The organism is Rhodococcus sp. FW305-130 (genome assembly GCF_058788335.1).
This window is the reverse complement of the sequence record NZ_JBYTAP010000012.1, coordinates 1-57,671: the sequence shown is the minus strand read 5'-3', so window position 1 is coordinate 57,671 and position 57,671 is coordinate 1. Positions and strand designations below refer to the sequence as shown.

Genomic DNA, 57,671 nt, shown 5'->3' with positions numbered 1-57,671 from the left:
AGTCGCTGATGCAGGTCGCGACCAACAATGCAGTGCCCGGCATCGACGGCGACTGCGGAGGCGAGGCCGCGTGCGGCACCTGCCATGTGATCGTCGATCCGCAGTGGTCCGAGGAGGTGGGCCTCTCCGGCTCCGACGAGGAGGAGATGCTCGCGATGAACCCTGAGCGTCAACCGACCTCTCGACTGTCCTGCCAGATTCCGGTCTCCGAGGCGTGGGACGGCCTGACCGTCCTAATGCCTGAGTTTCAGATGTGACGACGAGAGAGACGATAAGACGCAATGAAGTTTTCTGAGGCAATCGCCGCTAAGGTTCAGTCGACTATCCCGATGGAGCGGCAGATCCAGGGCGCACAACTGTACGACAAGACGCGGCGATGGGTGACCGGAGCGAACGGAGAGAGGCTTTTCATCGAGAGCCCCATCCCTCCTGTGGAGGACGTCGAACTCGCCGACATCGACCTCAGCAACCCTTTCCTCTATCGCCAGGGGCGCTGGCAGTCGTACTTCGAGCGCGTACGCAACGAGGCTCCGGTCCACTACCAGCCTAACAGTCCGTTCGGGCCGTTCTGGTCCGTCACAAGGCATGCCGACATCATGGCCGTCGACAAGAACCACGAGGTCTTCTCCGCCGAGCCGTTGATCGTCATCGGGGTTCCACCTCGTTTTCTTGATATCGAGATGTTCATAGCGATGGATCCGCCACGACACGACGCGCAGCGGGCCGCTGTCCAAGGCGTGGTCGCACCGAAGAACCTGCGTGAGATGGAGGGTCTGATTCGATCGCGCGTCCAGGAGGTGCTGGACAACCTGCCCGTGGATCAGCCGTTCGACTGGGTCCAGAACGTCTCGGTCGAGTTGACCGCTCGGATGCTTGCGACCCTCCTGGACTTTCCCTACGAGCAGCGCCGCAAGCTCGCTTACTGGTCTGATCTCGCATCCTCGATGGAGCAAGCCAACGGCGGCCCCTCGGACAATGACGAGGTGTTCCGCGGCATGCGCGACATGGCGCGAGGTCTCAGCACTCTCTGGCGCGACAAGGCTGCCCGGACAGCTGCCGGGGAGGAACCCGGATTCGACTTGATCACCCTGTTGCAGAGCAACGAAGACACCAAGGATCTGATCGACCGACCGATGGAGTTCCTGGGCAACCTTGTGTTGCTGATCGTCGGAGGCAACGACACGACGCGGAACTCGATGAGCGGCGGTGTTCTCGCGTTGAACCGGTTCCCTGACCAGTTCGAGAAGCTGAAGGCGAACCCTGACCTGATCCCCAATATGGTCTCGGAGATCATTCGGTGGCAAACACCGTTGGCCTACATGCGCCGGATCGCCAAGGCCGACACCGTGCTGAACGGGCAGTTCATCCGCAAGGGCGACAAGGTAGTGATGTGGTACGCCTCAGGCAACCGTGATGAGCGGATGTTCGATCGGCCCGACGACTTCATCATCGACCGGGCCAACGCTCGCAACCACATCTCCTTCGGCTTCGGTGTCCACCGCTGCATGGGCAACCGACTGGCGGAATTACAGCTGCGGATTCTCTGGGAAGAGTTGCTTTCTCGCTTCGAAAAGATCGAGGTCGTCGGCGAGCCCGAGTATGTGCAGTCCAACTTTGTCAGGGGCATCAGCAAGATGATGGTCCGTCTCACCCCGAAATCCGACGTATGACCTTACATCGGGCCCTCGTCGTCGGGGCCAGCCATGCCGGAGCCCAACTCGCGGCCAGTCTTCGACAGGAAGGGTGGACCGGCGAGATCGTTCTCATCGGCGATGAGTCGACGTTGCCCTACCAACGCCCTCCTTTGTCGAAGGCGTACCTGGCCGGGAAGAGCACACTCGACGAGCTTGCGATCCGCAATGCCGATTTCTATAGCAAGCAGGGAATCCAAGTCCTGAATGCGACGGTGGAGGCGATCGACCGCTCGGGTGGTCATCTCTCACTGAGTACCGGCGGCGCACTAGCTTACGACCAGCTTGCGCTGTGCACTGGCGCCCGCCCTCGGCGACTCCCCACCCCGGGAGCCAACTTGGCCGGAGTCTACTACTTACGCACAGTCGCAGACGTCGAGATGATCCGAGTGGCCGCCCACGCAGGACGTCGGGCAGTGATCATCGGCGGCGGTTACATCGGACTGGAGACGGCTGCCTCGTTGCGTGCACTGGGGCTGGAGGTCACCGTGCTCGAGGCGACTGGGCGCGTCCTTGAGCGGGTCACTGCCCCCGAAGTATCAGCGTTCTTCGACCGTATTCACCGGCAGGAGGGCGTGAAAATCCGGACGGGTGTGCTGGTCGAGGTTCTGTCCGGCGAGGACAGGGTCCGTGAAGTAGTTCTGTCCGGTGGCGAGTCAATTCCCGCTGACCTCGTCATTGTCGGCATCGGCGTTGAGCCGAACACCGATCTTGCCGCCGCCGCAGGTCTGGTCATTGATAACGGCGTCGTGATCGACGACCAGGCCCGGACCAGCGACCCCGACATCGTGGCCGCCGGGGATTGCGCAAGCCACAGCATGGCTCGCTACAGCCGCCCTCTACGCCTGGAGTCTGTGCCGAGCGCGCACGAGCAAGCCAAGGTCGCTGCCGCGACGGTGTGTGGGAAGTCCAAGAAGATAGCGGCGCTTCCATGGTTCTGGTCGGATCAATATGATCTCAAGCTCCAGATCGCCGGTCTGAACACCGGTTACGACGAAGTCATCCTCAGCGGAGACCCGACCCGAGACCGCGACTTCACCTGCTTCTACCTCCGTGAGGGAGAGCTTATTGGCGCCGACTGCATCAACCGCCCCCGTGACTTCATGTTCAGCAAGCGGGTAATCACGCAGCAACTCCCCATCGACCGAACTGAACTGGCGCTTGCCAGCTCCGCCTGAGATGACGGGTCTTCGGGCGATGGGTACGAAATGGTGAGTGCGGGCTGCGTTTCGGAAAGGAACACAAGTGACGAACATTATCCATCTCCCGCTGGCGAAGGGTCGTGAGCGACTCTCGTCGGTCCTCATGGTGCCACTGCCGAGTCGGGTCGACGCGGCCCTGCTCGGGGCCAGTGACCGGTGGCCTGTCCGAGAGCTCGCCCCGCCCCCGGCGGGGTCAGGCCTCAAACCGGTCTTAGGGACCGCTGGCATGCCTCTGCTCGGTCACACCCTGGACTACATCCGGTTCGGATCTAACTTCTCCCGGGCCAGGTACCAGCGGCTAGGACCTGTGTCGTGGATGGGCGCCTTCGGCACGAAAATAGTGGCGGTTGCCGGACCGGATGCCATACAGGAGGTGCTGACCACCAAGGCGAAGTCGTTCTCCCAGGACGGGTGGACCTATCTCATCGATGCCTTTTTTCATCGGGGCCTGATGTTGATGAGCTTCGACGAACACAGGATGCATCGGCGGATCATGCAGGAGGCGTTCACCCGCGACCGACTCGCCGGCTACGTCGACCAGCTCGGCCCGACGCTGGAGGCCAGCATCCCAGGGTGGACAGCGGGACAATCCACCACGCGCATCTACCCGCTGCTGAAGGCACTAACTCTCGACGTCGCCACGAAGGTCTTCATGGCAGGTCGGGGGGGTAGCGAGGATACCGATGCCATCAACGACGCCTTCGTGGCCACCGTGCGTGCGGCCAGCTCGATCATCCGTTTCCCGTTACCGGGGACTCGTTGGCGAGCGGGAGTCCGTGGGCGCGCGCTCTTGGAGGACTACTTCACCCGGCACCTGCCGGCGGCTCGAAGTGGCCAAGGAGGCGACCTCTTTGCGGGGCTGTGCCATGCGCGCACGGCCGACGGTGAGGCGTTCACCGATGAGGACGTCGTTAGCCACATGATCTTCTTGATGATGGCGGCCCACGACACATCGACCATCACCACCACCGCTGCCGCCTACTTCCTCGCCAAGCACCCGGCCTGGCAGGAACGGGCGCGGGCCGAGTCCGACCGACTCGGTGGACGCCGCCCGGACATCGACGACCTGGACTCACTGGAGACTCTCGACCTGGTGATCAAGGAGACACTCCGTCTGGTGGCGCCCGTGCCCATCGTGATGCGCAAGACGGTCGAAGACGTGGATATCGCCGGCCACCACATCCCGGCGGACACCCTGGTGGCCGTGGCTCCGTCGGTGAACCACTTCGACGAGTCGTGCTGGACCGACCCCGACACCTTTGACCCTGACCGCTTCAGCGAACCGCGGCGTGAGGACCAGAATCACCGCCTCGGGTGGATCCCCTTCGGAGGAGGGGTACACAAGTGCATCGGTCTGCACTTCGGCACCCTCGAAGTCAAGGCGATTCTGCACCACATGCTACGCACCTACACCTGGACGGTCCCCGATCAGTATGAAGCGAGGTGGGACAACACCTCGCTCCCCATTCCGGTCGACGGGTTGCCGATAACTCTGGAGCGCAGATGAATAAGGCACCGCTGGCGCACTCGTGGGCGACCGACTTCCTCGACATCGAGCACGAGTCCGTCCGGGCGTTCACCGCCGCCGCGGTTGGGGATGCGGGCACCGACCGGGACAAGGCGAAGCGCCTCTTCGCCGCCGTCCGCGACCAGATCCGGTACGACCCCTACACGGTGTCGGACGATCCCGCCCATTATCGAGCAAGCTTCGTCCTCGAGACCGGGCGCGCCTATTGCGTCCCGAAGGCGGTGCTCTTGACCGCGGTGTGCCGTGCGGCAGGGATTCCGGCGCTACTGGGGTTTGCCGACGTCCGAAATCATTTGCAGACCGAAGCGTTGCGAGCGCTCATGGGCGGCACAGACCTGTTCGTCTATCACGGCTACAGCCATCTCTACGTCAACGGCCGGTGGATGAAGGCGACCCCGGCGTTCAACACCGAGTTGTGTGCCCGTTTCGGGGTGCCGCCGGTGGATTTCGACGGCGAGCACGACGCCCTCCTGCACGCCTTCGCCGCCGACGGAGCCCTGCACATGGAGTATGTCCGCGAGCGCGGCGTCTTCGACGACCTGCCTTTGAACACGATCTTGACCGAGCTTCGGCATACCTATGGACAGCGAATCTTTGAGCGCACCCCCGTGCTCGCTGACGCTTTCACCGACACACCCGACAGATGCACCCAGCCCGACGGGATCGCCCGCGGGCTCCACTCACTCCCGGAGGCCCGATGAGCACGGCGACCACAGCGGATGCCCTGGACGTACGCAACCCCGCCGACGGCCGGCTGGTCGCAACCGTCCCCATCGATACCCGCGAGACCGTGAACAGCATCGCGGCCGATCTCCGCCGCGCTCAGCTCGGGTGGGCTCAGGCAAGCCCGCGGCAACGCTCCCGATGGTTGCATCGCTGGCGAGACTGGATCCTGGCTCACACCGACGAACTCACCGATCTGCTGCAAGCCGAAACAGGCAAGGTGCGCCCCGACGCCCTGGTTGAGACGACAGCATCGTGCGAGTTCATCACCTACTACGCAAACCATGCCGAGAAGTTTCTCGCTGACGAGCAAGTCCGATCCGCAGGTCTGCTAAGTCTGCCGAAACGGTTGTCCAAGACCTACCACCCGTACCCGGTTGTCGGGCTCATCACACCGTGGAACTTCCCGATCACCCTCTTCCTCATGGATGCAGCTCCTGCGCTGGCTGCCGGATGCGCAGTCCTGGCGAAGTCCTCGGAAGAGACGCCACTGACCTGTGCACGAGTCGTCGAGGGCTGGCACGAGATCGGCGCCCCACCGGTTTTGGCGCATGTTGTGGGTGCTAGCGAAGCAGGTGCTGCGGTCGTGGACGCCGCTGACTTCGTTCAGTTCACGGGCTCGACAGCCACCGGGAGGACAATCGCGATCCGCTGTGCCGAGCAATTGAAGCCTGTGAGCTTGGAGTTAGGCGGTAAAGATCCGGCGATCGTGCTGGAGGACGCCGACCTTGCTCGTGCTGTGGAGGGGATCGCGTGGGGCGGTCTGTTCAACGCGGGGCAGGTCTGCATCTCAGTCGAGCGGGTGTATGTGGTCTCTGAGATCTACGACGAGTTCGTGGCCCGGCTGGCTCAACGAGTACGGTCACTTACCCAAGGTGCCGCGGCAGGTGACGACGTAGGTGCGATGGTCACGGCGAGACAGGTCGAGATAGCCGATCGCCACGTCAGCCAGGCAGTGGCGGCAGGTGCGCAGGTACTGGCCGGCGGAACCCTAAGCGCGGTCGGGAACTACTACGCTCCAACCGTTGTGGTCGGCGTCGACCACACAATGGCCTGCATGACCGAGGAGACCTTCGGCCCCACGATCCCTGTGATGCGTGTCGCGGACGAGGACGAGGCCATCCACCTGGCTAACGACTCGGCGTTCGGCTTGTCTGCCACAGTGTGGACCCGCGACCATGCTCGTGCGCGGCGTATCGCACAACGTCTGGACGCGGGTGCAGTCAACATCAACGACGTCTTCAGCAACCTCTTCGCCACCACACTGCCGCACAGTGGATGGAAGGCCTCAGGTATCGGTGCGCGACTAGGCGGCGCCTACGGACTTCACAAATACTGCCGGGTCCAGTCCGTGACCGAGCCGCGGATCCCTGTCCTGACACGAGAACTCACGTGGTACCCGTACACCTCCCGACGTACGGCCATCGCCGAAAAAGTATTGCGTGCAGCAGCCGGTCGCGGTCTACGACAACGCCTCGGCCTGAACAAGGAGCACAGCAAGTGACGACACACAATCCCCATACCGCCGCGAAAACAGTGGCGATCACCGGGGGAGCCCGCGGCATCGGCTACCAGACCGCGAAGGAGCTGATCCGACGAGGTCACCGCGTGGCCATCGGCGACATCGACGAGGCACGTGCTAAGGAGACCGCCGCCGAACTGGGGGTTAAGGTTGTCACCCGCCTCGATGTCACCGACCCTGACTCGTTCAAAGACTTTCTCGACCTAGTCGAGGGAGACCTCGGCCCCCTCGACGTGCTGATCAACAACGCGGGCATCATGCCCACCGGGCACACCCACGAGGAAGACGACGCGGTGACCCGGCGGCAGGTCGAGATCAACGTCCTGGGAGTCATCTTTGGGACCAAACTCGCCCTTCAACGGATGCTCCCTCGTCGTACTGGACACATCATCAACACCGCATCACTGGCCGGCGAGCTCGCCGTCCCCGGTCTGGCGACCTACTGCGGCACCAAATTCGCGGTCATCGGATTCACGGAGGCGGCGCGACTGGAATACCGCAAGTCAGGCGTGCGGCTGTCCACAGTGCGGCCCACGTTCACCAACACCGAACTCGTTGCTGGGACAGCAGGAGCCAAGGGACTGCGCAATGCAGAGCCCGAGGAAATCGCTCGAGTGACAGCCGAACTGATCGAGAAACCGCGGCCCTTCGTGCGCGTCACTCGCCTCGCAGGGAGCATGGTCGCAGCGATGAAGTTCGTCCCCGAACGGCTCGCCACCAGGCTCGGATCGGCCCTGGACACAGACTCTGTATTCCTCGACGACGTGGACATGGGGGCACGTCAGGCCTACCTGGACAGAATTCGGAACAACTGACCTGGTCTTCGAACCCACCACCCAAAAAAGGAAGATACATGCCCCGCAAGATCCTGATCAAGGACTACCCCCATCAGATCGGGGGGCACTGTGGTTCTGGCGCAATGCGGGATCTTCTGCACTGGCATGGACTGGGGTGGGAAGGGCCACCCGATGAAGGTCTGGTGTTCGCACTCGGCGGCTCGCTGGGGCTAGCGTACCTCCGATCGAATGACCTGGTTCCACCATTGTATTTGGTGGGACGAGGGGCCGACTTCGAAATCGATCTACCCCGCCGGCTAGGCGGACAGGTCCACGTTCTCACCACCGACGATCCCAGTGAGGGATGGTCTTGGGTTCTCGACGAGATCGACGCAGGCAGACCCAGCCTGGTGTGGGGCGACATAGCCGAGCTACCGTACCTGCAGGTCCAGTTGCAGATGAGTCGCCACGACATCGTGGTGATCGGTTACGACGAAGCTAAGGGGATTGCCTTCGTCGTAGACAATGATCGCGCCGAGGTGCAGGAAGTCCCGCTCGATTCGCTGGCTCGGGCGCGTTCCTCGACGTCCTTCCCTCAACCGACGCGCCACTGTACATACCGCATCACCTGGCCGAGCGCGCTGCCAGACATGGCAACAGTGGCGGCAGAGGCATTTCGCCAATCCGCGGCCAACATGCGCCACCCGTCACAGCCGGGGATCGTTGATCTCACGACCATGGAGGCCGGGGCCGAGGGGCTAGCTGCAGTCGAGCAGTTGGCGGCCGACCTTCGAGCCTGGGCAGACCTTCCGACAAGAGATCTTGAGATCTTCCTGTTCAGTCTGGGCGCTTTCATCGAGAAGGCGGGCACCGGCGGCGGCCTATTCCGCCGGTTGCTCGCCGATGGCTGCGCGGATGTCGCACGCCTGACCGGTGATCTAGCCACCGCCGACCTCGCCGTCGCCGCCAGCCGTTGTGCGCAGGCATGGACCGAAACTGCACGTGCCGGGACCCAACGCGACATTGATGCGCGCGCTCGCTTAGCGGCGGTGGTCACGGCGGCTAGCCGACTACCAGAACTCGAGTCGAACCTGGTCGAGTCCCTGGAATTGGCTTCAACCTCACTTACGGCTGCAGGTCTCTGACAGCCCGCTGTTAACCAGGACGCCCGGTGAATTGATCTGCGGATCGCTGTTCGTTCGCAGGCACTATCGAATGAAGGAATGGTATGCAGAGCACGATGATGAACTTTCCCTTGACAACTGCGGCGATTCTGCGCCACGGTTCGAGTGTGCATAGCTCGGCAACCGTACGGACCTTGCAGTCCGACGGGAGCGTTAAGGTCGGCACTTTCGCCGAAGTCGGACGGAGAGCCGCACAGTTGGCCAACGCATTGCGCGGTTGCGGGATCACAGGCGATGAGCGTGTTGCGACCTTTATGTGGAACAACCAGGAGCATGTTGAGGCCTACTGTGCGGTGCCCTCGATGGGCGCAGTGCTGCACACCCTGAACCTACGTCTCACCCCTGATCAACTTGTCTACATCGGCAACCACGCCGAGGATCAGGTCGTAATTCTCGATGGAAGCCTGCTGCCCTTGCTGGCCCCTGTACTGCTGCAGCTCACCAGCGTGCACACCGTCGTCGTGACCGGCGAAGTGGACCTTACCCCGCTGCACCGTGACGGGGTCAGGGTCGTGGGGTACGAGGAGTTCCTCGCCTCTCAGTCCGATACGTTCGACTGGCCTGATCTCGATGAGCAGTCCGCAGCCGCTATGTGTTATACCTCGGGTACCACCGGCAACCCCAAAGGGGTCGCCTACAGCCACCGGTCGACGTACTTGCATTCGATGGCGGCCTGCGCCGCCGACGGACTGCGAGTCAGCTGCGATGATCGGATCCTTGCCATCGTGCCGATGTTCCACGCCAACGCTTGGGGACTAGTCTATGCCGCCCTTATGTCGGGCGCCGACCTACTCATGCCTGACAGGTTCCTGCAGGCTGAGCCGCTGGTGCGGCTCATCGACGCGCAGAGGCCGACCGTCGCGGGCGCAGTTCCGACGATCTGGAATGACGTCTTAAACTTCTTGGAGGCAAACTCCAGCTATGACATCTCCTCTCTCGGTCTGGTCGCCTGCGGTGGTTCCGCAGTACCCCTTCACCTGATGGAGGCCTTCGAGGAGAGGTACGGCGTGCAGGTCGTCCAGGCATGGGGAATGACCGAAACCTCGCCGCTGGCCGCCATCGCACGCCCACCGGTATCGCTCGATGTGCAGGAGCGCTGGCGCCTGCGCGCCACCCAAGGCCGCCCGGTTGCAGGGGTGGAGCTGAGGATTGTCGACGACGAGGGCAATAAGCTCCCGCACGACGGCGAAGCGGTCGGTGAGTTGCAAGCACGCGGGCCCTGGATTACCGGCTCGTACGTCGGCGAGGAGCATGACAGTGAGAAGTTTCAGGAAGGGTGGTTACGCACCGGCGACGTCGGGCGGATCGATGCACGCAATTTCGTGACGCTGACCGACCGCGCCAAGGACGTGATCAAGTCCGGCGGGGAGTGGATCTCCTCGGTCGAGCTCGAACTGCTGCTTGCCGGTCATCCAGACGTGCTCGAGGCATCTGTGATCGGAGTGCCGGACGAGAAGTGGCAAGAACGCCCCCTCGCGGTGATCGTTCCACGTGAGGGCCACGAGCCCACACCTGCTAATCTGCGCGACTTCCTCGACGGCAAGGTCGCCAAGTGGTGGCTGCCCGAGCGTTGGTGCTTCATCTCCGAGGTGCCCAAGACCTCAGTCGGCAAGTTCGACAAGAAGCGCCTACGCTCCCTGCACGCCGAAGGAGAGCTAGCTGTCATCGAAATCTAGGAAATTTTTTTCCAACCGGAGTTCTGAATAGGACGAGGCAGATGGAACGCGGGGCGGGAAGTTTTTCACGACACCGGCGTCCATCGCAGACTACGGCACTGGTGAAGGAGATGGGGTCGTGATCTCCCGTTGGGCGGGACACCTCGCCTGACCAACGTGGAGTTGAGCGAAGGGCTGCCACCGCACTCTCCGGAGTGCGCTCAGGTGTATTTGCATAACGGTCACACTCGAGACCGGCATTAAGCGCGGTTTCATCGACAGGAAGGTCGGACCATGGGCAAAGCTTCGGATGCGGTCGGGGGGTCGGTCGACCCAGACATGGAGGACTGGGTGCGCTCATTCCGGCCGCTGGAAGAATCTAGCTCGCCTGAGTTGCCACCCCACCACCCCAACTGTCTTGGGTGCGGGCCGACGAACCCGCACGGGCATTACCTGTCGGTACGGCGTTGCCGAGACGGCGTCGTTGCTCACCACCTCTTCGACCAACGTCACGTAGGGGCGCCCAGGATAGCACACGGCGGCGCGGTGGCGACCGTAATCGACGATCTTTTCGGTTTCCTGCTCTACACGGTCGGAGAACTCGGCGTGACGCGCCGTCTCGAACTCGACTACCTCGCGCCGGTTCTGCTTGCCACGCCTTACACCCTGCACGCCGATACACGGTCTCGCGATGGCCGGAAATTGAATCTCGCGGCCAGGATCGAGGATATAGAGGGTCGATCGGTCACCACGGCGACCGCCCTGTTCATCCTGGTCGACGTCGAACATTTCCTGCAGTCACAGGCGAATACTAAGAGGCAAGCATGAATGTACCGACCGAGAGGGAACTGCTCCTGGACGCCTTACTCACCGATCACGGCGCAGCCGGACCTTACGAAGCGTTCCGACGGCTGCGAGAGACGCGCCCCGTCTTGGTTACGCGATCGGGGGTGCTGGTATTGAGTCGCTACGACGATTGCGCGGCGGCGCTCCGCGACCGCAGACTCGGCAAGGCCGACGAGTCGCTGGGCTTCGGCTTGTCCGAGATCCCTGACGAGCTGCAACGTCGGGCCATGCATCGATTCCGGCGCACCATGCTGTTCCGTAACCCCCCTGACCATCACCGGCTGCGTCGACTGGTGGCCGACGTGTTCACCCCTCGACACATTGACGAGTTGCGCAGCCGCATCATCACACAGATCCATCACCTACTTAACGTCATGGAGGTACAGGTCTTCGTCGACATCATCACCGATCTGGCGCTCCCGCTGCCTGTGAATGTGATAGGCGAACTTCTGGGAGTTCCCGCGGCCGATCGGGCAGTTGCCGCGCCATTGGTGCGTGCCCTGCTCGCCTCACTGGAACCCGGAGCCAATGTTGAGGCTCTGACCGCCGCCTGTGAAGCCGAGAACCAACTTGCCATGTATTTCGCTGACCTGTTGGCGGTCAAACGCGCCCGCCCCGCCGATGACCTACTCAGCCGACTCGCCGTCGCGCACGGCGACGACATCCTGGATGACGACGAATGCGTCGGCACCGCGATTCTGTTGTTCGCCGCAGGGTTCGAAACCACCACAAACCTCATCGGCAACGGTGTCGCCGCGCTGCTCGCTCACCCCGACCAAATGCGCGAACTGGGTGCCAGGCCCGACTTGGCGAGCAATACCGTCGAAGAATTGTTGCGTTACGACTCCCCCGTCCAGACCAACGGGCGCACGGTGCTCGAGCCGACACGGCTGGCAGGAGTCGATCTACATCCCGGTCAGATCGTATTGACCTTGCTCGGGGCGGCCAACAGAGATCCGGACCGATTTTGTGACCCGGATAAGCTCGACATCACCCGAACCGGAGTCCCACCGTTGTCGTTCGGCGCCGGCATTCACTTCTGTCTCGGCGCGCCGCTGGCCCGGCTCGAAGGATCCCTACTGTTCCCGATCCTGGTGGCTCGTTTTCCCGGTCTCCAGCTCGTCGAACAGCCTCGCTGGCGTACCGGGCTGTCCTTCCGCGGGCTATCGAGTTTAAAGGTGGCAACCAGATGAGCCCTCCCCTACCCCCCACCAGAAGGGCTCGAAGTCTCGGGAGTTGAACCCGACCGAACCACCTCGCGGTAAACGGCGCATCGCACTGTGCTGCAGCCGCCCGCGCCGGATCGCCCCAGGCGTGCGGAGGCACCGAACGACCGAAGAGTTGCCGGACGGAACAGTCGGACGCCTCTCGGTGGACGCTGCATCGATGCCGTGTCGTTACTCGGCAACAGACCCTGATCCCTGCCCCACGCCGACAACAATTCAGCCCGCCGACGGAAGCCCTCGATGTTTCGCGGTCACCATTTTCGGCTCGACGGCCGCGTCGTGTGCGCTATCGGGCCGGGAGGTGCGTTGAGTGAGAAGACTCCCGCTCGTGGTAATCATGGCGGGGGCGAGTGCGCCGACCGGTCGGACGAACGACCGACCGGATGCTGCGGTGCAGGCCGAGCGCGCGAAGACGCGACAGACTCGGCACGGTTTCACGACAGAGAGGTCCGACCATGAAAAGAATTCCGGACGAGGTCAGCGGGTCGGCCGGCCCCGCTGTCGAGAACTGGGCGCGCTCGTTCTGGAGCACGACTTCCGAGTCGCCTGATCTACCGCCCCACCACCCCGACTGTCTTGGTTGTGGGCCGGAGAACCCGCACGGCCACGCCCTGTCGGTCCAGCGTGACGAGAACGGCGTGGTAGCTCACCATGTGTTCGATCAACGTCATGTCGGGGCACCCGGGATAGCACACGGCGGCGCGGTGGCGACCGTTCTCGACGATCTGTTCGGCTTCCTGCTTTACACAGTGGGTGAGCTCGCCGTGACGCGGCGTCTCGAGCTCGACTACCTAGCGCCGGTTCTGCTCGGCACTCCATACGTGTTGCGTGCTGCCGTTCGGTCTCGTGATGGGCGCAAACTGGATCTCACGGCCACGATGGACGATGCGCAGGGCAGCTCCGTAGCCACCGCTACTGCCCTGTTCGTGGTGGTCGAGGTCGAACACTTCATGCAGTCCCAAGCCCGAGCCCAACTCCGGGCCACAGACACGAATCACACCGAAGAATAGACACCCTGGCCGACCTTCACCGACGTCCATCACCCGCGGTGGCTGTCGTACGGCTGCGTCTACCTGGCGCAAAGACGGCGAGGACGAGTGCCCCAGCGGCGGTCAGCGCCGCCAACGACAGCGTCGCCTGACCACTTCCGTGTACGAATGCGGCTCTGGCGAACTCGGCCAGCGGCTGACCAGCTGGTCCTGCGCGGTCGGCGACCTGCAACGCGGCGGCCAGAGAATCGGCCACCGGACCACGGGCAGGCTCGGGTAGCTGGGGCAGAGCCGGCTGAATGTGCTGAACGTAACCGGCCGCGAGCACGCTACCGGCTACCGCAATCCCAATCGCGGCACCGATTTCGCGAGCTGCGTCGTTGACCGCGGCAGCCACCCCGTGCTTGGCCTCAGGAGTGTCCGAGACGATGGCGAAAGTCGCAGGGGCGGTACACAACCCCAAACCCGCGCTCATGATGAGCAAGGGCCACAGCAGGTCAGGGTAAGTCGCCGCGACGGTCAGTCTGCTCACCATCACCAGTCCCGCCGCGATGGTGAGCAGACCTACAGTGGTCATCACCCGCAGCCCAACAATGTTCGACAGCCAGGGTGCAATCACCGAGATCACGATGAGCGGCACGACCATAGGGGTCAACGCCAACGCGGCGGTGAGCGGTCCATAACCGAGAATCAACTGCAGATACTGCACCAACAACAAGAACACCCCGAAGGTCACCAGAAATTGGATACAGACAGACAGCGCGCCGGCACCGAAACCACGGCGGGCGAACAACCGGACATCGAGTAGGGGTGCCGAGGAACGTAGTTCTACGACGACGAACACCACAACCGCAAACAAGCCCACCGCAGTGCTGATGGCGACGAGCGAATCCGACCAGCCACGGGCCGGAACCTCGATCACAGCGAAGACGATCGCCCCGACCGCGACAACTACGGTCACCGCGCCCACCCAATCGACCGGTGGATGCTCCTGCTGGCGGGACTCCGCGATACTGCATGCCAACCCGGCCAGAACCGCTCCGGCGACGGTCAACCCGACGAACACCGAGGTCCACGACCACTGCTCGAGCAGCACTCCAGCCCCGAGGATGCCCAGGACCGCCCCGGATCCAGCAACCCCGGCCCACACACCTACAGCGCGACCGCGATGCGCCGGTGGAAATCCCGCGGTCAGTATCGACAGCGTCGAGGGCATGACCAGCGCCGCACCCGCCCCAGCCAACGCGCGAGCAGCGATCAGCCACGCCGGGTCGGCGAGAAACAAGGGCAATGCCGACGCGAAAGCGAACAACGCCAACCCCGCCACGAGCACCCCCCGGCGACCGTACCGGTCACCGATCGCACCGGCAGGCAGAACGAAGCACGCCAATACCAGCGTATAACCGTCGACTATCCAGGTCAGTTGAGCTTGCGTCGCCCTTGTCGCGACCGCGATCTGTGGCAACGCTGAATACAATGCCGCCATTGCGGCCACCACCAACGCGACTGCCATGCACGACACAATCAACATCCACCACTGGGCACCGCTCCATCGAGCGACGCTGGCAGAGTCGGATCTACGTTCGTTCAACGGCCAGCCTCCCAGTTTGAGACTGATCGTCTCGGTGCGAGACTATTAGTATCATAACTTTGCGGGTGTGACAGAATGGTCATGCTAGGACATGTTTTGTCAGTCAAAATGGAGCGGAGCCCGTTCATGGTCGACCCTCTCGTTGCGGCCGAGGGCCCGGCCGACCCCCGGCTGGCGCGCTCACGTAACCGGTTACTCGAAGCGGCGGGCCAGCTGCTAGCCACCGGCGGCGTCGAGGCGGTCACCGTGGAGGCGGTCACCCGCATGTCGAAGGTTGCACGTGCCACTCTGTACCGACACTTCGGAAGTACCACTGACCTGCTCGCTGCAACCTTCGAGCGACTACTACCCCCAGTCGACACCGATATCGATACCGGTCCGCTACGCGAACGTCTGATTTCGGTGCTCACCACCCAGGCCGACCTCATCGACCAAGCTCCGGTGCAGATGACCACGCTGGCCTGGCTGGCAATGGGACCCGTCAACAGCGGCGACGCCAGCCGGCGCGATCTCGATCCTGGCGCGGTGGTCTCGCTTCGGGCCCGTGTCATAGAGCAATACCGCAGGTCCCTGGATCAGATCCTGACGGCCCCTGACGCCCGCACTGTGCTCGGCGAGATCGACACCACCTTCGCCCTCATTCAGCTCCTCGGACCGATAGTGTTCGCTCGCCTCACAGGACTGCGCCACATCCACGCCGACGACTGCATCCAAATCGTCGACAACTTTCTCGCCGCCCATGCCGCAAGTGTCCGATCGAGCACTTCGCGCGACAACAGCCGTCCACGGCCGGCCGCGACGCTAGACCCGCAGCTCACCGACGGCCAGTAAAACTTGATGCGAAATTTGACCATCAATGCGCTATCCAGTCAGGGATCGCAGCGCTCACTGGATAAGGCCGGACGTGTGCTCAAGAACTCGGAGCTGCACTGCAGTGCACTTCTGACATCGTGCAGCCGTCTTCTGAAACTGACATTCACCTGGGGAAATTTCAGCGCCTTCCGTCCATTTTGTTGTCCGTTGAAAAAATCCGGTATGGCATAGTTTCTAACGGACAGTTTGTGTGCGGGACATCGTGAACGGTGACGATCGGGAGTGGAATGAAGATCGGCTACGCACGGGTCAGTACGGCGGCTCAAGATTCGTCGATTCAGGTCGAGCTTCTCGCCAAGGAGGGAGTCGACCGAGACCGGGTCTACGTCGATCACGGAATCAGTGGCCGGCAGACTCGACGGCCCGGGCTCGACAATGCGATCAACGCGGCCCGCGAAGGCGACGTCTTTTGCGTGACCAAACTCGACCGGCTCTCCCGGTCCGCGAAGGATCTCCACGAAACGGTGGGGCGACTGGCGGACAAGGGTGTTGCGTTGTCGATCGACGGGAAGATCTACGACCCGTCGGATCCGATGGGCAAAATGTTCATCGGAGTGCTCGGGCTGATGGCCGAATTCGAGTCAGACCTGATCCGAAGTCGGACCAGGGACGCAGTGGCAGCGGCTGCCGCGGCCGGCAAGATGAAAGGCCGTCAACATAAGCTCACGCCGGAAGAGCGTGCGTACCTGTTGCAGGTGCACGAAACCGGACAGTTCAAAATCGAAACTCTTTGCAAGAACACGGGTTTGAAGCGTTCGGCACTGTATTCGAATATTCAGCTTGCCCGAATTGAGCGCAATGACCACGATCGTAGGGCTTCGGAAACTGCTTGACATCGGCCTTGTCCGCACTCCACCCAAATACGTTCACAATTAGGTAGATTGGGTGACGGTTCTATTTTTCCGCAAGGTGGGGGTTCAGCTATGTCATTCGGAGATAAGGGTTTACCGCGTTTTATTGATCCGGACTACCGGGAGGCCTCGGTCACCGACGGACAGTCCTTGGTACTCAACCCGTTGCAAATTCACGCCAATGTTGACGAGATACTTGAGCGGCATTTGCTCGATCCGACAGTCGTTTTCGGTTTGCAGGACTTCTTTGGTGACGCCGAAACTGCTTTTGTGTTCGCACAACTCGGCCTCGCCGAGGATCTGTCGCAGCACATCGCCAAGACGGCTTCCAAGTTGATACGTCAGTCTTTTCCCAATCTGTATGGGCAGGTGGACTGGGCGTTTTTGACCAACCTGGATCCGGGGCTGCCAGACGGCCAGATCGCGGAGGCAGAGTTGCTACTCGCTCGTCAGATCATGCGAGATGCCTTCGACCCCAATCGATCTGTTGCCGAGAGTTATGGGGTAGCAGATCTGCCCTATCAGGGGCAGACGGGGCTTTGGTTGGTTGAGTGCGCCTTCTTCGCCCTCATTGGCCAGGGGCTCAGGGAAGGGCCGGGAAAGTAGCCCGGTTCGGTAGCGAAGATGCCCCGGCCTCCACTGGCCGGGGCATCTCGCTTCAGTCCCATAGCTCCGGACGGATGAAGGGTTGATCCGATCGTTGCCTGAGTTGCTCTCGATTGGCCCGCATCGGATTCTGTCGAACGAGATTTTGTCATGCAGGCATGAGTGCGTTGCGCAGCTGCGCTGTTACCGCGTCTGCGATGCGGGTTGCGAGGTCGATGTCCTCTCGCAAGGTTGCGGATGCGTGGGCGGCTCCGAGGGTGCCGGCGCAGAGGTTCCATGCGAGTCGGGGTGTGGTGGGGGTGTCGGTGAGTTCGCCTGCGGTGATGGCGGGTTCGATGATGTCGCTGATGGCGTCGACCCAGTGTGCGAATGCTGCGCCGTTGTTGATGGTGGGTTCGAGGGTGAGTTTCATGCCGGCGCGGAGGTTGGTGTCTTCGCCGATGTGCTGTGCGAGCGAGATAAAGATCGCTGCCAGCTTCTCCCCTGCTGTGCTGCTCGAACCGGCCGCCAGTGCTTCGCTGATGGTTTCGTCGAGGGTGTGGTTCCAGTCCGAGATGAGGTGTTCGGCCATCGCTTCTTTGGATGGGAAGTGGTAGTACATAGCGCCTTTGGCGAATTTTCCGGTACCGCTGATGGTGTTGATGCTGGTGTGGCCGTATCCGTCGGTGTCGAAATGCCGTGCCGCGACGGCGATGATCGCTTCTCGTGTCCGCACTGCACGGTCCTGCATTGCCGAGTTCTTGCTGCCGGGGATGCGCCCGATCCGGGGGCGGGTTGGCGTGGCGGAAGTGCTTTCCGTGGTGTGTGCCGGTTCGTTGGGGCTGTTCACAGGGATGCTCCTTCGACCATACGGACGGCGGCCGGGTCGGTTCCGCGCCACATCAGCAGCAGATCGTCGACTCGTTTGGTGATGGTGTGGTTCTCGTCGAGGCTAGCTGCAACCTGCACTGCGCCGACGAATCCGGCGCAGAGAGTGTCTGCGAGCCTGGACATGCTTTCCGCGCAGTCGAGGGCGCCGGAACGGATCGCGTCTATGACGATCGGTGTGATCGCGTCGGTCCACGATTCGTAGGTGGCACACGCATCACTGAGCGACTTGTCGACGGACAGGGTGAGTCCAGCTCGGGTGATCGCTTCTGTTTGGGTGCGGCGGGCGAGGTCCCGGTAGATCATGATCACTTGCCGATCGGCGGGTTGACCTGTCGCTGCGGCCTTCCCCACTGTCTCGGAGACTGCGGCGGACCAGCGGCAGAGCATCTCGCTCGCGATGGATTCCTTCTTCGAGAAGTGGAAGTACATCGCACCTTTGGTGGTCTCAGAGATCGCCAAGATGTCATTGATGCTGGTGCCCGCATACCCGGTTCGACTGAAGAGGGTGGCGGACACCTCGAGGATCGCTTCTCGGGTGATTTTCGCTCGTGGCTGCATAGGTGGTCGGCCGGTTTTGCCGTGGTCGATGCCTTCGGAGCGGTCGGTATGATTGTTCATGGTCACAGGTGCTTTCTGTGGTCATCGGCCCTGACGGTGTTACAGCACCGCCAGGGCCACCCCTTTATTGGTGGGTGTGGGTCAAACGGTGGCGAGTTCGCTGCGCATCGGGTTCTCGGCGGCTCGCAGGTCGGGCAATGGTGGACTGTCGAAGCCTGCTTCTCGAGCTGCGGCATCGAACTTCTCGTACCGGCGCCATGCGGTCGATGTCGCGACAGGCGGCTTCGATTCCAGAGCGATGGTTTCCCACGTGAGGTTCGGGTTTGTCAGCTTGCGGACCGCTGTGTCTTTGACGTTCTTCGCGAGATTCGACCGGGCGATGAAAGACATGAGGTCGTCTATGTCGGCATCCGTGTCGGCCTGTGCTTCTTCGACGGCGCGGCGGTCTGGGAACTCCGTAGCGGCGTCTTGGGGATCGAGGATGTCGTCGAGGCCTTCATTCGTCATTTCGTCCACGAAAAACGGCTCCGCAAAGTCCGCAAAAGCGTCCTCGTTGCCGGCCTTCGCATCCACCGCTTTGGCGTCTACGTCTAGATCGTCGTCCTCCTGCTCCGCAATATTGTGGGCGATCTTCTCGCGGGGCTGAGGGACGCGGATCGGTCCCCGGCCTACGGTGAGGTCAGATGCAATACTCGTTGCATCCTCACTGTCGGTGGCACTTTCGACGATCGCACGGTAAGCGGCGTACGCCATTCCGACTGCCTTCACCAGAATTGTGATTCCGTGCGTGAAAGCCAAGACCAGGGCCGGCGGAATGATCGCTATGGCCGCTGCAATAGCGGGCGCGAGTGGAATGAACCCAAGGTCTCCCCCACCATCGATCGACTCCTGCGCGGCGATTGCTGCGTGATAGGCGTGGTAGGCGTTTCCGAGAATGCTGATCACGACGACGCTGACGTCGAGTGCGATGTAGAAGCCCCTGTCGCGCTTGTTCATGTTGAGCTTGCTGATGATGACGATGGCGATGGTGGCGCCGAGGATGGCGCTGTCGACGATCGCTGGGAAGATCCAGGTCAGGTGTTCGGGGATCAGTGCTTGCCGCGCGAGGTCGCGTTGCACGGCGAAGGAAAGTACGAATGCGCCGGTGGTGATACCGAGCGCAATGACGATCGCGAGTGCGAGTGCAGCAAGCAATGCGCCTAGCTGAATACGAGCTGCCCGAAGGCTAAAGTCGGTCATGACTGGGTTCTTTCCTTCCAGGGGTTTCCCGGTCTGGAGCCTCGTCGGGTGCAACCGGCGAGGCTCCTTCGATGTGTGGGTCAGTCGTCTGAGATGGGGCGCCCGCTGGGAAGTGCGCCAGTCTCTGCTTCGTACTGGTTTCCGCTGTTGTGCGCGGTTTCCCGGCGTTCTGCCTCTGCCGCTAGTGCTTTCTCTACGAATTGCGACCAGGATTTGTCGTCCTCAAGGTGGCTGGTGTTTCGGTAAGCACCTCGGGCGCGACTGAATACGGCTTGATCGACGTAGACCGTAATACGTTTGGGCTTGGGCTTTTCCACAGCTGTCGGCGTGGGCTGTGGAGGCGGCGGGACCTGTGCGGCCGTGCGGTTGGACCTCTGCATTCGAGACAGGTCACCAGTCACGTTCCGCGGAGGTAGCGCCGTGAGCTTTCGTTCGGGCCGGTCATTCATACCCGTGCTTCCTCTCTTTCCGCTGTTGCAACGCGGGTGACAACTTCTTGCGCAACTGCAAAGAGGTCGTCTGCAACGGATTTGGACGATTTCGGTGCGAGAGTCTGAGGCTCGGCGTTGCCTTTGATGACGTCGTACCATTTCGGGCCGCTTCGGACGACTGCGTCGAGTTCGGCTGCGAGCATGCCTCGCTCGCGTGTTGCTTGGGCTGTCGCTTCTGAGTGACGGACGGTGGCAGTGAAAACGACGTCGTCGTTGCCGAACGCCTCTGCAATTGCAGACCTGGCTTGCTTGAGCACGGTTTTCGCTGATGTACCGACGGCTACGAGAACGACGCCCAGTAGGTCGAGGTCGGGGTTGATTGCAGCGACAGCGTCGATGCGTAGTGCAACGGCTGCCATCCCTTTTCGGCTGGACGCATCGGATTTGACTGGCACGAATGCCCATTTTGCGGCGGCTAGCGCTGCTGTCTGCAAGGTTTCGTCGCCCGGGGGGCAGTCGATGAGGATCATGTCGTATGCGGGCGCCATTGGAGCAAGGACCCTCGCGAGGGCAAGTTTTGCGCCATCGGGATCTTTGGATGCCATAGCGGCAAGCGCTGCTGTTGCTTGTTCGAGGTGAACTCCCCCAGGGAGAACATCGAGATTAGCGCGAACATTTTCGATGGGTTTTGCGTCACCGCCGAAAGCGATTGCGCTAGCAAGCGACCTTCCCTGGTCATCGCCGGTTTCACTGGTGTACCCGAGGTCTTCGGCGAGGTTCCCCTGAGGATCGAGGTCGACGAGCAGAATTTTCTGCCCCGACGCTGCCAGTTCTCCACCGACGTTAGCTGTCAGGGTCGTCTTTAGGACACCACCCTTGCCGTTGATTACGGCGATCACCCTTTTGCGTGTTTCGTGAAAGTCGGTCTGCATTGCTCTCCCTCGACAGCGCTGGCACATATGACGGCATTACCAGCATTCCACGCCATCGCCAGCAATGCAATCAATAGCAGTAATGCCAGTATTGCTGCTATCGGCCATCGGTCAGGTCGTAGCAACACATCTGGCCTCAAAACCAGTAATGGCAGCAATGCTGGCATTACGCACAGTTCGCCGTGGCAGCACCGTGAACTGCATGTTTCCAATAGCAGTATTACTGTCATTACGGCAGGCGGGGTTCGCGGAGAATCGAAACAAGCCGAGACTGCCACACCAACATTGACGGCATTACTGGTATTGCTGGTGTTACTGGGATTACAGGTTCCCGGATCTCGCCCTCAACTCTCTACTGCTATTGACAGTAATGCTGGCATTTCTTCAGTTCGACGCAATGGCGCAAAATGCCTGGACGTGAGGCGGAGAACGCCACGGCTCGACGACTACGTCACCCGTTCGACCGCACCTGGCGGCCCGCACGTAGGTCGCACGTAGGTCGCACCTCTCACTCGACATTTCAATCGAGCAACGTCAGCATGAGTCAATTTTGCGCACCCACCCAACTAAGCCCGTTCCGCGAAACCGCCGTTCTCGCATAATGCCAGTATTGCTGCTATCGGCCATCGGTCAGGTCGTAGCAACACATCTGGCCTCAAAACCAGTAATGGCAGCAATGCTGGCATTACGCACAGTTCGCCGTGGCAGCACCGTGACCTGCATGTTTCCAATAGCAGTATTACTGTCATTACGGCAGGCGGGGTTCGCGGAGAATCGAAACAAGCCGAGACTGCCACACCAACATTGACGGCATTACTGGTATTGCTGGTGTTACTGGGATTACAGGTTCCCGGATCTCGCCCTCAACTCTCTACTGCTATTGACAGTAATGCTGGCATTTCTTCAGTTCGACGCAATGGCGCAAAATGCCTGGACGTGAGGCGGAGAACGCCACGGCTCGACGACTACGTCACCCGTTCGACCGCACCTGGCGGCCCGCACGTAGGTCGCACGTAGGTCGCACCTCTCACTCGACATTTCAATCGAGCAACGTCAGCATGAGTCAATTTTGCGCACCCACCCAACTAAGCCCGTTCCGCGAAACCGCCGTTCTCACGAGGAATACTTACGGCATGGGGTATTTCATAGGACGCGTTGTAGTCGTTACCGGCGCCGGAGCGGGAATCGGGCGGCAACTAAGCATCCAACTGGCCGCCCAAGGCGCAAAGCTCGCACTAATCGACGTCGACCAAGGTGGCCTAGAGGAAACGGTCGAGCTGACTGGAATCAGCGCCGACTCGGTGATGATCTCGGCGACGGATGTCACGGACCGAGAAGCGATGGGGGAGTGTGCCGCGGCAACGCTCGCCCAGTTCGGGCATGTTGATGCGATCTTCAATAACGCTGGCGTTCTGTATTCCGGAACCGTGGAGGATTCCGACTACGCAGACATCGAGCACGTGATGAATGTCGACTTCTGGGGCGTAGTTAATGGGTCGAAAGCCTTCTTGCCGTACATTATTGCGTCGGATCGTGGGTCCATCGTCAACATCTCATCGGCCTTCGGTCTCATGGCCGCGCCTGGTTACTCGGCCTACAACTCCGCGAAGTTCGCGGTCCGCGGCTTCACCGAGTCGCTCCGCCAGGAGATGCTTCTTCATCACCGGCAAATAGCTGTGATTTGTGTGTTTCCCGGAGGAATCAAGACTTCAATTGCACGTACAGCGCGTGTGGCGACAACTCTCGACCATTCGGAAGTCGTCGAATCCTTCGAGGGTTCCATCGCGAGAACGGATCCAGCGGCCGCTGCCAAAACGATTTTGCGCGGTGTGGAACGGCGCCGACCTCGAGTGCTGATCGGTAAAGATGCCCGCATCGTCGACCTACTAACTAGGACTGCCAGTTCGGGCTACCAACGGATCATTCCAGCACTGAAGTCCGGCTAGTACTTTTGGCGGATGCCCAGGTCAGCGCCGTCCACTGAAGGACTAAATACCTGTAACGGACAGTAACATTAAGTCTGTTTTGTCGGGTAGTGTTCCTCTGTTCGCATCCGCGGGGAGAGGAACTACGCAGTGGCAACAAAGTGGTTGTTGATTGAGTCGATCGGTGGCGCTACACCGTCGATCATCGGTCTGGGGAGCACTCCTCGAAAGTTCACACCGTTGGACAAATTCTTCAAAAGCAAAGATTCCCTCGACGAGGTTTACAGCGTGATTGCCGAGGTCATGGCGTCGCCTGACCGCGTAGACAGGGTAACTGCTGATGGCCGCCGGCGTGTCGTTGTGGAGCCTTTGGTGACGTTCTCAGGACGTCTGCATGGCATGTACCTATGGACTGGCGGACCAGACGAAGTCGTTCCCGACAGGGACCCGGCCGGAGCTTGGTTGTTCAACCTGACGGCGAGCAAAGCCAGCGGAAGCAACGATCTGCTCGACTTGTACGGCGTTCCGGAGGATGAGCGACATACCGAGAAAGCAATGGCCGGCGCCTTCACCCGTCTCGTGACCAATCGCGATGAGGGCGAGGCTTTGTCGAAGATCATCCACTCGGCTCCCGGAACCATTCACCAAGCGGTGTGGACAGTGAGGCGAGATGACGACGAGCTGCGTGCCGCCCACTTTTCGTGCCGAATGCTTGAAGAAATCGATCCTGCGACCAGCAGGTCAGAGGTCATTTTGCGAGGAATAACGCAAGACATCGGCCCCGCGATCGACGTTGCGGCGGCTCCGCCCCCTGTGGTTCTTGAATACCGGGTCCTCGAGGCTGCGACGGAGGAGGGGGAGTACCGAGCGATCGTCAATCTCAAGACGCTGCAACTCATTCGATGGGTAGGCGATCCGATGCCAGACTTGGCGTGGGAATCAGTGGATGACCAGGTTAAACCTGGTATGCATCCCGAGGACTTGCCTGTGGCGCTAGAGATGTCTGCGGGTTTGGCGCGGGGCAAAACGCAAGGCACCGTCCGGTTCAGACAGCTCGACGGGAAGTGGAAAGCCTGTGATGTGCGAGCGACATTGATGATGCTCGACCAGCACACCACCGCCGGCCTGGTCATGGTCCGCGCTGCTGCGGATTCGTAGCTTTTCACCAGTTGTCGATGCCGCGCTGACGCGCGCACAGTTCTGCGCGCGCGTCAGCGGCAGTCCTCCGCTCAGCAATCTGTCTGCGGCGGCGGACTGCCGCAGCATCCGGAACAGCTGCCATCGCTGCCCGGCGGCCGGGGGAGTCCTCAGTCGCGGCCAATGCGTAACGCGCACGTTCGGCCTCGAACTGCGAGGACTGTCGTTCACGTCCAGCTTTTGCCTGCTCAGCGGCAATTTGAGCGAGAACATGCGGTGAGAAGGCCAGATCCTGCTCCTTCATGAGCCACCGGATAAACGCAATCGGATGCTTTGGGTCCGGTGTCATCTTCCGTGCCTCGGCCCACGCGTCGATGGTGGAGTTGAGATCGTCAGCGGTCCAGCCGTGCGCCGCTGATTCGGCCAGTGCAGGCGCCCAACCTCGGGGGGTATGTTGACGTGCCCACGTAGGCGTTCTCGGATTACCGAGCCACTTGGATGCGAGCAACAGGCCTTTCCGGATGCCGTCAGCCTTCTCGACCTCGGACCTGGATTCCTTGCGCCGCGAAGCGGCTCGTTTATCCACAGATCGTTTTGTATTAAGTACCTCTCTACGAGAGGTAGGGATAGAAAACTGACCCCTACGGGGGTGGGGTGCCATCTGTATAGATCCTGCGACTGACATGCGGGTTTTATCCACAGGCTTACGCGGGTGCAACGCCCACACCGATGCCCAGCCACGCGACTTGTCATCAAATCTCCACGACGCCATACGTTCGCCTTTGCGGCGTAGTCGGCCACGCAATACCTCCGTGGCTACCCGAAGTAGTTTGAGCGCTTGACGGGCTCGCTGAACGGTCCGCTCTCCGAGCCCTGTTCGCTCGACGAGTGTGGCAATGGATAGACGCGAGCTGCGGCCGGAATCGAAATCAGCAGCACCGGCCATGACTTTCGCGACCGCCAACAACGATTTAAGACTGATCCCTCCGCCGGCGACACTGCCTGTCTTCGACGTCTTGACGAGCTCGGGGCGGATGCGGTTGTACTCCGCGGTATAGGCGCAGCGGACGACGATCTCGACCCAGTGCTGGGCTCCACGCCATGACGCGATACCGCTGTATGCGCCGGGCTCCAATTCGAGCGTGACCTGGCAGTACCTTCGGCAAGCTGCCTCTGGGCCACCGAGCGCGTTGACGAACATCGGGGTCAGGGAATGGCATTGGTGCCCGTGCACATGGCCAGATACAGCGCGAGGCGTACGAGCTGTGCCGTACCGACGCCGCATGGGGCTGCTACCGCAGTACGGGCGCAGTACGGATGTAGGTGCGTGTTCGTGAACAGCGACACGCGCAGGAATCATTGAAACTTCATCAGGCCACGATGTAGCCTGAGACCTGTCCGCCAAGACAGTCCCTTCGGGGATATAGCAGTACCGCTGAGAAACGAGCGTCTAACTCGAATCTCACCAACTTCGAAAAACCCTCGACCCCGCCCGGTTCGGGGGTTTTTTGTTGCAGTCGGTGCGCTACAGCTAACGATGTGTGGTTGTCACGGCATCCCCCGCCCGGGTTTGCCGTCTACGCGACGTTCGTTACGCGGTGAGCTGCAAAACCTCCTGGTCGAGTTCGACGACAAGATTCTTATGGCCAGTGGTGGCCGCCAGCAGATCTGCGACGTACTGGCTGACGGAGCTGACTCCGGCCGCCTTCCGCCGCTTTTCCAGCTCTGCGTACACCGGATCTGGAACGCGACTCACAACCCGGGTTCGATCACCCTTGCTTGGTGTGGGCATGCTCTTCTCCCTTCGGCCCGACCTTGCTCCTAGCGATGCAGTGCCAGGTTCCCGTTCATCCTGTGCCAAGATCACACAATCGTCACGGTGACACGCCGAAGAAGAACCGAACTTCGATGTTTGGGTGGAATTATGGGGAGATTTTTTAAGAATCGCGGAAGCGTGTCGCACGCGCTTGACGGCTGTCACGATCGCGCTGCCAGACCTCAGCGACCAGCTCGGGCGTGACCTTATACAGCTCCGCAAGCTGCGCAGCCCTAGCCTCGTCGTACTCTTTGCGCCCTTTTTCGATTCGTCCGAGAAGCGTCGCCGAAATTCCGAGAGCTTCGGCAGCTCGCCCTTGAGTCATGCCAGCTTGGGCGCGCAGATCACTGAGGCCAAGCTGGTCATTCGGAATCGGCACAAGGTCTGCAACGGTAAGCCGCAATTCGGCCGCAACCTTGGCTAGCAGCTCGGGTGTTGGTGCCGCACGACCCGTTTCCCATGCAGAGACGGTCTGCTCGGAGACACCAGCGGCGTCAGCCAGGTCTGCAATATTCGCCTTGCGCGCCAGTCGATAGCGCCGCAACCTGGCAGCACTAAAGCCTCGAACAGCACTCCGCGACACGCCTACTCCAAGCTCTCGAGAACCATCCCCGTGAGTCATTGTGTCGCTCCTTTACCCCGCCAACTCGCACTAGTGTTTAGAATAATAGGGTGTTATATTGGTTTGGCATAAAAGGTTGCCAAGAAAGAGTCGAGGTCAAGGGACCTATAGGCGGAAAAGGGGGGCCGTGAGGCGATTGAATGAGTTGCCGAACACAAACCACGCGGTCTACCCTGCAACGGCGTGCCCAGCCTGGGATTCCTCGGTACTTGTCGACGTCGGTATCGCTTGTAGCGCAGAAGAATTTGCACACGTCTATCTGCGTGTGCCTTCTGAGTACGGGCAGGCGATTTGGATGAACTGGTTTCTCGCAGTGCGCGATGCAACATCCCAGGTCACTCTCAGTGACCGTTCTACTTCAAGCACGAACACAAGGACTTCGGCTTCTGCCGAGCGTCGTGCTGTCTCGAAAGCCCCAGGTGCGTTGGTGATTGGCGTCCCCTCACGCACCTGGGGTTTTTTCATGTCTGCGGTGCTGCACGCACCAAGGCGACCAGACCGCAGGCCTTCGAGCCTATGCGGTGAAGTTGAAAACGCAACTAGCCGGAGGCAGTCGTGGGGAACAACTCTGCGCAAAATACCTATTCCAGCTGGGTAGAACAGGACACTCTCAAACTCGGATTCGCTGACCACGAACTCGGGCGCACTGTGAACCCTGCATGCGGCCATGCCACCCGGATCCCGGTCCGTCGTGTCTCGCCCTTCGTGGTGCTCGGCAACACGGTCCGTGAAGCACCCACCCCGCTCCTCCCGCCCGAGGACCGGGTGGGTGCGCCTTTTCGTGCACGCTGCGTTCCTCTATTCGCCAACGTCGTCCACTGCATGGGGCGCAGTCCGGGCAGCGTTTGTGTGAGCGTTCCGATTCCCGGCTTCTTCCACCGGTGCCCACTCGGACACACCCAACTCCCGACCACAACCAGATTCTTCACACGCTTCGCGGCCGACGGCGTGATCTCTGCCGCGCATCAGCTTCCCGGTACGTCCTACCGGGATTAATGGCCCCGAGATCACAACTCTCGCGGCCGGCTCATCCACGAATCCACCTAAGTGTTTGCAAAACAACACGATTGAAGGGATGTCATGAAGCAGTTCAAGAAACCACGGTCCGGTGGGCGCCATCGGTCACCGTCGACGGGTGCGGTCGCAGCCGTGACGTTGGCGGCGATGGTCGGAGCCGCCTTCGTCAATGCCGGAGTTGCGATCGCAGCGCCGACCCAGCCGGGCATCACCGCTCCGTCGCAGCCGGGCATTACGACGCCTCCGCCTGCGTCGGAGCAGCCGGGCATTACTACTGCCCCTGAGGTTCCTGCGCCGACGTCCGATCGTTCGTACTGGACTCCGCCTCCGGCTGAGTACGACAACATTCAGTGGAAGCCTTCGCCGTCGACACAGCAGTCGTCCCCGAACAATGCAGGCGATAGCAGCGGGAACTATGTAGCGCCGACGTATTACGGCGACCCGATCGACGTGGGGACACTCCATCTCCCGACCGAAGTCGAGATCATCGCTCCGATCGAAGCACCGCCCCAGATGTTGCAGCTGGGTGATTACGTCGGGCCGAAGCCCAATTGGATGTCCGACGAGTATCTCGAACGCACCAATAACACTGCATCTGTCGGTGTTTCACAGTTCGCGACATTCTGGTCCAGCGTCGGCGTCGACGTGGATCGTTCGCAACGTGTCTCGGCTGCAACCTTCGGCGGAGCCGCAGCAGGTGCCTTGGCTGCCGGAACCGCAGGGTTCACAGTGGGCGCATTGGGCGGCGGCACAGTGGGCGGTTTGATCGGGGCCGGTATGGGCGGCCTGGTTCCGCTCCCGCCGCCACTGCCGGAAGCGACGACAGGCGTCGTCGGCACGGCTATCGGTGCCGGTGCAGGTGGCTTGATTCTCGGGATTCCCAGTGCCGTGGGCGGCGCTGTGGTGGGCGGATTGACGGCGGGAGCAATCGGGGCCGGTGACACCGATGCCGAGCCTCGCCACATCGACGTGCCGAACCTTCCTGAGCCGGACGCACCTGCGATCACCTCGCAGACCAGTGACGCGCTGGCGGCGCAGGCCCCGCCGGTCGCGCAGGTCGTCACCGACGCTGTGGCGTCCGTTCCGCAGATCACCGAGAACGTCAACGCGCAGCTCACTACTGCACGTGAAACCGTCCTCGCTCAGCCCGGTGGCGATCAGGTCATCGCCGCACTCGACAACGCGGCCGTCGAAGCGAATTACGCCTTCGGACCTACCGCCGATCTGATCGGCCAAGCCCTCGGCGCTGCTGCCGCTGGAGCGACCCCCGCGTAATCACTACCGCCGCCGGGGTCGGGGCTTCGGCCCCGGCGGTGTTAGTCGAAGTTCTTTTTCTTTGCACGAGAGGAAATATCGACATGTCAGGTCAGAACTGGTTTCCACCGTTGGACCCGACCGAGTTCGCCGACGAAGTGGACACGGGAGAGCAAACCCCAGACACCGACGTACATTCCGAGCCCGAGTCCGAAAACCCCGATGAGGAATCAGAACCCGACTCCCTACTCGACCATGCCGAAACTGTTGAGAGCGAACCGGTTTCCACCGGCAACGCTCCCTCGGCAGACGAGACCGTTGTCGCTGCGGTGAGCCGACCCGCCCAACACCTCACTCCCACATTCGAACTCGCAGATGAGGACGAGACCGGACCGGCGACCGATCCGGTCGTCTCTGAGTCCGTGGGTGTTGTCCGCACGCTCCCGGTCGTCACCCTCGCTGTCAGTGATCTGAATACACAACCGGATTGGGCATCGGAATGGGAGCTGCCGGCCACCGATCCGGAACCGACACCGCCCACCCCGGATGAGGGGGAGCGGATCGGTATCCCCGAACCTCTCCCTGGATCCGACCGGGCGCGTGGCCGGAGCCGCCGCACGAAAGCCGCTGTCGGGGGAGCCGCTGCGGCCGTGCTGGCTGTCCTCGTCGGCGGTACCGCAATCGCGCTGGCCTCCGGTTCCGACGAACCGGACGCTCCAGCCTCCCTCGAAGTACCTGGAACCACTACGGCCCCGCCAGCGGCGGGGACGTCTGTCGCCGGGGCGCAGGCCGCCTCGTCCTGGTGCCCGAGCAGCGTCAAGGGTGACGTCATCAGCGGGAATGGCCCTGGCGGTACCGGATCTGGCCCTGATGCGATCCTCGGATTTCAGTACGCCTTCTACGTCGATCGCAATGCGGACAAAGCGCGAGGCTTCGCCACTCCGGAAGCTGCGGCCACCCAACTGTCGACCTTGCAAGCCGGCATCGATGACGGCGTCCCGGTCGGCACCGAGCATTGCGTTCTGATCCGCCCGTCCGGTCAGCCGGGTGTCTTCGCCGTAGAGATGGTCCAAAAAGCCGCGGACGGTGCGATCGTGCGATACGCGCAAACCATCAGCACGACCGTGCGTGACGGAAAGACGCTGATCGCGGCCATCAACGAGAGCGTAGGCACGCCGTGACGTGGGCGGGGGACTGGCTCGAGGGCGAGCCGACAGAAGACAACGAATCCGACGAGAAGCCGTCGGCAACGGTGGACGACACCGCACCGCCGCTTGTGCCCGGGTCCGAGGCAGAAGGCCCGGTCGATGAGGTACCCGAGCCAGAAGATGCACTGATTCCGCTGGCACCGCCTTCTGCTGTGCTGATCGCCGGGGTTGCCGGTGGAGTCGGAGCCACCACGACAGCGGTCGGCCTGGCGAGTGCATTGCACACCGAACTCGTCACTGCTGCCGCCGTGGATACGACCCCCGCCGGTGGTGACCTGTCCGAGCGTGGCTGCGGGCGCGAGCTGAACCCCGGCCAATGGGTCTCCGAGCACGGGGTGCTGTGGGGTCGCCGCACGCTTGGGGAGCTGAGCGGCGACGCTGCGGCGCTCGCGTCCGTTCACTCACTCCTGACCGCGTCCGGTCATTTTCCGATCTACGACGCCGGAAACCCTTTGCGTGCACAGCATCTCGCTCCGCTGCTGGCCGATGCGTCGGTCGTGATCGTCCTGGTGGTGTCCAGCCGCGGCGACTCCGTGAACCGTCTTCCCTCCGTCCTGGAATGGATCGAGAGCACCCTCGGCGCACACACGTTGGCATCGGTCGTCGTGGCCGTCGTCGAGGTCCGTCCCGGTTCGACGCCGGTGGCCGATCACCTCAGTGCCCATATGGCGGGCCGGATCGGAGCGGTGCGCCTGATCGGTCACGACCGGTCGTTGGCCGCAGGAGGACCGATCGTGACCTCGGCGATGGGCAGCGGTGTCGAGCAGGACTTCACCGCTCTCGCCGCCGACGTACGAAACCTCGGTGCAGCCGCGCCGACGCAGTGAACAAACACATCCGAAGGGAAATCCGCATGAGATATGCGAGAGGGATCACCACAGCGGTGACGGCCACGGTCGTCCTCGCACTGGCAGGAACCAGTCTGGCGAACGCCGCACCCACCTCAGGCGACTCCGCACCGATGCCCTGCACCGCTTTGGGAGTCTTCGGTGTTCAGGGGACCAACCAGTCCGCTCCGGATGCCGACCCCACCATCGACAGCGGCTTCCTCGGCATGTCGGTGATGGTGCCCTTGCTCCAGTCCGCTGCCGGTGAGGTCTCACGGATGCTCGTCCCGTACGCCGCCGACTTCGGTTGGCGGGGAGCGACGTACGAGCAGTCGATGACCGAGGGGGTCGACAAGACCAGCCAAGCGATCTCCGATTACGCCGATAGGTGCCCCTCGTCGATGATCGCGGTGACCGGATATTCGCAAGGCGCGCAGATAGCGGACACCGTCATCCGCAATATCGGCAGCGGCAAAGGCCCGATCACAGCGGACAAGCTCGCCGCCGGTGCATTGTTCTCGTCCCCGAATCGCCCGCAAGGTGCCAGCACCTTCCCCGGCGGCTCGTCCGGGCAGAGTTCACCGACACCGCCCAAGGGCGTTGCCACCTCTGCCTTGTCGGATCTGACGGTGACCACCCCGACCCCTGCTGACGGCGGCGGCATAGCCCCGAACTACGCCGCCTCGTCCGGGTACGGCTCTGTTGCCGGCCGTGTCGCTTCGTTCTGCACCGACGGCGACCTCGCATGCGCGACACCACAAGATGCGACGCTGGCCCGCACGGTCACCAATATCGCTGGGCAGCTGCACCTCGAGCAGCAGGATCCGCAGAAAACTCTGGTCGACCTCGCGGGCGCATTGGGTGGGGCGACAATTCGTACCGCCGCCGACGTCGTCAACGACGACATCAACTTCTCCAACGGCCGGTTCACCGTGCAGTCGTCCGGAAAGACCATCCTCGGGCGCCTGTCCACGAATTCCGATCCGCGCTCCGCCACTCCGGACGCGGACGCCGATGTCATCCGGGCAGTCATCAAAACCGGTGTCATGGGATTGCAAGCGGGCATCGCGGTCGCGAAGAAAGTCCTCACACTGGACACGATCGGCACCCTCGCCACCGTCGGCATGGCCAATCCCCCTGCTGCACTGGGCATCTTGGCAGCGAAAGTCGGGGACGCGGCAATGAGTTTGTTCCCGCCGTCCACCGGCACCCAGATCCAGAAGTACATCTACAACGAAGTCCAGCGCGGCATTTCCGACAACAAGGACCTGCTGAAGATGGCAACGCAGGTCAAGTACTGGGACACGGCCCGCAACCACGGCACCTACGACTCGATTCCCGTGGGAGGACAGGGGCAGACCCCGGCGAAGTTCACCGTCGAGTGGTTCTCCACCCTCGCGAAAGAACTCTCGTCCGGATCCACGTCGGCCGGGGCGAGCACCACGAAAACAGCCTCGCCGACGACTCGTCCGAGCGGGACGCCCTCTGCGGCCCCCTCGTCGTCGACGCCGCTGACCAGCTCGGTGTTCGCCACGACCTCGGCGGTTTCTCCTGAAATCGTCGGGCCGGGCGGCGCGTTCGCGCCTGCCCAGATCCCGACTCCCACTCAGGCGCCTGCCGCCGCACCGCCCGCGCAGTGATCGGTCGGCGGCGCACGGAACTCCTCTGCTGCGCCGCCGCCCAGCAAACCCCGGGACGCACTGACGTCCCACTCCAACCGAAGGGACCATCTCGTGTCAGATGACAGCAGCAGCGGAGGCGTCGGCGGTGCCATCGTCGTTGTCGGTGCCGCAGCCGTCGCGTTCCTTCTGATGATCATGGCCGTGGTGGTCGTTCTCGTTTCCGAGGACGAAGAGTGCGCTCCCGTCGAAAACGGGGGCGGGCAGGTTGCCGCTGCTGGTTCGCTGGTCAAGCCCACCAAGTCGTCCGAAACAACGGACACCTCTCCGTTCGGTCCGCGATGGGGCACCGAACACAAGGGACTCGACCGTGCGGGTCCTGTCGGTACCCCGATCTACGCGTTCATCGACGGCCGCGTTCGTGAAGCCGGTCCCGCTGACGGCTTCGGGAACTGGATCATCGTCGATCACGAAATCGAGGGCCACGTATACAGCTCGGTTTACGGGCACATGTTCGACGACGGTGTGATGGTCCGCGCCGGAGAGCAGGTCCGCGGCGGTCAGCAGATCGGGGCGATCGGCAATGCCGGCGGCTCGACCGGGCCGCACCTTCATTTCGAGGTGTGGGACGGCGGTCGTCTACCCGACGGCGCCGGTACCGCGGTGGATCCGCAACCGTGGATCGACAAGGCCGCCGAACCCGGCGAGGCTCCCGCTGCGCCCGCACCGACTTCCCCGGGCTCGGGCGATGCGGGTGATGAAGGTTCCGGGTTCGGAGGTTTGGACGGCCGACAGTTGGCGATCGCGAAGCAGATCGTCGCGGTCGGTGAAGTCATGGGCATTCCAGATCGCGGCGTCATCGTCGCGCTCGCAACCGCAAGCCAGGAATCCGGCTTTCGCATGTACGCCAACGACGGCACCGATCCTCGCCTCGAAGCCGATCAGAAGGACGTGGGCCGATCCCTGGACTTCCCACACGATGCTGTCGGACGAGATCACGGCTCCGTCAATCAGTTTCAGCAGCAGTACCCGTGGTGGGGAACGCTCGAAGAACTGATGAACTCTGCCACTGCATCACGCAAATTCTACGAAGCGCTGGCCAAGCAGAGCGGGTGGGAATCGCTACCGATTACCGTCGCAGCACAGAACGTTCAGGGATCGCTGTACCCGGACGCGTACGCCGACGACGAGCCGATCGCCACCACGTTGGCGGCCAAGTTCAAGGGCGCCGGGGCGAACATGTCCGAAGCCGAACTCGCATCCATCGCAGCTGGTGGAGCCATCGCCGTCGCCGACGGCGGCAGCGATGCCTGCAACGATCAGCAGCCCGCACCCGGTAGCGGCGGCGGCGAGGGTCCGGCCAGCGAGTTCGGACGAGCCATCATCCTGGCTGCCTCGCGCTGGATCGGTACCCCGTACGTCTGGGGCGGTGGCGACACGAACGGCCCCACCGGCGGCGGATTCGACTGCTCAGGTCTGACGCTGTACGCGGTCTACCAGGCATCCGGCGGACGAATCAGCCTGCCGCACTTCACCGGATCGACCGCAGATCCCGGACAGCTCTACGACTCACGCGGCGCAGAAGTCCCCATCGACCAGAAACAACCCGGCGACCTGATCTTCTTCGGCCCCGCCTCGAACACGCACCACGTCGGCATCTACTACGGCCTCGAGAACGGCGAAGAAATGTTGCTTCACGCTCCGACCGAAGGCCAGACCGTCACCATCGCTCCGCTGTCAGGGATGTCGGGAGAACAAATGCACGTCCGCCGCTTCGGCGCATCACAACCGCAACCGCAGGAGGCACGATGACAAACCGGACTGACCGCAGACCGATGAGGTTGACCGCATTCGCAGCCATGACCTTCGCTGTTCTCGCACTTGTCGGATGCGGCCGCAGCAATGACCACGACCACCCGATGGATGAGGGCGGCCCCACCCAATCATTGACTGTTCCCGCCGATCCCACTCTGCCGGAACCGTTTTCCTCGGTCGATCAAAGCGATCCGGAAGCCGTGATGGTCGCGGCCGCGCAAGCTCTGTTCTCGTACACCCCCGGGGCGGACACCAACCAGATCGACGCAGCGAACCGGGCAGCACCGTTGCTCGACGAGCGGTACTACACCGACAACGCGTCGTCCTTCATTGCTTTGGCACCGATCACCGGTCGCCAATGGGAGTCCTGGCGTGAGCAGAACGCGGTGGCCACGGCCACGGCGACGGTGACCGCCGACAATCACCCCGAGGACAAGCCTGCAAAGGTCTCACGAGTCGTGGCAGTGACGGTGACCGCCGTCGATGCCGGCGGCCGGGAGATTGATCGGGTTCCGTTCGCGGCGTACATGACCGCCACCAAGCTCGGTGTGTGGCGCGTGAGCGCGGTGATGGTCCGATGACCAGCGCATATGCCGATGTTCCGCGCCGCGGTGCTCCGATGCCGAGCGGTCCACGCATCGCGGGGGCTGTGATGCCCGGGACCGATGAATCCGCTCCGATCTGGGAAGGCCCGATCGAACGTGAGGCTCTGACCCCGGCCCGGCCGCTTGTCTGGTTTCTCGGAGCTACCGGAGGTGCCGGAGTCTCCTCGCTGACGCGTTCCCTCGCATACGCGGGGGACTGCCAGCGCGGCTGGCCCGGATACATCGGTGACCTACCGGGCGCGGACTCGCCGCTGGTGGTGCTCGTTTTTCGCACGACGATGCACGGCGTAGAGCGTGCTCATTCACTGCTTCTGCAACACGCCGCCGGTGGCACGCCGGAAGGAACACACATCCTCGGCGTCGTGTCCGTCGCCGACAGTGATCGCCCACTGTCCAAGCCGGTCCGGAACCGTCTAGCCGTCGTCGAGTCGCTGGCGCGCTCGCTGGCCGGTCACTGCTGGGACGTGCCGTGGCTCGAACCTTGGCGGGTCATGCCTCCTCGTGAGCTTCCCGAGTGGTCTCCGTCCTCGACGTTGCCGACCGACAAGAAAGCGGCGCGTGACCCGACGAGATACCCCGTCGCCCCGGTGATCGCTCTCCACGACCAGATCCGAGTCGCAGCAGCAGCTCGGGTGAAGGAAATCAGTTCTTCCGCAACATAACTCGAAAGGCACCTTCTCATGAACGCACTCCACACCATCAACACCTACATCCTCGCTCAGCAGCCCGCGCCCTTCCCCTCGCCTGGACAGGGCGGGGACGTGATCGACGTTCAGATGACCACTCCGCCGTCAGGCGACAAGTTTCAGATCCTGCTCGGCGTCGGCCTGTGGGCGGCAACAGCTTTCCTGATCGGACTGGGAATGATGGCCGGCGTCAAGTTCGCCCAGTCGTTCGCCGACGGCACCGCCGGACGCGGCGAAAAGATGATGGTGGTCGGTGTCGCCGTCGGCGCGATCATCACGTCCTCCGCCGCCTCGTACGTCACCTGGTTCATGGAGTGAGTACTTCGATACTGGCCGCAGGCGGCGGCATCAAGATGCCCGGCGAAGACGTCCTGGTCCCGCTCGGGCAGATGCTCGGGGTGTTCCTGTGGTTCGTCGCAGCCGGTCTGATCGTCGCCGCGATGCGCGCCGGTGTCGAAGTCGCGCACCGCTTCGACGACGGCGAAGTCACCGGCCCCGGAATCCGGCGGTTGATCGCGATCGCCATCGGCGCCATCGTCACCGCCTCCGCAATCACGTGGGCGGGATGGCTCCTCATCTAGCCCGTCTCGATTCCACTACTCACTTTGCGAAAAAGAAGGAAATCATGGCAATTCACCGTTACCGCCTCGTCGGCGCCCTCGTCGCCGCAGCTCTCGCGCTGTCGGTGGCCACCGCGTGCGGATCGTCGCAGGAGGACCCCGGAACCGGCACCGCGGCGGTCGACACCAGCGCAGCGCCGCAGCAGGTGCAGTGGGAGAGCTACCGCGGTGTCGCTGTCCCTGTCTCCGCTGTCGACGGACCGACGAGCGTTTCGGCGAAGATCCCGTTCGGATACAGCCGAACACCCCAAGGGGTGGTGATGGCCGCCATTCAGGGCCAGAGCCGTCTCGCACTCGCACCAGACGAGACCTGGGCGCAGACCGCACAACTGCTGACCGCCCCTGGCCGGGGCCGTGACGCGTACGCCGTGGCGCGGGTGATGACCTCCATCACCACCGAAGCCGATCCTGCTCAGACAGCCCAGTTCGCCGGATTCCGCATCGAGGACTACAGCCCAGACCAAGCCGTGGTGTGGCTGGCCACACGGATGCCGGACGCTGCGCTGTCTGCGTCGCCGACCTCGCTGATCTGGCAAAACGGCGATTGGAAGATCACTCTCCCTGATCCGCAGCCCGAGACCTCCGAAGCTGCGCCCACCGATCCAGTGCCGTTGGCCTCGCTCGACGGATACACCGCCTTCTCCTACGCCGACTGATCTTCCCCCGACTTTTCAGGAGCCACCCGTGAGTAACCGCACCGAACCCCGCGAGACCACAGAAGGATCGCGCCTTCGCCGCACCGGCGAGTGGTTGGCGACCAGCCGCACGACCGGGATCGCCGCTGCCGTGTTCTGCGCGCTTCTCGCTGTGGTCGTGGCCGTCGCCGTGTTCATCGCCGTCACCCGCGACGACGATTCCGCCGGCGCCGGCGCCCCCACTGCCACCCAGCCGCCCGCGACGGCACCAGCAAAACCCGACAGCGGCACTGCATTCGGCGTTCCGTCGGCGGATCTGTTCGGCCGCGTGATCGCCAACCCCGTCAACCCGCGTGGTCAGGCGTTGCCGCAGTCGTCGGCAGATCGCCCCTCGTTCAAGGAAGGTGACCCGGTCCCCGCTCCGGAGGGGTTGATGTGGCAGCAAGTCGGTCCGTTCATCCTGCCGTTCTCGACCTCCGACGGTCCCACTCGAGTAGATGGCCCATTGGCCACGGGTTTCGCTCGCACCCCTCAGGGCGCTGCGCTCGCTGCCTGGCAGATCAGCATGCGGACGGTCATCGACCAGGAATCACTCGATGCGGTCTTCGACAACCAGATCGAACCCTCGACACGGGGGAACAAGGCGTCGTGGGCGCCGAAGAAGTGGATCGACTGGAGCCAGTTGCCCCCTCAGTACATCCCGGCGGCATTCAAGATTTCCGGTTGGAGCGCTGACAACTCGTTCGCAGTCGTGGAGGTCGCGGCCCGCGACAAGACTCCGGGCTCCTGGTTCACCACTCGCTTCGAGGTCGTCTGGCAGGACGGTGATTGGAAGATCCGTCGCCCTTCCACCCAGCTTCCGCCGCAGACGATCACTTCGCTGACGGGGTGGACCCAATGGTGAAGCGTCTGTCTGCGATCGCGGCTCTGCTCCTGGCCGTGCTGGTCTTCGGGCCGGTCGCGCTCGGGCATGCCCAGCCCCCGGCAGATGATCCGGGCACTTCGGAAACCGGACAACCGCCGGCTGACGACGACATGTATGCCGGTTGCCGCGACGTCGGTGACTCCGTACCGGTCGTCGGTGGGTTCCTCGAGCGGTTCTGCGACTTGGGCACTGCTGTTGCCAATCCACAGGACGCGGCCGGCGAGTTCGCCGACGGGATGTGGAAATCGGGCGTCGGCAAGGCCGCCGAAGTGTTCCTCGACGGTTGGAAAAAGGGCATCACTTTCATGCTGACGTGGTGGATGACCAACTCGGTCACCGGCGCGGTCGGAAACAGTGACACCGAGAACACAGTCTGGCAAGTGCACCAATTCTTGCGAATATTCCAGATAGCGGCGTTCATGATCTCGGTCGGGATCTCCGCACTCAAACTCGCCTGGGCCAAATCGCGTCTGGCACAGCAACATGCCGAAGAAACGGCAATGATGTTGACCCGCACGGTGTTCGCGTCCTGGACTCTGGTTCCGCTCATCCTCGCCGGTGACGAACTCTCCCGAGCAGCGGGTGTGTGGCTGGTTCAAGCGATGGTCGGAGAGAACATCGACGAAGCAGCGAACAAACTCCTCGCCGTCGCCGAAGTCGGCCCTCTCCTGGGTCCGGGCTTGATTTTCGTCTTCGCAATCTTGGGCATCGTCGGAACCGCCGTGCAAGCGGTGTTCATCATGATGCAGATCGCGATGCTGCGCCTGGTCCTCGGATGGGCACCGATCGCGGCCGCCGCATCAGGAATCGGCAGCGCCGGAATGCAGGCCTGGACCAAGCTACGGAATTGGGCGGTGGTGTTCGCACTGTTCCCGTTCGTCGCTTCCAGCGTGTACGGGATCGCTTTCCTCTCGGCCGCCGGTGCTACCGACGCACAAGGTGTCTTCGCCGGAATGATCCTGCTGACACTCTCGTGCCTGACGATGCCGGCGTTGGCGAGACTGATCGTTCCGGCGATGGGTTCGATGGCCGGCGGCAACGGCGGCGCGGTGCTGGGCGGCATGCTCGCCGCGACCGGCGCGAGTATGGGCGCTTCGATGATCCAGTCGATGTCCTCCTCGGCTGAACAGGATTCCGGGTCCTCCTCGTCGTCGAGCGTTCAAGGCGGCCCGAGTACGGAACCGACCGGCTCCAGCACGCCCTCATCGGGATCGAGCTCACCGGCGCCCTCGGGCGGTGGCACAGAAGCCGCATCGAGCGGTCCGTCCGGAGCAGCGACCGCGAGCGGTTCGTCCGGAGCAGCGTCCGGAGCAGCATCCGGCGGTGCAGCTTCCGGCGCGGCCGCGGCCGCTGGTCCGGTCGGCGCGGCCGTCGCCGTCGGGCAGGAAGTCTCCGACCGGATCGGCAGCGCTATGGGCGCCGTCGCATCGACGATCGGCGACAGCGCCTCCGGAGCAAGTGGGGGAGCGGACGTTCCGGACGAGCCGCAAGGTGGGCGGTCCGGATGAGCGCACACCGCACCGCACCGTTTGACCTCATTGATTCCATCCTCAAGGAGCAGCTATGAGCACCGAAGCACCGGCCCGCCCCAACACCTACGGCGGTCTTCACGAAGCCCCTTCGACGTACCTGTTCGGTGTGTCGAAGAAAATGTTCTACGTCTTCGCCTCGGGCATCGTGGCCGGCATCGTTGCACTGCTCGCCGGGTTCTTCATCTCAGGAGCGGTGATCCTCGGCGTAGTGGTGCTGACCTGGGCGCCGCTCGCTGCACGCATCGGCGGTAAGTCAGGGTACGAATTCGCCACTGAACTCACCGGGTGGAGCAAGCAACGTCGGCGCGGCCAGCACATCCTGCGCGCTGGTTCTCTCTCGAACGCGCCCGGAGGCCGAACCCGAGTCCCGGGAATCGGCGCTCCGATCGAAATGTGGTGGGGAATCGACAAACTGGGCCGACGATTCGGAATGAGTCATCTACCGAAACTGCATCAGTACACGATCAGGCTGCGTTGCTCTGTGCCCGGATACAAGGGTGTCGAACAGGGTCAGGTCGACCTCGACGTCGCCAACTGGGGCGAGTTCATCAACCTCAGCGGACAGACGCCGGACATCGAAGCGATCGCCACCATCATCGAAACCCTCCCAGAGACAGGGGCGCGGCAAGACGCGGAAATCACGCGACTGTGCAAACCCGGCACCTCTGAACTCGCACAAGCGGTGGTCCGCGAATCGGGCACCGGCGTACGTCACGGAATCCAGTTGCACACCCACATGGCGCTCACCTTCACCGCGAACACGGAAGCCAAACGCAAGGATCCGATGGCGATGATTGCCGATCTGGCAGAACGTCTTCCGTCGATCTGCGCGAACCTCGGCACATTCCGCGTGACCGCTGTCCCGATGTCCGATCACGAAATCTCCGCAGTCGTGCGCCGCGCATACGATCCCCGCCCGGTTGTCGAAGCCGAGGTGGAATCGTCACTGCGCAGCGGAGAGATGTACGTCGACTGGCTCGATGCCGGCCCGATGACGGCCGAGGAAACCAAAAACACCTACTTCCACGAAGGCGCGGCCTCGCGGACCTGGGTGATGAACGCACCCCCGTCCGGTGCCCGCAACGAACGGATTCTCAAAGCACTTCTCGAAGGTCACGGCGACGTCCCGCGCAAGCGCGTGACACTGATTCACCGGCCGATGTCCCCGGCCGACGCCGTGAACGCAGTCGAAAGCGGCTACGTCTACGCAGTCGGTGAACGCAATGCCCAACGCGGTATCGGATCGGTCCGCGCAGACCTCAAGGTCAAGGCAGCAGACCGTACTCGCGTCGAGGTCGGCAACGGTGCCGGCGCGACAGCGGTCTCGCTGATCGTCACCGCGTCGGCAAGTACCGAAGCCCAGCTCGACATTCAGGCCGACACGATCGAATCCCTGGTCGCCGGGTGCTCGACGAAAGTACGGCCCGCATGGCGATACCAGGCAGCGGCATTTCTCTCGGGCGTCGGAGTCGGGGTCTATCTCCAAGACCACGCAACGACGGCGAAAACCTTGCAGGCCTGAACCGGCCGACCACCACCGACAGGAGAAAACGATGAGTTTGATGTTGCGCCGCCGGATCGCAGACCTGACCGGCACGTACGAACCCGGACGCAAGAAGCAGAATGCTTCCCTACGCGATCCGATGGCAGCGGCACGCAAACGCCGCCAGGCAGAGGAAAAACAACGCATCGCAGACGAGAAGGCAGCAGCGAAAGCCGCCGAACTCGCACGCGACCCTTCCCGAACCGAACCGAAATGGCGCCGCGCCCCCAAACTCACCGACCGCGGTTTCGCCGGCCACGGCGGCGGCAAGATGGGCGTCGTACCCAAGCCGCCGGAGTTCCGCGGCACCAGCGTGCAGGCATGTGGGCTCTCCCCGTGGGTCGTAGGCAGCACCTATCCAATGGTCGGAACCCCACTCGGGAAAGATCCCGACGGCATCTCGTTCCACTACGACCCGATCACCGCCACCTACCGTTCACGCCGACAGAACACCCCCAGCGTGTTCATGCTCGCCCTCCCCAGTAACGGCAAGTCCACGGTGGGCCGCAAACTCGTCAGCGGCGGCATCGCCCAAGGTCACATCCCGTTCGTGTTCGCCGACACCAAACCCGACTTCACCAAGGAAATCGAAATCATCTGCGGCGATCGCGGCAAGATCGTGCGCCTGGGACACGGCGAGGGGTACCTCAACCCGCTCGCGATCGGAGCTCTCGGGTCGGTGATTCCGCTGCTCGCGGACTTCCCCGACTTGCAGAAGAAAGTGATCAAACAGGTTCACCAACGCCGCAAGCGAGTGATGCAGTCACTGTGCGAAATCGAGCGCGGAACAGCGCTGACACAGGCCGAACGCAACATCATCACCGCGGCGCTGCGCCTACTCGAAAAGGACCCCCGTTTCGGATACGACAACCCGCCGCTGATCTCGGATCTGCTCACGTTGATCGAGAACCCGCCGGAAGAGTTGATGCGCAAGGCGTACACCCGCGACAAGGACAAGTACCTCGCCAAGGTCGAATCCCTCCTCGAGACATTGTCCGCGCTGCTCGACGGCGATCTCGGTGAGGTGTTCTCCCAGCAGACGACCACCCCGATCGACTTCACCGGCGAGGATCGACCGACCGGTGTGTGCGTGGACATTTCAGCGCTCAGCCACGGTGACACCAAGCTCGAAGCTGCGGTGATGGCCGCATGCTGGGAGGACGGATTCGGCGCCATCGAAGCCGCACACGTCCTCGCCGATTGCGGACTTCGCGACCGGTTGCTCTTCCTGGCAGTGCTCGACGAATTCTGGCGAGTCCTCGCCGGCCCCGGAATGGTCAGCCGCGTCGACGCCCTCACCCGCCTGACCCGCACCGTCGGAACGGCGCTGGTGATGATCACCCACACCGTCAAGGACCTCGAATCGCTCGAAATGGACTTCGACATCATGAAAGCCAAGGGCTTCATCGAACGCGCCGGAGCGTTGATCGTGGGAGCCCTGACCTCGGACGAGATGGACAAACTCGACTCCATCATTCCGTTCACCCGCGCAGACAAGGCATGGGTCTCCGCGCTGTCGTCCCCAGCCGGCTACGACGCCCAACTCGAAAAGCCAGGACCACCCCCAGGCCGAGGGTTTTTCCTGCTCAAACAGGGCACCGAACGCATTCCGGGGCACCGTTTCGAGACCGTCCTGACCCCCACGGAACTGAAATACCAGTGGCACGACACCGACAGTCGGTTCGTCGACGCCACCGACGCCGGATACGCGGCACAGACAGCGAAGGACAATGCGGCATGAGCGGCAAACGCAGCACCCGCGGCAACCGCTACGGAGCAGAGGTGCGCAGTGCCACAGTAATTTTGGTCGACAAGCTGCGCCCTCAGTATCCGTCTCTGTGGGCGACCATCGAGCGTGTCTCCGCCGATACCGGGATCCACACCTCCACCGTGCGGGCATGGCTACGGCAGCGGGAAGGCGCGGACGCCGTGAAACCGCAACCGTGCGCCCCGGATTCCGAAATACATTCCCTCCGCGTCGAACTCGAAGCACTACGCGAAGTGAACCGTGGACTGATCGCCGCGAACAGAGGCCTGTAAATGACGCATATCTTTCTTTACAGCACCGCCACCGAAGTCGGTGAGCCGTCGGCCGCATTGCAGAGTGCGGTACAGAAGATGCACGACCTGGTCGCCGACCTCGAAACAAAACACCGATTCGTTGCAGTACAAGGCCATTCACACACCGTCATCCCCGCTCAAGTAACGGGAACATCGTTGACGGGCAGACCACGTGCCGGTTACGCCGTCACGTTGACCACCGTCGTCGAGATACCGACGGACAACACGTAGATCCGAAAGTTGGTAGTAAAAACCATGTTTCGACGAATACTCACTTCCCCCGCCAGTGCCGCCGTCGACAGTAACGGAGATCAGTCATGAGTAAGGGTTCTGTGCGTGATCCCAGTCAAGGTGACGTGGCGTTCGAGGTGCTCGGTGTGTGCGCCGGGATCGCGGTTGCCGGCGTCGTCGGCGCCTCCGTCGCGATGCAGTTCGGCACCGAGCAGGATGTTCCGGTCAATCCGATGGCGATGGTCGCTGGCCTGATCAAGGGCGATCTCGTGTGGGAGTCCGGTGCGAGCGTAGTGGCGATTGCCTTTGCCTTGGCGTTGATCGTGCTGGTCGCAGTGGGCATGTGGTTGTTGATCCTGCGCAAGCGGGACAGCACCCGCGTCGACGAGCTAGCCAAGTACATGGGCCGCGGTCGCGACATCGCTTCGTTGACGGAACAGGCATGCCGGGCGAAAGCCGAATCCTTGCAGGTGCGGCTCCGTCCCGACGACGTTGTCGGCATCCAGCTCGGGTACCTGTTGCTGCCGAGCAAGCCGGTGTTCGGGTCGGCCCCGATGTTGCGCGGCAGCTGGGAGGACCTGCACGTCGATATTTGGGGTCCTCGCACCGGTAAGTCGACCAGTCGCGTCATCCCCGCAGTTCTCGATGCTCCCGGCGCAGTCCTGACGACGTCGAACAAGCGTGATGTCGTCGACGCGACCCGCGACGTTCGAGCAGCAATGGGCTCGCAAGTCTGGGTGTTCGATCCGCAGAGGGTCGCCAATGAGGAACCGAGCTGGTGGTGGAATCCGCTCACGTGGGTGACCGACGAAGTCAGGGCCGCCGATCTGGCCGATCATTTCGCCTCCGGTGACGACGGACTCGAAGCGAAGACGGACGCGTTCTTCGATCCGGAAGGAAAGGATCTGTTGGCGGCACTGTTCCTGGCTGCGGCACTCGATCGCCGCCCGATCACACAGGCATATACGTGGGTCACGGACGTGCAGAACCAGGAAGCGGTGAAGATCCTTCGCCAACATGGGTACGGATTGCAGGCGGACGGCCTGGCCGGGCAGTACAACGCGCCCGACAAACAACGCGGCGGTGTGTTCGGTACTGCCAAGAAGATGATCCGCTCGCTCAAGATCAGGACGATTCATCCCTGGGTGACGTCGGACAGTTTGACCGATCCGCGGCCGCATTTCGATCCTCGTGAATTCGTTCGTTCCGGAGGCACGCTCTACAGCCTTTCCCGCGAGGGCAACGGTTCGGCCGGCCCACTGGTGACTGCGTTGACCGTCGCCGTGATCGACGCGGCCGAAGAAATCGCGACTACCTCGCCGAAGGGACGTCTGCCTGTTCCTCTCGTCGCTCCTCTCGACGAGGTGGCCAACGTCGTGCGCTGGTCCAAGCTGCCTAGCCTCTACAGCCACTACGGTTCACGCGGAATCATCATCATGGCCATCTTGCAGTCCTGGTCACAGGGTGTGGAGGTGTGGGGCGAACGCGGGATGAAGAAACTGTGGTCGGCGGCGAACGTCAAGGTCTACGGCGGTGGTGTCGCCGTCGATGACGGGGTGTTCCTTCGGGACATGTCCACCGCGATCGGTGACCATTGGGAGATCACCGGGTCGGTCACAGCCTCCTCGCAAGGCCGATCCACTTCCAAGCAGCGCACCAAAGTTCGTACGTTCACCGAATCCGAACTCGAAGCACTGCCACGTGGCCGGGCGATCGTACGTTCCTCCGGCAACCGGCCTGTGATCGTACGGACGGCGCCGTGGATGGCCGGCCCGCACGCCGACCAGATCAGGGCGTCAATCGAAGCCCACGATCCGGCAGCCCCGGCGACGTTGGCGGAAGCAGAAGTAGGGCTGTCCGAATGGCTCAAGCCAGACCACGCCGGGGCTGCGCGTGAGGCGGTGTCGCTGTGACCGCGCCGTTCGAGCCACCACCGGAGGACGATTTCGATCCGGGTGAGGCTGACTATCTGCCGCCCGATGATGCGGACTATCCACCCCCATCCGCGTACACGCCCCTCAGCGGGAGAGATGAACCGAACGTCGAAGCGCCGCTGAGCGAGAACCTCGAGGCGATGGTCGGCAAGGCAGTTCTCAAACGCATCCAGAAGGAAGCCGACGCGATCGCCGAAGCGAAGTGGGCGGAAATCCTCACTCCGGAGCTGTACGCGCGACTCGAAGCCGCGGCAGCGGCCCGGTTGCTGGCGCAGCTCGAGATTTCACTCGCCAATCCGGAACCGGAGCCGGAGCCGGAGCAGCCGGCAGAACCGGAACTGGTGTTCGGATCGGTAGAGGAGTTCGTGCGCGAACGCATCGCCCCTGTCTATCGGCGTGAGGTGATCGAGGGGACGTCAAGGAACTGGTGCACGCAGTGGTGGAAACACGCCGAAGCTATCTCCCGGTTGGAAGCCCTGTGGCGCGCATGGGAGCGTCTGCGCCTGGATCCCTCGACCGGGATGAGTGTGTGGTGGCGCGATCACGCCGACCACCACATGGCACAGCTATTCGATCCAGAGGGCACGTTCAAAGCGTGCTCGGTCCGCAGCGGTCATGCCGGCGGCGACTTCGCGATCGTGCCCTTGCCGACTGAACCCGCACCGTCGTCGATGTTCCCCGACATGCGTCTCTCCCCTGAATCCGCGCCCACAGCGGCGTCACCCCACAAGGAAGGCAACAACTGATGTCAGAGCACGACGAAATCGGTGAGGTCAATCAAGAACTCACGCGCATGTTCCGGGTCGGCTTGCAGTCTGCGTCCCGTCTCGCAGAGCAGATGGGTCGCGCACGGGAGAAGCAGATCCGCGACGCCGAAGCCAAAAGCGTGCAGGCGGCCCGCGAACTGCGCGAACGGCTCGTCGCCGAACGCAGCGCGATCGAGGCGCAGCTACGTCCGGTGATGACGGACCGCTGGTGGGAGGACGCTACCCACGCGCAGATCGCCGACAGCTGGCAGCAGGCCCGCGGCTGGCAGGACCACTCGCAGCCCGCGGCCGACGCCGCAGATCGCATCCGCAAGGAAGTCCAGACCCGGTACGGAATCGACGCGGGCGCCCCCGGGATCGACCCCCGAGAAATCGAGAACCTGCTCCAAGCAGCCGAAGAAGCCAAGCGGGCCGCTGCCGCCGAACAGGAACTCGCCGAACGCGAGAACGTGAAGGCCTCCGAGTTGATGGCCGAAGCCGATCGGCTCGACAAGACGGCGACGGAAGCCGAAGGTACGCCGGCCGAAACTGAAATCGTCGAAGACGCAGACGCTCATCGCGCAGCCGCAGAAGCCGAGTACGACTCAGCCGAACGGCGCGATGCCCTCGCCGCCGACATGAACGCCGGAGGAGTGGACAAGGAAACGATCGGCGCCCGGATGACGGCCGATCTCGACCAGGCCAAGCATCCCCGAGGAGCGGTGCAGACCGGGACTGGTAAACCGCCGGTCGCCAGGAAAGGACGTCCGAGCAAGGGCCGCAGCCAGGAACGCCAACACGCCGGCAGATAGCCGACCACCCCGCGATCTACGAAGGAGACCGACCGATGTGGCCGTTCAAGCGACGAACAGCGCAGCAGAAGACCGACACACCATCCGAAACGAGCCCGCCGCCAGTGGCCCCGGAGCCCCAACCTGTCTCGGGGCCATCGAGGTGGCCACGCTTGGCGGCCCCGGACACGTACGGCCGATTCCTTACTGAGGAGGTCGGGCTGACTTTGATGATCGGCACGTTCAATCACGCGGTCATGCACCCGCATGGTGACACCGCGGTACGAGTACCTGCCATCACCTTGTCAGTGCCCCCAGGCTCCGGTTTCGACTTCGCACATCCCGAGTACGGCTTCGGTGGCTGGATCGACCCGCCCGCTGAGCGTGTCCTTCGACTCTGGGCCGACGACTTGTTGACCATCTCGCACGGCGACGTGTGGCGATTCGTGGTCGCCGGGGAAGAACCGTTCGACCGTGAATGGGTCGAGACGATGTTCCCGCCGGCGCCTTCCGGTGACGACTTCATTCCCGAACGTGCGCTGGTCGTCGTGCAATTCGGTGACGCCAGGCAAGGCGAGTTCGCGTTGACGGAGCTCGACACGTCCCCGATGACGCTGACATATCTCGAGGACCTGAGGACAGAACCCTAAAACTCCTCCACCTTCAAGCCACTCCGACTTCGGGATCCGCGCACAAGCGCGGATCCCGAAGCTTTGCCCGTCGACTGACCTCAGCTGCCACCGGCGGAGGAAGACCACAACTAACTACTGCGTGACACGGTTTTGTGCGTCTCGCCGTTTGAACAATCAGTTTGTCCGTAGAGTCACGGAAACTTCACCAAGTGCGAGGAGAAATTGCATGTCAGAGATCGGTCCCGCGGACCCTCGCGACGAACCGAACGTCGATGACTTTGTTGACGTTTCACTGGACGCAGACGAGTGGGCAGCGATTCTCCAAGACCACAAAGATTATGAAGCGCGCAAAGCGCGAGAAGCAGAGGCCGAACTATCGCTCAGTGAATTCTCCGTCACGTGGGACACCATCACGCCCGACGACGTCGACGAATTTCGTCGCGCGCTCCACGACGCGAAAAACGAACCCGATATGCAGAAATTCTTGGCATCGCGACCCCATCTCTTGGTGCAACCGCTGGGCGGTGGCCACGGGAGGTGGGTCATTGCAGAGAAGAAATTCGGTGATCAATTCAGAAGCGACTACATGATCGCGGAGAACAGTTCGCAGGGGTTTGAGTGGCTCGCAGTGGAGCTCGAAGGCCCGCAACAAGTCATGTTCAACAAGGATGGCCACCCCAACAAATCGCTTGTCCATGCCATCCAACAGATCAACGACTGGCGCGGCTTCATCGAGAGCAACCTCCAGTATGTAAGAAATCCTCGGCACGAGAATGGCCTCGGGCTCGTAGATGTCCACCCCACTGTGCGCGGCCTTGTGATCATCGGTCGCCGCCACGAGACGCCTGCGAGTACGAACGCGGCCCGACGCAGGCTCGCCACCATGAACAACATCGATATCCACTCGTGGGATTGGCTCGTCGAACGCGCTCAAATGCGCTCAGATGAGCTGGAGGGCAGGCGTAGGAGAAGGGCCGAAGAATCGGATTAAACCCGACGGCCAGAACAAGCCAAGGAGTCGATAGTGGTTGCCGACCGAAGAGTTGATTTCGGGTATGCACACTGCTGGATCATCTGTCCTTCCTGCACGGATAGAACTCGGCTGACCTTTGAGCAGTACGTCACCGGTGAGCGTGTACGTTGCGTTCGCTGCGGTGTCACGGTTACGACGGAGGACGAGCACGATCTGGCTGTGTCAGCGCCTGACGATGTCGCTCTCGATCCGAGCGCTCTGTCGGGTGTGGCCTGGTACCACACCTCCACGTACCGCGAGTGGCCTCCGATGAACGAAGAACCGACGGACTCGGCGATCCATCTTGGAACCTACGAGGCCGCTATCGAAAACATGTTGCGACGGATGCGTAACGAGTCAGATGCTGACTCCCAGTTCCACCTTCACAGAATCACGCTTTGTGTCGATGCCAAAGACGTCACAGATGTGCGTGGGGAGGCCAGCAACTGGTTCGGTCTCACCGCCCAGTCGGTTGTGCGAGCGGACGGGCATCGTGTGCTGCGGTATATCAACCGCCACGAGCACAAGGGGTCTATCTCGCTCGCTGTCGTCCCCTCGGTGATCGCGACAGTGCAGACGGTCACCATCCCACTTGCGATATGCAATCGTCCGTGTGCGGCCGCGGCACAAGCAGCAATCGCGTATGCGGCCGAATGCGCCGCGATCGAGGCCGCACGTCCGGACACGTCTGGAATCGGAAGGCTCGAACGGCAATTCCCCAAGACCGCCAAGGACCCGAAGGTGGCTGCTATCGCTCACGCCGCAAAGGCCTGCGACGATGCCTCATCGCAGGCCTTTGCGCAGTTTTCTAGAGCGCTAGAGGATTCCTATCTTGCAGAAATAGCGGCGCCCGTACGAGCTATGTTCGTTGGTGCTCTTCAGTCCAAAAAGTTCGACAGCGCTACGGACTGGAACGAAACTTTCTGCCGTGTCGCTGAACTCCTCACTGCGCCCGATCGCGTCATCGCCACGGTCTCGACAGCGCAGACTCGAGTCCCAACCGGTGACTGACGGATACCTGAACGCGTCCCAAAACTGCCCAAGCAATCGCCTCAGCAGGCTGGCTGTGCATTTTGCTGGCCAGGTCAATTGAAGCGAGCGACGATTCGGCCCAGTATTTCGTCGACGCCTCTTCGGTAGACCTCTCGGGGGCTCGTCGGGTCGAGGTAGATTTCGCCGGTGTTGATCTCGGCCTCGGCCGCGATTATGGCGCGGTCCGGACGCTGCCCGGTATACCAATTCCAGCCGGAGCCGGGGCAGATCGAAGAGCGGCCGAGGAGCCAATCGCATGCAGCGTTCTGACCCCCGGCGTATTCGCCGGCACCGAGTTCGCGCGCCCTCATCTGCAAGGTGGCGACCTGTGATTCGCTCGGGAGCGGGCCGGGCGGTGGCAAGATTTCGAGAGCCTTGCAGATGCTTAGTGGATCCGCGCGGGTTGCTCGGGCGGCTGCTGCCACAACGGAACTGGTGTGGGAGAAGGGAAGCCCGAAATACTGTGGGACTACGTCATCGGGAGCCCCGTTCGGCAACAGCGACAGGAAGTAGTTTCCGAGTTCCCATCCCCACGTGCTTTGATCGTCCCATCCTGCCAGCCACACCCCTTCGCTGAACTCCGTCCCCGGTTGGTGCATCCACCACGTCGATGCGTCCATATCTGTCACAGCTATCCCCCTGATTCACATTTCGCGGTTCTTGATGGTGCCTCGGTGGTGCCTCCGTGCCTCCGTTCTTTCAAACGCTGGGGGTTGAGAACTCACCGATCCCGGTGATCCAAAATCTTCGGCAAAGTTCGTTTCGACTTCTTCTTTCGTCTACGCGCACTCGGCCGAGTTATCACAACAGCGGTCGTTGCCCGGACACCCAGTTGAGTTTTTCGAGATCTCCCCAGAGCAAGCCGGATGCAAGGCCCGTCGCCGGCGTCGATTCGGTCGGAGAAACCCGCTGACTAACCGTGCTGAAAGATGGTGCGAACTCCGCAAACTCAGGGCTTTGGGCCATATATGCCTGAAACTGGGCGTACTGCACATCTCTGTCGTCGGACATCTCTGCGGATCTTTTCTCGTCGTTGAGCGTGAGATTGACCGTGTTGGATAGGGCGGTGGCCTCGTCGAATGGGCTTGATGCCCGCGCGCGAAGTGTCCATCCCAGGCCTGCTTCCGGGGGGCCGAAGCTAAAGGCCCCCTGATCCTCTCCCGGGGTGAAATTGACGTCTCCGAAGAACTCGACGGGGAAGAGCCCCTGGGTTCCAAGTGTGCCTGTGAAGTTGGGAACGAGTCGTTCCACCAACTCGTGGTAGCACTGAAGCGCTGCTGTGGCGATCGCACAAACCCGTTCGTGCATGCGGCGAGCAGTGAAATTCCCCCAAGGATCTTCCTGGGACGGTGAAATGTCGGGACCGGGGTACAACTGGGGCGTGATCATCGTAGAGCCCCAGGTACCGATGGTCTCAGGGCTTCCGGAGGTCAGCTCGTCCCGAACGATTCCTGGTTCCGTTGCCGTGCCCAAAATCAAGTTTTTGAAGGAACTCGAGATGTCGTCGCGCAAGTAGGACTGTGTCAGTGCCCAAACCCAGTTGACGCCCGTGGGCAGGGCATGCTGCCTCATTACCATCACGCGATATTCGAAGTCGTGCCCTGCTTTGATGATCTCGGGCAAGCTGCCCGTTTCCCCGTCGCGAGGTGCGATCCATGAGACAGCGATCTTGGACCGCCCAATGCGGACCGACAGTGCGATGTCATCCAACCCTGATGCGACTCCCGCGAAAGACGAGAAGAAGGCCTGTCCGAGCGGACCGAGTCCGGCAAGCCACGCTGCTTGGGCGTAGCGGATGCGATGTCCTGCGCTTTCCCAGTCGGACTCTTCGAGTTCCGAAATATGCCGTGTCAGCCCGCCTCTCTCGGTCTCCTTGATGATCCAGGCAGCTGCACCTGGATTCCAACGAGCGATATCAGCCATGACCAGATCGACTTTGGTGGGTTCCCCAGCAGCGAGCAGGATCGAGAAGACGTACTTCCACCTGTCGAAGGAGCGCATTGAAGACAGCAGAGGTACTACGTCGACCTTTCCGTCGAGTATCGCTTGCGCAGCGAACCACTGCTCGAACGTGGCCAGGGAAAAGGCGCATGTCTTTCCTGCGCCGGTGACCAGCGGAGATTTTCGGATCTTGGAGGCGATCTCGAGTGAGGCAAATCTGGTGGGGTCTACGGCTTTCCCGGTGCTGACGGTTTCGATTGCAAGTTCCATCAGATAGGGAATCAGTTCCATCCCTTCCGACTCCACGATTTGTTCGACGACACGGTCGATGAGTTCGGAAGTGCCTGTCACTCCGTCGTTCGCGGTCGCGTGCGACGCCGTCAGCACCGCGAATAGGGGTCGTCTGACTGACTTTGTCAGTTGGGCACCAAGCGGAGGGATCGGGCGACCGGCGACAGCGCTCATCAGCTCTGCCGCCTGCGCGTCGGTCATGTCGCTCATTGCGACCTGTACCGACTCGTCGCGTAGATCGGGATTTCGAGTCGTCAGCACAACCCGGGATTTGGTCCAACGTGCAACGAATTCCGATGCCTCTTGCACTTTTGTGGCAGCCAAGTCCGTACGTTCGTCGAGCCCGTCAATCACTATGTCGACACCGCACCGCAGTACCGTGGCTGAACCGATGTCGCGGCTCACTCGGACATCGACTGTCTCGTCCAACTCCTTAGCCGAGATGAAGAGCGGCACCGGCGCGGAGTCGTCATTTTGAGCCCGTCTGATGCTTGCTCTCAACCACTCCTCGGCTATCTCCGACTTTCCAGAACCTAATGGCCCGGTCAAAACGCGTATCTCGCCCGGTCCGATTTCATCAATCCGAGAAGGAACAGCCACTGCATTTAGAAGTGAACGCTCAACTTGCTGTTCGTCCAGGCCTGCGCCGAACCGCAGTCGGCGTCGACGACTGGTTGATGCGCTCATGGATCCGGCTAAATAGCTTGTCCGGCCGATTAGTTCGTAGGTCGACTGAGACATCGTCGGCTGATGAACGTGGTTGTTTCCGATCATCACGGTGTTACCGCTTCCGGACACATTCACTGGGCCGCTTGTTGGTGCTGTTGCTGAGGGTTCCTCGGCCAACCCCGGGACCGGCCTCGTCGCCGTGGAGAGCGCCGGCGCTTGAATGGGAGGTAGGACCGGTACCGGTCCGGCCGTCGGTTTCGTGTACCGAGGCTGACCCGTAAAAAGTCGTACGAGTTCGCCGATCCCACTGTCCGTCAGTTGCTTGACATTTTTTCGTGATACTCCACGTAGTTCATCGGGGAGAGCACTGTCACCCACTCCCGATAGGCCATCAATCGGCGGTAGCGCAACAAGCACTACCTTGCGCTGAAACTCCTGCTGGTTCCGTTGAAATATCCCCCGCAAAGTATTGGCTTCCCCGGCTGCACCAGCGCCGACTGTGGGATCGTTCGTCCCTTCCCAACGTTCCTTCCATGCATTGCTGAGTAGAACGACCACGAAATCTGCATCTTCGATCTGCTGCGGTCCCCACCGAGTCCAGACCGGTACTGGACTATCGAGATACCACAGGTCAATTTCGGTGTTCGGAAACCCGTTGCGGATCAAAAGCTCAGCGAAGGCGTGTGCCTGGCCTGTCCACTGTTGCTCTTGCTCGTCGTTCCAATCGACGTTGCGGTGGGCCCAGCTGATGAAGACCTTGCGATCCGAGGTCGAAACCACTGCGGACTCATCGAGCCCCGAGCCTTCATTGGGCGTGTTCAGCACCGACCGATCATACTGTTTCGCCCGCCGATCGCCGTGCCAAAGATGATTCCGGGGCTACTGCTGGAGCATCAGCGCTGGGGGCCGTGATCCCGGTTTCTTCCCGCTCGGGTCTGTTCTCGTTGGGGATCGAGTTTCGAGGGGATTGGAGACGGGCCGCGCTTTGCTGCTTCGCGGGCGGAAACCGGGAAGTCACCGGCGGCAAGCGTTGCGGCATCGCTCCCTGCCTGATCCGTCGACGGAATTGGTTCCACCGTTGTCTGCTCTTCCGAAAACGACCGTTCGAGCACTGCGACGCTGCCCTCGGATTCGACACGCTCGACCTCGGCGCGAGGTTGAGGCATCTGACGATGAATCACTGCGAGTTCCACTCGCGCAGTCATCTCGAGGTCACGCGCCCGGCTCAGGTCGCCGGCTGCACGATGTGCGGCAGCGATCGCTTCCACTGCCTTGATCAGTTGGCGCATCAACAGCGCGTACGACGCGGTCTTGCCGAGCTGCGGGCTTGTTTGCATCAAGATCAGGGCCGCACCGCCGGCGGAGACGACGCCTGCCCTCTTCGGTGCGTGCTGATGTGCGGGGATCTGTGAGGATCGGGCTAGTTGTTTCGCAGCGTGGGCAAGGGGTCCTGGTGTGGCTTCGGTGCGGACTGACCATGCGTCAAAAACGCCTGCCGTGCGTCCCGCCGCGCGTGCCCATTGCGCTCGGTCGGTCACGGGAATCGAAGCTAGGTATTTGTTCCAGGCCGCGATGTCCCGACCGGCTCGTTCGAGCAGTTTCGGGTCGAGCATTTTCGCTTCACGTCCGGGTCGCGCGGCGGGACGCTCGCGCCGAGCGCTACGCCATTCGTCGACGGCCTCCGATGACGCCGTAGGGGTGTCTTCCCATTCCTTCCGGAGACGGGGGAGGGTCAAGTCTTTTGCTAGATGACCGCCTCCGTAGAAGATCGGCTTTCCATCGGCTCCGATTGCATCGCGATCGGGTCTGACGGCGACCTTGTAGCCGACCACGACGTCATCGCGGCCGGAGGCGAAGCGGGGCCGGACGATCAGCCCTTGCCCGCGAAGTCGGCGCACGAATTCCGCCTCGGACTTCGACGATGTCGCGCAAGCACGCACGCGCCGTGCGAGGAGATCGCGGTCGAGTTCGGTCTTCCCGTTGCGTACTGCGCGCGCATTTTCGGCTCGGTGGTATCCGCGTTCGCCGGTCTTGCTCTGGCGGGACTCGATGACAGCGAGGCCGTGTTCGCGTTCGATGCGAGCAGCCGCGACGCTGGCTCGTTTCCAGTCGCGGTAGAGGTTGACTTTGGTGCCGTCTTCGCGCACGGCGGATGCGGCGATGTGGATGTGGTCGTTGCCTTTCGCGGACACTCCGTGACGGACGGCGACCCATCTGGCGGGGCTGCGGCCGGAGGTGTCGGTGAAACCCATTTCGTCCATGAACTCGGTGGCGATCTTGTTCCACTGCTCGTCTGTCAGCTCGCCTTCGTCGGCTTTGAGCGAGAGCGAGCAATGCCAGACATTTCCGTCGCGGTAGAGGTCGATCGGATCGCGGACCTTCTTGCCGTGACTGTCGCGAACGTCTTGGCCGGATTCATCACGAAGGTAGTTCGGGATCTGGATTTCGGTGCCGAACACTTTGCGGGGCTGGTCGATCTGCTTGCCGATCGCGAGAGCGTCGACGCCGCTGAGTTCATTGTCGTCGTACCACGCCATGATCGCGTAGTCGCCGGCCACCAGATGGGGGTCGCTGTGCTCGTTGCTCTTGCCCGGACCGGCGAGGTACGACATCAGTCCGGTGACTTTGGCGCCGCGGGAAATCTTGACGATCACGGCGCGGACATCTCGTCGAGGGTGCCGTGAATCCGGTCCGCCAAACGCCGCACGCTGACCAGTGCGCCGTTCAGTTCGGCGGGGATGTCTCCGGTTGCGTTGGTGGCTTTCGCCATCTGGTTGATGTTGATAGAAATTGCCGACAACAACCGGAACGCGGAGAACAACTCCGCAGCAAGATCGCGACGATCAGTAGCAGTTTCACCGGAGTCGGACAGGGCGGACTCGACCATCAGCCGCGCCACGGTGATGCGCGCTTCCTGCGCACGGCGCAGCAACTCGGACTCCTCCTCTGGAGTCACCTTCACCACGTGCCGGCCAGCTCGACCGCCCGGCACATTCTCCCGGCGTTCACGACGGAACCGGCGGGGTCGACTGACCTCGTCTTCACTCATGTCCGTCGTGCCTCCCTTCGGCCCAGCGCAGCGCCCCCACCACGTGGGGCTACACGCCAGTGTCTCAGGTCCAGAGCGCAGCGGCAAGACCTGACCCAACTTAGGGCACCTAAGTTACTATCTTGCTCTGCCGGGGTCTAGATTTCGGAGTCACTTCCGTTCTGAGTCTCGTCCCCGAAATCTCAAAAGCGCCAGGACGAGCCCGCGAGTTCCTCCGGTCTCAAATTCGTCCCCATCTGGGGGCTGGTCCCGATTGTGGGTGCCCGAGACGCAGCGGAGCGGAGAGGGAAATCTCGGGCATCCATATGAGGATCGGAGCAGTCCCGATCTGTGGTCGAATCTCGGAGAAAAGAAGATGCGCCGCGCGGAGCGCGTCGATACGCAGTTCGGGTGGTTGATGTTGCCCACAGGCGGGCACCGGGGTTCTCGGCATTGGGCACACACCAGATTCCTCCGCTCCGCGTCTGGTGTGCACACAACGCCGCCCCGGACACCCACCCGTGGACAACGGGCCGGGTGTCCGCGAGTTGCGCTTAGCGCACGTTCAGTGGTGCACGGACGGGCGAGATTTCTCCTACGATGTAGCGCATGAACACGACACCGAACACACCAGATTTCGACGCACTCGACGCAGCTATCAAGGCGGAAGCCGAAGAGAAGATGAAGATCATCCGTGTGGTGGCGACCGCACACAAGGAACTGCTCGACACGCGTGAGGAGTTCGCCCGCAAGGACGCCGCCAACGTCGGCAACCTCGACGCCGCGATCAGCGAAGCGCTCCGTGTCGGATTCACCGAAAGCTCGATCAAACAGTGGCGTGTGCCGGCTGCGCGGAAGTCAGCAGCCAAGCGAACAGCGACGAAGAAGTCGGTGACGAAGAAGATCGAAACTTCGCCGGCCGCTGAATCCGGTGAGCAGAAGAGCGCTTAGGACGGCGCACGGTGACCACACCGGCTGTTCGCTCGGGGACGACGCCGCTCACTGTTGTTCGCTCGCGCTACGAACTGATGAGGGACGCGTGGTACCGGTTGATTCCGGTGCGTACGCAGATTCGGTTCTTGTCGACGGTGCTACTGGGTTACGCGATTCACAACGCTGCGTATGCCGTGGACGACCCCACTCGCGAGAACCTCAAAGACGCATTTCTCTCGTGGCTGTTTTGGTTGGTGTTTGCTCTTGTCCCGCCGATCGCAAATGCAAAAGCCGGTGGCCGTTGGCCGCGCAGTGGATCGTTGGCCCGTTCGCTGCGCGTCACCTGGGTGCGGTCGATCCGGTGGTTGGGCTTTGTCATGCCGCGACCGAACTCGCAGATGTCTGCGTGGAGAAGGATCGGGTTGTGGGTTCTCCTGATTCCGGTTCTCGTCGCGATCGGAAACTATCTCCTCTTCGCATATGGCGTGAATCTGGATACGTGGTTTCCGGTCACCGATCCGGACACCATCGCCGCGAACGAGGCTCGGAAGGAGTTTCTGATCCGGGGTGGAATCTTCACCGCAGTGACCGGGGCTTTCCTCCACGCAGCACTACCGGAGGAGATTCTGCACCGGTCCGGCGTTCTCGCCGTCCAGCGTTGGAAACCGTCGAATCGTGTTCTGATTCTGTCGGTTGCCTCGGTCATGCTCGTGCTCTTCGCTTTCGCTCACCTGAAGTTCGGTTTTGGCAATGTGGTGTCGGCGTTCATCGGCGGCGCACTGTTCACTGTCCTCGCCCTGTACACCCGTTCACTGTGGCCGGCGATCGCTGCCCACGGATTCGCCAACCTGATCATCGAAGTGCAGTGGGTGCTGAACTCGTGACTTCTCCACTAGCTCCACGCACACAACGAAAGGCCCAGCCGTGAATGACAAGAACATCCCTGTGGAACGCTCCGCAGTCGAGGCCGCGATGTACCAATCGACGAAGCATCTGAACGTGATCACCGATGCGGATCTTGCCGCTGTTGTCGAAGGACTGACTGGCGAACCCGTTGCGCGTGCTCAGATCGATTTCGCGTTTCCCGCGCCGGGAACCACGGATCACTTGTTCGATTGATCTTCGGTGCGCCGCATTGCACTGGTGGCGCTCTGGGGAGCTGGCGCAGCGGTTGTTAGGGCTCGATGCCCGAACAACCGCCACCGCATACGGGAGCGGGGGGGGGGGGGGGGGGGGGGGGGGGGGGGGGGGGGGGGGGGGGGGGGGGGGGGGGGGGGGGGGGGGGGGGGGG

56 protein-coding genes (1 of these 56 running past the window's edge) are annotated in these 57,671 nt (G+C 62.3%); 43 read left to right on the top strand and 13 right to left on the bottom strand.

The annotated features are described in order from the left end of the window. The 12 genes from AC3WQS_RS28990 to AC3WQS_RS28935 all read left to right on the top strand — a co-directional run. Window positions 1-257, top strand: the 3' portion of a protein-coding gene (locus AC3WQS_RS28990; RefSeq protein ID WP_003942421.1) for a 2Fe-2S iron-sulfur cluster-binding protein. 64 nt of this gene lie to the left of the window's left edge; 257 of the gene's 321 nt are visible here — the last part of the coding sequence; the start codon falls outside the window, past its left edge; the stop codon is at window positions 255-257. Between the two features lie 24 nt (window positions 258-281). Beyond that, window positions 282-1,670: a cytochrome P450 gene (locus tag AC3WQS_RS28985; RefSeq protein ID WP_003942426.1), complete on the top strand. Its 1,389-nt coding sequence runs from the start codon at window positions 282-284 to the stop codon at window positions 1,668-1,670. Then, complete coding sequence (locus tag AC3WQS_RS28980; RefSeq protein ID WP_003942429.1) at window positions 1,667-2,869, top strand: NAD(P)/FAD-dependent oxidoreductase; 1,203 nt, start codon at window positions 1,667-1,669, stop codon at window positions 2,867-2,869. Before AC3WQS_RS28985 ends, AC3WQS_RS28980 begins: the two co-directional genes overlap by 4 nt. A gap of 67 nt (window positions 2,870-2,936) precedes the next feature. Next, window positions 2,937-4,400, top strand: a complete 1,464-nt coding sequence (locus AC3WQS_RS28975; protein ID WP_019750067.1) for a cytochrome P450 — start codon at window positions 2,937-2,939, stop codon at window positions 4,398-4,400. Further along, window positions 4,397-5,122 (top strand): transglutaminase-like domain-containing protein, encoded by a 726-nt coding sequence (locus tag AC3WQS_RS28970; protein ID WP_064074906.1) that lies wholly within the window; start codon window positions 4,397-4,399, stop codon window positions 5,120-5,122. The genes AC3WQS_RS28975 and AC3WQS_RS28970 overlap by 4 nt, the downstream gene beginning before the upstream one ends. Further along, entirely contained in the window at window positions 5,119-6,648 is a 1,530-nt protein-coding gene (locus tag AC3WQS_RS28965) for an aldehyde dehydrogenase family protein (protein WP_003942430.1), read from the top strand. The genes AC3WQS_RS28970 and AC3WQS_RS28965 overlap by 4 nt, the downstream gene beginning before the upstream one ends. Further along, entirely contained in the window at window positions 6,645-7,481 is an 837-nt protein-coding gene (locus tag AC3WQS_RS28960; protein ID WP_064074907.1) for an SDR family oxidoreductase, read from the top strand. Before AC3WQS_RS28965 ends, AC3WQS_RS28960 begins: the two co-directional genes overlap by 4 nt. Window positions 7,482-7,519: 38 nt before the next feature. Continuing rightward, complete coding sequence (locus tag AC3WQS_RS28955; protein ID WP_003942427.1) at window positions 7,520-8,587, top strand: BtrH N-terminal domain-containing protein; 1,068 nt, start codon at window positions 7,520-7,522, stop codon at window positions 8,585-8,587. An 83-nt stretch (window positions 8,588-8,670) separates the two neighbouring features. Then, on the top strand, window positions 8,671-10,302 hold the full coding sequence (locus AC3WQS_RS28950; protein ID WP_019750066.1) for a fatty acid--CoA ligase: 1,632 nt from the start codon (window positions 8,671-8,673) through the stop codon (window positions 10,300-10,302). 273 nt (window positions 10,303-10,575) lie between these two features. Next, entirely contained in the window at window positions 10,576-11,109 is a 534-nt protein-coding gene (locus AC3WQS_RS28945; protein WP_003942418.1) for a PaaI family thioesterase, read from the top strand. Beyond that, window positions 11,106-12,320 (top strand): cytochrome P450, encoded by a 1,215-nt coding sequence (locus AC3WQS_RS28940; RefSeq protein WP_064074908.1) that lies wholly within the window; start codon window positions 11,106-11,108, stop codon window positions 12,318-12,320. Before AC3WQS_RS28945 ends, AC3WQS_RS28940 begins: the two co-directional genes overlap by 4 nt. Before the next feature lie 488 nt (window positions 12,321-12,808). Next, the gene (locus AC3WQS_RS28935) at window positions 12,809-13,363 is read left to right on the top strand and encodes a PaaI family thioesterase (RefSeq protein WP_064074909.1); all 555 of its coding nucleotides are present in this window, start codon (window positions 12,809-12,811) and stop codon (window positions 13,361-13,363) included. A 16-nt stretch (window positions 13,364-13,379) separates the two neighbouring features. Here AC3WQS_RS28935 and AC3WQS_RS28930 read toward each other — a convergent pair whose 3' ends face one another. Further along, on the bottom strand, window positions 13,380-14,855 hold the full coding sequence (locus tag AC3WQS_RS28930) for an MFS transporter (protein ID WP_370671306.1): 1,476 nt from the start codon (window positions 14,853-14,855) through the stop codon (window positions 13,380-13,382). A 204-nt stretch (window positions 14,856-15,059) separates the two neighbouring features. Between AC3WQS_RS28930 and AC3WQS_RS28925 the strand changes: the two genes are divergently transcribed. The 3 genes from AC3WQS_RS28925 to AC3WQS_RS28915 all read left to right on the top strand — a co-directional run bounded on the left by AC3WQS_RS28925 (window position 15,060) and on the right by AC3WQS_RS28915 (window position 17,263). Continuing rightward, a complete protein-coding gene (locus AC3WQS_RS28925; protein WP_019749804.1) occupies window positions 15,060-15,764 on the top strand; it encodes a TetR/AcrR family transcriptional regulator in 705 nt (234 codons plus the stop codon). A 269-nt stretch (window positions 15,765-16,033) separates the two neighbouring features. Continuing rightward, window positions 16,034-16,639, top strand: a complete 606-nt coding sequence (locus tag AC3WQS_RS28920; protein WP_019749803.1) for a recombinase family protein — start codon at window positions 16,034-16,036, stop codon at window positions 16,637-16,639. 90 nt (window positions 16,640-16,729) lie between these two features. Beyond that, window positions 16,730-17,263, top strand: a complete 534-nt coding sequence (locus tag AC3WQS_RS28915; RefSeq protein ID WP_019749802.1) for a hypothetical protein — start codon at window positions 16,730-16,732, stop codon at window positions 17,261-17,263. Between the two features lie 148 nt (window positions 17,264-17,411). On the opposite strand, the gene AC3WQS_RS28910 is transcribed toward AC3WQS_RS28915, so the two are convergent. From AC3WQS_RS28910 to AC3WQS_RS28890, 5 genes are all read right to left on the bottom strand, one after another. After that, the gene (locus AC3WQS_RS28910; protein ID WP_019749801.1) at window positions 17,412-18,092 is read right to left on the bottom strand and encodes a TetR family transcriptional regulator; all 681 of its coding nucleotides are present in this window, start codon (window positions 18,090-18,092) and stop codon (window positions 17,412-17,414) included. Beyond that, entirely contained in the window at window positions 18,089-18,751 is a 663-nt protein-coding gene (locus tag AC3WQS_RS28905) for a TetR family transcriptional regulator (protein ID WP_064074910.1), read from the bottom strand. The genes AC3WQS_RS28910 and AC3WQS_RS28905 overlap by 4 nt, the downstream gene beginning before the upstream one ends. Window positions 18,752-18,832: 81 nt before the next feature. Beyond that, window positions 18,833-19,930: a DUF2637 domain-containing protein gene (locus AC3WQS_RS28900; protein WP_075835579.1), complete on the bottom strand. Its 1,098-nt coding sequence runs from the start codon at window positions 19,928-19,930 to the stop codon at window positions 18,833-18,835. 80 nt (window positions 19,931-20,010) lie between these two features. Further along, window positions 20,011-20,310 (bottom strand): ParB family protein, encoded by a 300-nt coding sequence (locus tag AC3WQS_RS28895; RefSeq protein WP_223304652.1) that lies wholly within the window; start codon window positions 20,308-20,310, stop codon window positions 20,011-20,013. A gap of 65 nt (window positions 20,311-20,375) precedes the next feature. Further along, complete coding sequence (locus AC3WQS_RS28890; RefSeq protein WP_019750059.1) at window positions 20,376-21,293, bottom strand: ParA family protein; 918 nt, start codon at window positions 21,291-21,293, stop codon at window positions 20,376-20,378. A 1,133-nt stretch (window positions 21,294-22,426) separates the two neighbouring features. On the opposite strand from AC3WQS_RS28890, the gene AC3WQS_RS28885 reads away from it, so the two are divergent. Both AC3WQS_RS28885 and AC3WQS_RS28880 read left to right on the top strand, forming a co-directional pair. Further along, window positions 22,427-23,239 carry an SDR family NAD(P)-dependent oxidoreductase gene (locus AC3WQS_RS28885; RefSeq protein ID WP_029538907.1) on the top strand — a complete coding sequence of 271 codons (813 nt, stop codon included), beginning with the start codon at window positions 22,427-22,429 and terminating at the stop codon, window positions 23,237-23,239. Between the two features lie 129 nt (window positions 23,240-23,368). Then, window positions 23,369-24,376, top strand: coding sequence for a GAF domain-containing protein (locus tag AC3WQS_RS28880; protein WP_019750057.1), 1,008 nt, complete (start codon window positions 23,369-23,371; stop codon window positions 24,374-24,376). 4 nt (window positions 24,377-24,380) lie between these two features. Here AC3WQS_RS28880 and AC3WQS_RS28875 read toward each other — a convergent pair whose 3' ends face one another. The 3 genes from AC3WQS_RS28875 to AC3WQS_RS28865 form a co-directional block, all read right to left on the bottom strand. Beyond that, window positions 24,381-25,556, bottom strand: coding sequence for a hypothetical protein (locus AC3WQS_RS28875; RefSeq protein WP_064075280.1), 1,176 nt, complete (start codon window positions 25,554-25,556; stop codon window positions 24,381-24,383). 390 nt (window positions 25,557-25,946) lie between these two features. Further along, complete coding sequence (locus tag AC3WQS_RS28870) at window positions 25,947-26,147, bottom strand: hypothetical protein (RefSeq protein WP_020971495.1); 201 nt, start codon at window positions 26,145-26,147, stop codon at window positions 25,947-25,949. Window positions 26,148-26,292: 145 nt separating this feature from the next. Then, window positions 26,293-26,754, bottom strand: a complete 462-nt coding sequence (locus tag AC3WQS_RS28865; RefSeq protein ID WP_019750054.1) for a helix-turn-helix transcriptional regulator — start codon at window positions 26,752-26,754, stop codon at window positions 26,293-26,295. 594 nt (window positions 26,755-27,348) lie between these two features. Between AC3WQS_RS28865 and AC3WQS_RS28860 the strand changes: the two genes are divergently transcribed. The 23 genes from AC3WQS_RS28860 to AC3WQS_RS28750 all read left to right on the top strand — a co-directional run bounded on the left by AC3WQS_RS28860 (window position 27,349) and on the right by AC3WQS_RS28750 (window position 49,497). Then, window positions 27,349-27,789: a hypothetical protein gene (locus AC3WQS_RS28860; RefSeq protein WP_064075281.1), complete on the top strand. Its 441-nt coding sequence runs from the start codon at window positions 27,349-27,351 to the stop codon at window positions 27,787-27,789. Window positions 27,790-27,873: 84 nt separating this feature from the next. After that, window positions 27,874-29,085: a hypothetical protein gene (locus AC3WQS_RS28855; protein WP_064075282.1), complete on the top strand. Its 1,212-nt coding sequence runs from the start codon at window positions 27,874-27,876 to the stop codon at window positions 29,083-29,085. An 83-nt stretch (window positions 29,086-29,168) separates the two neighbouring features. Next, window positions 29,169-30,245 carry a DUF8176 domain-containing protein gene (locus AC3WQS_RS28850; RefSeq protein WP_064075283.1) on the top strand — a complete coding sequence of 359 codons (1,077 nt, stop codon included), beginning with the start codon at window positions 29,169-29,171 and terminating at the stop codon, window positions 30,243-30,245. Next, the gene (locus AC3WQS_RS28845; protein ID WP_064075284.1) at window positions 30,242-31,099 is read left to right on the top strand and encodes a hypothetical protein; all 858 of its coding nucleotides are present in this window, start codon (window positions 30,242-30,244) and stop codon (window positions 31,097-31,099) included. The genes AC3WQS_RS28850 and AC3WQS_RS28845 overlap by 4 nt, the downstream gene beginning before the upstream one ends. A 26-nt stretch (window positions 31,100-31,125) precedes the next feature. Beyond that, the gene (locus tag AC3WQS_RS28840) at window positions 31,126-32,739 is read left to right on the top strand and encodes a cutinase family protein (protein WP_064075285.1); all 1,614 of its coding nucleotides are present in this window, start codon (window positions 31,126-31,128) and stop codon (window positions 32,737-32,739) included. A gap of 93 nt (window positions 32,740-32,832) precedes the next feature. Further along, window positions 32,833-34,530, top strand: a complete 1,698-nt coding sequence (locus AC3WQS_RS28835; protein ID WP_082893286.1) for a peptidoglycan DD-metalloendopeptidase family protein — start codon at window positions 32,833-32,835, stop codon at window positions 34,528-34,530. After that, window positions 34,527-35,114 (top strand): hypothetical protein, encoded by a 588-nt coding sequence (locus AC3WQS_RS28830; RefSeq protein ID WP_223304546.1) that lies wholly within the window; start codon window positions 34,527-34,529, stop codon window positions 35,112-35,114. The genes AC3WQS_RS28835 and AC3WQS_RS28830 overlap by 4 nt, the downstream gene beginning before the upstream one ends. After that, a complete protein-coding gene (locus AC3WQS_RS28825; RefSeq protein ID WP_019750046.1) occupies window positions 35,111-35,800 on the top strand; it encodes a hypothetical protein in 690 nt (229 codons plus the stop codon). Before AC3WQS_RS28830 ends, AC3WQS_RS28825 begins: the two co-directional genes overlap by 4 nt. Window positions 35,801-35,818: 18 nt before the next feature. Further along, window positions 35,819-36,142, top strand: a complete 324-nt coding sequence (locus AC3WQS_RS28820; RefSeq protein WP_019750045.1) for a hypothetical protein — start codon at window positions 35,819-35,821, stop codon at window positions 36,140-36,142. Beyond that, window positions 36,139-36,405, top strand: a complete 267-nt coding sequence (locus AC3WQS_RS28815) for a hypothetical protein (RefSeq protein ID WP_064075286.1) — start codon at window positions 36,139-36,141, stop codon at window positions 36,403-36,405. The genes AC3WQS_RS28820 and AC3WQS_RS28815 overlap by 4 nt, the downstream gene beginning before the upstream one ends. Window positions 36,406-36,449: 44 nt before the next feature. Then, on the top strand, window positions 36,450-37,100 hold the full coding sequence (locus AC3WQS_RS28810; protein WP_064075287.1) for a DUF8175 domain-containg protein: 651 nt from the start codon (window positions 36,450-36,452) through the stop codon (window positions 37,098-37,100). 28 nt (window positions 37,101-37,128) lie between these two features. After that, window positions 37,129-37,983 carry a DUF8175 domain-containg protein gene (locus AC3WQS_RS28805; RefSeq protein ID WP_020971506.1) on the top strand — a complete coding sequence of 285 codons (855 nt, stop codon included), beginning with the start codon at window positions 37,129-37,131 and terminating at the stop codon, window positions 37,981-37,983. After that, window positions 37,977-39,512 (top strand): hypothetical protein, encoded by a 1,536-nt coding sequence (locus AC3WQS_RS28800; RefSeq protein ID WP_075835914.1) that lies wholly within the window; start codon window positions 37,977-37,979, stop codon window positions 39,510-39,512. The genes AC3WQS_RS28805 and AC3WQS_RS28800 overlap by 7 nt, the downstream gene beginning before the upstream one ends. Before the next feature lie 55 nt (window positions 39,513-39,567). Further along, entirely contained in the window at window positions 39,568-41,058 is a 1,491-nt protein-coding gene (locus AC3WQS_RS28795; RefSeq protein WP_019750040.1) for an SCO6880 family protein, read from the top strand. A 31-nt stretch (window positions 41,059-41,089) separates the two neighbouring features. Next, window positions 41,090-42,820: a putative type IV secretion/conjugal transfer ATPase gene (locus AC3WQS_RS28790; RefSeq protein WP_019750039.1), complete on the top strand. Its 1,731-nt coding sequence runs from the start codon at window positions 41,090-41,092 to the stop codon at window positions 42,818-42,820. Next, window positions 42,817-43,119, top strand: coding sequence for a hypothetical protein (locus AC3WQS_RS28785; protein ID WP_020971508.1), 303 nt, complete (start codon window positions 42,817-42,819; stop codon window positions 43,117-43,119). Before AC3WQS_RS28790 ends, AC3WQS_RS28785 begins: the two co-directional genes overlap by 4 nt. After that, entirely contained in the window at window positions 43,120-43,371 is a 252-nt protein-coding gene (locus AC3WQS_RS28780) for a hypothetical protein (protein WP_019750037.1), read from the top strand. A gap of 86 nt (window positions 43,372-43,457) precedes the next feature. After that, complete coding sequence (locus AC3WQS_RS28775; protein ID WP_064075289.1) at window positions 43,458-45,284, top strand: type IV secretory system conjugative DNA transfer family protein; 1,827 nt, start codon at window positions 43,458-43,460, stop codon at window positions 45,282-45,284. After that, window positions 45,281-46,051 carry a DUF4913 domain-containing protein gene (locus tag AC3WQS_RS28770; RefSeq protein ID WP_064075290.1) on the top strand — a complete coding sequence of 257 codons (771 nt, stop codon included), beginning with the start codon at window positions 45,281-45,283 and terminating at the stop codon, window positions 46,049-46,051. The genes AC3WQS_RS28775 and AC3WQS_RS28770 overlap by 4 nt, the downstream gene beginning before the upstream one ends. Then, window positions 46,051-46,863: a hypothetical protein gene (locus AC3WQS_RS28765; protein WP_064075291.1), complete on the top strand. Its 813-nt coding sequence runs from the start codon at window positions 46,051-46,053 to the stop codon at window positions 46,861-46,863. The genes AC3WQS_RS28770 and AC3WQS_RS28765 overlap by 1 nt, the downstream gene beginning before the upstream one ends. A 152-nt stretch (window positions 46,864-47,015) precedes the next feature. Then, window positions 47,016-47,492 carry a hypothetical protein gene (locus AC3WQS_RS28760; RefSeq protein ID WP_064075292.1) on the top strand — a complete coding sequence of 159 codons (477 nt, stop codon included), beginning with the start codon at window positions 47,016-47,018 and terminating at the stop codon, window positions 47,490-47,492. Between the two features lie 208 nt (window positions 47,493-47,700). Further along, the gene (locus tag AC3WQS_RS28755; protein WP_064075293.1) at window positions 47,701-48,465 is read left to right on the top strand and encodes a Shedu anti-phage system protein SduA domain-containing protein; all 765 of its coding nucleotides are present in this window, start codon (window positions 47,701-47,703) and stop codon (window positions 48,463-48,465) included. Between the two features lie 201 nt (window positions 48,466-48,666). Next, entirely contained in the window at window positions 48,667-49,497 is an 831-nt protein-coding gene (locus AC3WQS_RS28750) for a hypothetical protein (protein ID WP_087503837.1), read from the top strand. Window positions 49,498-49,571: 74 nt separating this feature from the next. On the opposite strand, the gene AC3WQS_RS28745 is transcribed toward AC3WQS_RS28750, so the two are convergent. From AC3WQS_RS28745 to AC3WQS_RS28730, 4 genes are all read right to left on the bottom strand, one after another. After that, window positions 49,572-50,147 carry a hypothetical protein gene (locus AC3WQS_RS28745; RefSeq protein ID WP_143542555.1) on the bottom strand — a complete coding sequence of 192 codons (576 nt, stop codon included), beginning with the start codon at window positions 50,145-50,147 and terminating at the stop codon, window positions 49,572-49,574. A 172-nt stretch (window positions 50,148-50,319) separates the two neighbouring features. Further along, window positions 50,320-51,951: a hypothetical protein gene (locus AC3WQS_RS28740; protein ID WP_205908036.1), complete on the bottom strand. Its 1,632-nt coding sequence runs from the start codon at window positions 51,949-51,951 to the stop codon at window positions 50,320-50,322. 1,361 nt (window positions 51,952-53,312) lie between these two features. Next, window positions 53,313-55,073 carry a relaxase/mobilization nuclease domain-containing protein gene (locus AC3WQS_RS28735; protein WP_064074595.1) on the bottom strand — a complete coding sequence of 587 codons (1,761 nt, stop codon included), beginning with the start codon at window positions 55,071-55,073 and terminating at the stop codon, window positions 53,313-53,315. Further along, entirely contained in the window at window positions 55,070-55,468 is a 399-nt protein-coding gene (locus AC3WQS_RS28730; RefSeq protein WP_064074594.1) for a plasmid mobilization protein, read from the bottom strand. Before AC3WQS_RS28730 ends, AC3WQS_RS28735 begins: the two co-directional genes overlap by 4 nt. Before the next feature lie 588 nt (window positions 55,469-56,056). Here AC3WQS_RS28730 and AC3WQS_RS28725 point away from each other — a divergent pair. From AC3WQS_RS28725 to AC3WQS_RS28715, 3 genes are read left to right on the top strand one after another with little or no spacing between them, the layout of a single operon-like run. Further along, the gene (locus AC3WQS_RS28725) at window positions 56,057-56,398 is read left to right on the top strand and encodes a hypothetical protein (RefSeq protein ID WP_021334496.1); all 342 of its coding nucleotides are present in this window, start codon (window positions 56,057-56,059) and stop codon (window positions 56,396-56,398) included. Between the two features lie 11 nt (window positions 56,399-56,409). After that, the gene (locus AC3WQS_RS28720) at window positions 56,410-57,264 is read left to right on the top strand and encodes a CPBP family intramembrane glutamic endopeptidase (protein WP_021334495.1); all 855 of its coding nucleotides are present in this window, start codon (window positions 56,410-56,412) and stop codon (window positions 57,262-57,264) included. 40 nt (window positions 57,265-57,304) lie between these two features. Next, the gene (locus AC3WQS_RS28715) at window positions 57,305-57,499 is read left to right on the top strand and encodes a hypothetical protein (protein ID WP_021334494.1); all 195 of its coding nucleotides are present in this window, start codon (window positions 57,305-57,307) and stop codon (window positions 57,497-57,499) included. The last annotated feature ends 172 nt before the right edge of the window (window positions 57,500-57,671 follow it).

Bases quoted from the DNA above. Each gene is read 5' to 3' on its own strand.
- AC3WQS_RS28985 (WP_003942426.1), top strand. From the start codon at position 282: ATGAAGTTTTCTGAGGCAATCGCCGCTAAGGTTCAGTCGACTATCCCG.
- AC3WQS_RS28790 (WP_019750039.1), top strand. From the start codon at position 41,090: ATGAGTTTGATGTTGCGCCGCCGGATCGCAGACCTGACCGGCACGTAC.
- AC3WQS_RS28725 (WP_021334496.1), top strand. From the start codon at position 56,057: ATGAACACGACACCGAACACACCAGATTTCGACGCACTCGACGCAGCT.
- AC3WQS_RS28905 (WP_064074910.1), bottom strand. From the start codon at position 18,751: ATGAACAATCATACCGACCGCTCCGAAGGCATCGACCACGGCAAAACC.
- AC3WQS_RS28765 (WP_064075291.1), top strand. From the start codon at position 46,051: ATGTCAGAGCACGACGAAATCGGTGAGGTCAATCAAGAACTCACGCGC.
- AC3WQS_RS28825 (WP_019750046.1), top strand. From the start codon at position 35,111: ATGACCAGCGCATATGCCGATGTTCCGCGCCGCGGTGCTCCGATGCCG.
- AC3WQS_RS28755 (WP_064075293.1), top strand. From the start codon at position 47,701: ATGTCAGAGATCGGTCCCGCGGACCCTCGCGACGAACCGAACGTCGAT.
- AC3WQS_RS28945 (WP_003942418.1), top strand. From the start codon at position 10,576: ATGGGCAAAGCTTCGGATGCGGTCGGGGGGTCGGTCGACCCAGACATG.
- AC3WQS_RS28870 (WP_020971495.1), bottom strand. From the start codon at position 26,147: ATGCCCACACCAAGCAAGGGTGATCGAACCCGGGTTGTGAGTCGCGTT.
- AC3WQS_RS28775 (WP_064075289.1), top strand. From the start codon at position 43,458: ATGAGTAAGGGTTCTGTGCGTGATCCCAGTCAAGGTGACGTGGCGTTC.
- AC3WQS_RS28900 (WP_075835579.1), bottom strand. From the start codon at position 19,930: ATGACCGACTTTAGCCTTCGGGCAGCTCGTATTCAGCTAGGCGCATTG.
- AC3WQS_RS28980 (WP_003942429.1), top strand. From the start codon at position 1,667: ATGACCTTACATCGGGCCCTCGTCGTCGGGGCCAGCCATGCCGGAGCC.
- AC3WQS_RS28895 (WP_223304652.1), bottom strand. From the start codon at position 20,310: ATGCAGAGGTCCAACCGCACGGCCGCACAGGTCCCGCCGCCTCCACAG.
- AC3WQS_RS28925 (WP_019749804.1), top strand. From the start codon at position 15,060: ATGGTCGACCCTCTCGTTGCGGCCGAGGGCCCGGCCGACCCCCGGCTG.
- AC3WQS_RS28885 (WP_029538907.1), top strand. From the start codon at position 22,427: ATGGGGTATTTCATAGGACGCGTTGTAGTCGTTACCGGCGCCGGAGCG.
- AC3WQS_RS28830 (WP_223304546.1), top strand. From the start codon at position 34,527: ATGACAAACCGGACTGACCGCAGACCGATGAGGTTGACCGCATTCGCA.
- AC3WQS_RS28740 (WP_205908036.1), bottom strand. From the start codon at position 51,951: ATGACCGACGCGCAGGCGGCAGAGCTGATGAGCGCTGTCGCCGGTCGC.
- AC3WQS_RS28795 (WP_019750040.1), top strand. From the start codon at position 39,568: ATGAGCACCGAAGCACCGGCCCGCCCCAACACCTACGGCGGTCTTCAC.
- AC3WQS_RS28855 (WP_064075282.1), top strand. From the start codon at position 27,874: ATGAAGCAGTTCAAGAAACCACGGTCCGGTGGGCGCCATCGGTCACCG.
- AC3WQS_RS28850 (WP_064075283.1), top strand. From the start codon at position 29,169: ATGTCAGGTCAGAACTGGTTTCCACCGTTGGACCCGACCGAGTTCGCC.
- AC3WQS_RS28970 (WP_064074906.1), top strand. From the start codon at position 4,397: ATGAATAAGGCACCGCTGGCGCACTCGTGGGCGACCGACTTCCTCGAC.
- AC3WQS_RS28810 (WP_064075287.1), top strand. From the start codon at position 36,450: ATGGCAATTCACCGTTACCGCCTCGTCGGCGCCCTCGTCGCCGCAGCT.
- AC3WQS_RS28955 (WP_003942427.1), top strand. From the start codon at position 7,520: ATGCCCCGCAAGATCCTGATCAAGGACTACCCCCATCAGATCGGGGGG.
- AC3WQS_RS28890 (WP_019750059.1), bottom strand. From the start codon at position 21,293: ATGCAGACCGACTTTCACGAAACACGCAAAAGGGTGATCGCCGTAATC.
- AC3WQS_RS28965 (WP_003942430.1), top strand. From the start codon at position 5,119: ATGAGCACGGCGACCACAGCGGATGCCCTGGACGTACGCAACCCCGCC.
- AC3WQS_RS28915 (WP_019749802.1), top strand. From the start codon at position 16,730: ATGTCATTCGGAGATAAGGGTTTACCGCGTTTTATTGATCCGGACTAC.
- AC3WQS_RS28920 (WP_019749803.1), top strand. From the start codon at position 16,034: ATGAAGATCGGCTACGCACGGGTCAGTACGGCGGCTCAAGATTCGTCG.
- AC3WQS_RS28930 (WP_370671306.1), bottom strand. From the start codon at position 14,855: ATGGCAGTCGCGTTGGTGGTGGCCGCAATGGCGGCATTGTATTCAGCG.
- AC3WQS_RS28875 (WP_064075280.1), bottom strand. From the start codon at position 25,556: ATGTTCGTCAACGCGCTCGGTGGCCCAGAGGCAGCTTGCCGAAGGTAC.
- AC3WQS_RS28820 (WP_019750045.1), top strand. From the start codon at position 35,819: ATGAACGCACTCCACACCATCAACACCTACATCCTCGCTCAGCAGCCC.
- AC3WQS_RS28935 (WP_064074909.1), top strand. From the start codon at position 12,809: ATGAAAAGAATTCCGGACGAGGTCAGCGGGTCGGCCGGCCCCGCTGTC.
- AC3WQS_RS28785 (WP_020971508.1), top strand. From the start codon at position 42,817: ATGAGCGGCAAACGCAGCACCCGCGGCAACCGCTACGGAGCAGAGGTG.
- AC3WQS_RS28800 (WP_075835914.1), top strand. From the start codon at position 37,977: ATGGTGAAGCGTCTGTCTGCGATCGCGGCTCTGCTCCTGGCCGTGCTG.
- AC3WQS_RS28940 (WP_064074908.1), top strand. From the start codon at position 11,106: ATGAATGTACCGACCGAGAGGGAACTGCTCCTGGACGCCTTACTCACC.
- AC3WQS_RS28840 (WP_064075285.1), top strand. From the start codon at position 31,126: ATGAGATATGCGAGAGGGATCACCACAGCGGTGACGGCCACGGTCGTC.
- AC3WQS_RS28950 (WP_019750066.1), top strand. From the start codon at position 8,671: ATGCAGAGCACGATGATGAACTTTCCCTTGACAACTGCGGCGATTCTG.
- AC3WQS_RS28780 (WP_019750037.1), top strand. From the start codon at position 43,120: ATGACGCATATCTTTCTTTACAGCACCGCCACCGAAGTCGGTGAGCCG.
- AC3WQS_RS28730 (WP_064074594.1), bottom strand. From the start codon at position 55,468: ATGAGTGAAGACGAGGTCAGTCGACCCCGCCGGTTCCGTCGTGAACGC.